Raw genomic sequence first — 56,989 nt, 5'->3', positions numbered from 1 at the left:
ACGGCCGACAGCGGGCTCCAGCTCGGGCCCGAGAACGTGTGGGCGGCGAACGGATCCAACGAGGTGCTGCAGCAGGTGCTCCAGGCCTTCGGCGGCACCGACCGCGTCGCGCTCTCGTTCGCCCCGCACTACGCGATGTACCCGGAGTACGCGCGCAACACGCTCACGCGCTGGGTCTCCGGCCGCCGCCAGGAGGACTTCACGCTGGATCTCGCGAACGTCACGGCGCTCGTGGAGCAGCACCAGCCGAGCGTCGTGTTCCTCACCTCGCCGAACAACCCCACGGGCACCGCCCTGACGATCCCCGAGATCGAGCACGTGCTCTCCGTCGCGCCCGGCGTCGTGGTGATCGACGAGGCGTACGCGGAGTTCCGGCGCGAGGGCGTCCCGACGGCGATCTCGCTGCTGCCCGACCACCCGCGGCTGATCGTGTCGCGCACCATGAGCAAGGCGTTCGCGTTCGCGGGTGGCCGGCTCGGGTACATGGCGGCCTCCCCCGCGATCGTCGACGCGCTCCGCATCGTGCGCCTGCCGTACCACCTGTCGCGGATCACGCAGGTGAGCGCGACCGCCGCCCTGCGTCACAGCGGGGTGCTGCTCGCGCAGGTCGCGTCGCTCCGTGAGGAACGCGACGGGCTCGTCGAGTGGCTGCGGGGGCGCGGCTTCGAGGTCGCGCCCTCGGACGCCAACTTCGTGCTCTTCGGCCGGTTCCCGGACCGGCACGCCGTGTGGCAGGGGCTGCTCGACCGCGGCGTCCTCATCCGCGAGACCGGACCCGAGGGCTGGCTCCGCGTCTCCGTCGGCACCCCCGAGGAGACCGCCGCGTTCCGCGACGCGCTCGACGACGTTCTCGGGACGCCGCGCGACTGAGCCCGTCCCCGGGCGGGCGTCAGGGCTGGAAGCGGATCCCCGTCGCGTCCTCGGCGGCCGCCCACAGCTGCTCGGCGACGGCGCGCGACCGCGCGTGCTCGGCGACGAACGCGGGAGCGGGAGCACCCCGAAGCTCGAGCGGCCCGCCGGGTCCCCAGAAGGCGCCGCCCGTGATCCCGTCGGCCGCCGCCGCGTGCGCCACCGGCCACGCGCCCGCGTCCTTGCCCTGCACGAGCACGCGCCCGGCCGCCGCGACCCGTCGGCGCGCGGCGGCGATCCCACGCGGCGGGGCGGCCGGATCCTGCGGCGGCGTCAGCGCGTCCACCGCGTAGCCGGGGTGCGCGGAGAGCGCGACGCGGTCGGATCCCGCGGCCCGCCAGCGCCGGTCGAGCTCGGCGGCGAGCATCATCACGGCCGTCTTCGACCGGCCGTACCGCACGAGCGCCGGCATGCGCCGCTCGCCGGCGAGGTCGCCGAGGTCGAGCGGCGAGAAGCGGTGCGCGAGGGATCCGAGCATCACGACGCGTCCGCCGGACCGCAGCCGCGGCGCGAGCCGGGCCACGAGCGCGAAGTGCCCGAGCGCGTTGGTCCCCATCATCTCCTCGAAGCCGTCGAGGGTCGTCCGGCGGTGGCGCGCGCGGCCGCCCGCGGGCGTGATGCCGGCGTTGGCCACGATCGCGTCGAGGTCCTCGCGGACGGCCGCGACGCACGCGTCCACGCTCGCGAGGCTCGCCAGGTCGAGGGGCACGACGTCGACGTCGGCTCCCGGGACGCGTGCCGCGATCGCGTGGGCGGCCGCGTCCCCGCGCTCCGCGGAGCGGCAGGCCAGCAGCACGCGGGCGCCCGCTTCGGCGAGCTGCGCGGACGTCCAGAACCCGATGCCGCCGTTCGCGCCCGTGACGAGGATCGTGCGCCCGGCGAGGTCCGGAAGGCGCGGCACCGGGGTCACGAGAGGGTGCCCACGCGGGTCACGCGCACGACGGCCTCGCCGGCCTCGTTCGACGCATCGAGGTCGACGGTCGCCTCGATGCCCCAGTCGTGGTCGCCCTCGGGATCGTGCAGCGCCTGCCGCACGGTCCACGCGGTCGACCCCTCCTCGATCGTGACGAGCGCCTGGCTGCGGGCGTCGCCGTCGGTGAGGATCCGGTCGTACTCGCCGAAGTAGCCGTCCAGCGCGTCACCCCATGCGTCGGCGTCGAAGCCGGCGGCGCCGTCGAGCTCGCCGAGCGCCTGCAGGTCCTCGCGGGCCGCGAGCTGCACGCGGCGGAACAGCTCGTTGCGCACGAGGATCCGGAACGCGCGCGTGTTCGACGTGAGCAGCTTCGGCGCGGGCGGCAGCACGGGAGCGTCGCCCGGGGCGGCCGTCGGGTGCGACAGCTCCTCCCACTCGTCGAGGAGGCTCGAGTCGACCTGGCGCACGAGCTCGCCCAGCCACTCGATCACGTCGAGCAGCTCCTCGGTCTTGGCCTCGTCGGGGATCGTCTGGCGCAGCGCCCGGAACGCGTCGGAGAGGTAGCGGAGCACGAGGCCCTCGGACCGCATGAGGCCGTAGAAGGAGATCAGCTCGCTGAAGCTCATCGCCCGTTCGTACATGTCGCGCACCACCGACTTGGGGCTGAGCGCGAAGTCGCCGATCCACGGCTGGCTCGCGCTGTAGGTCGCGAACGACTGGTCGAGCAGCTCCTCGAGCGGCTTCGGGTGGGTGATCTCCTCCAGCAGCTCCATGCGCTGCTCGTACTCGATGCCGTCGGCCTTCATCGCCTGCACGGCTTCGCCCCGGGCCTTGAACTGCTGCTGGGAGAGGATCGGCCGCGGGTCGTCGAGGGTCGCCTCCACCACGCTCACCATGTCGAGCGCGTAGGTGGGCGACTCCCGGTCGAGGATCTCGAACACGGCGACGGCGAACGGCGACAGCGGCTGGTTGAGCGCGAAGTCGGCCTGCAGGTCGACCGTCAGCGTGATCCGCGTGGGCCCGCCGTCGGGGTCGTCCACCTGCTCGACGATGCCCGCCGTCCGCAGCGTCCGGTAGATGGCGAGGGCACGACGGGCCAGCGCGCGCTGGCGGATGCGCGGCTCGTGGTTGTCCTCGACGAGCGCCCGCATGTTCCGGAACACGTCGCCGCCGCGCGCGATGACGTTGAGCATCATCGCGTGGCTCACCTGCATGCTCGACGTCAGCCGCTCGGGCTCCGCGTCGATGAGCTTGCTGAAGCTCGGCTCGCCCCAGGAGACGAAGCCCTCCGGCGCCTTCTTGCGCACGAGCTTGCGGCGCTTCTTCACGTCGTCGCCCGCGCGCTCGATCATCTTGATGTTCTCGGTCTCGTGCTCGGGCGCCTGCGCGACCACGGTCCCTGCGGTGTCGTAGCCGGCGCGGCCCGCGCGTCCCGCGATCTGGTGGAACTCGCGCGCGTTGAGCTGCCGCATCCGCGTGCCGTCGTACTTGGTGAGTCCCGTGAAGAGCACCGTGCGGATGGGGACGTTGATCCCGACGCCGAGCGTGTCGGTGCCGCAGATCACCCGGAGGAGACCCTGCTGCGCGAGCTGCTCGACGAGGCGCCGGTACTTCGGCAGCATCCCCGCGTGGTGCACGCCGATGCCCGCGCGCACGAGCCGCGACAGCGTCTTGCCGAACGCCGTGCTGAAGCGGAAGGCACCGATGATGTCCGCGATCTCGTCCCGCTGCTCGCGCGTCACGATCTTGATGCTCGAGAGCGCCTGCGCCCGCTCGAGGGCCGCGGCCTGCGCGAAGTGGACGATGTAGACGGGCGCCTGCTTGGTGTCGAGCAGCTCCTCGACGGTCTCCTGCACGGGCGTCACGGCGTAGTGGAAGAACAGCGGCACGGGACGCTCGATGCCCGTGATGCGCGCCGTCGGCCGGCCCGTGCGGCGGGTGAGGTCGTCCGCGAGGTCCGTCACGTCGCCGAGCGTCGCCGACATGAGCACGAACTGCGCGTGCGGCAGGAGCAGGAGCGGCACCTGCCACGCCCAGCCGCGCTGCGGATCCGCGTAGAAGTGGAACTCGTCCATCACCACCTGGTCGACGGGCGTGTCCGCGCCGCCGCGGAGCGACCGGTTGGCGAGGATCTCCGCGGTGCAGCAGATGATGGGCGCGTCCGGGTTCACGGAGGAGTCGCCCGTGACCATCCCCACCTGCGCGGCGCCGAACAGCTCCACGAGCGCGAAGAACTTCTCGGAGACGAGCGCCTTGATCGGCGCCGTGTAGTACGAGCGACGCCCGCGGGCGAGCGCCGCGAAGTGCGCGGCGACCGCGACGAGCGACTTCCCCGTGCCGGTCGGCGTCGAGAGGATGAGGTTCGCGCCCGAGGCGATCTCCAGCGCCGCCTCGTCCTGCGCCGGGTACAGCTCGATCCCCTGCGCCAGCGCCCACTCGGCGAACGCGTCGTAGATCGCGTCGTCGGTCGCCCCGTCCACGGCCAGCCGGGCCGCCTCCTCGGTGAGCGTGGGGGCGAGGGCGGTGTCGGACATGATGCGTCCATCCTCCCCCACGCATCCCGCCGCGGAGTTCTCCACAGGCAGCAGGGAGCGCCGGGCGCCAGCGCGTACGGTCGCCGGATGCCGTCCCTCCCGCTCGACCCGCGTCCCGACCGCGCCCCGCTCGACCCGTCCGCGGCGCCGCCCACCGCGACCGATGCGCAGTCGACCCGCGCGGAGGATGCGACTGCCGGGGTGCCTGCCCCCGAGTCCGTCCCCGTCGACCCCGAGGCGGAGCGGGCGCGCTGGCGCGATCGCCGCACCGGGGTCATCGCCCTCGTCGTCGTCACGATCGCGCTCTGGGCGGTCATCGCCGCCGCGGTCGGCTTCGCCACCACGATGTAGCGCCCGGCCGTCGACCTCCCACCGCAGGGTGCGGCCGACGGCCCGGGTATCATCTCCTGTGCCCTCCGACGCCCTGCCCGACGACCCCGCCCACCCCGCGGATCCCGTCACCCCCTCGCCGTCCGCCGCCTCGCCCGGATCGGCCATCGACCCGGACGACCTCGCGACCGCCCTCCGCGTCCTCGGCTCGCTCGCCGACATCGACGAGGAGCACCCCGACTTCGTCGCCGTCCGCCGCGCCACCGCCTCCATGTTCAAGCAGGTGAAGAAGGCCCGCCGGCTCGAGAAGCGCGAGGCCGTCGCGAGCGCCGACCGCGCCGTCGTGGCCGCCACCGCCACGGGCGCGCCCGACCGCATCGACGACGAGACCCGCGGGATCCCGCTGGCCATCACGACCGCGAAGCCGACCGCGGGCACGCTCCTCCGCTCGCGTCCCTGCTACATCTGCAAGCAGCACTACACGCAGGTCGACGCGTTCTACCACCAGCTCTGCCCGGACTGCGCGCTCCTCAACCACGCGAAGCGCGAGGCCCGCACCGACCTGACGGGCATGCGGGCGCTCCTCACGGGAGGCCGCGCCAAGATCGGCATGCACATCGCGCTGCGGCTCCTCCGCGACGGCGCGCACACCACCATCACCACGCGCTTCCCGCGCGACGCCGTGCGCCGCTTCGCCGGCCTGCCGGACGCGCACGAGTGGGTGCACCGCCTGCGCATCGTGGGCCTCGACCTCCGCGACCCGGCGCAGGTCATCGGCCTCACCGACGCGGTGGCGGCCGCGGGTCCCCTCGACATCCTCATCAACAACGCCGCGCAGACCGTGCGCCGCTCCCCCGGCTCGTACGCCCCGCTGTCCGAGGCGGAGGCGGCACCGCTGCCCGACGGCGACCTCCCCGAGCTCCTCACCTTCGGGCACACGGCCGACGCGCACCCGGCTGCCCTCGCCGCGTCGGTCGCGGCGCACCCCATCCTCTCGACCGCGACCGGGATCACGGCCGCCGAGGTCACCGAGCTCGCCATGACGGCCGGCTCCTCCTCGCTCGCGCGCCTCGCCGCCGGCACCGCCATCGACGCGGGCGGCCTCGTGCCCGACCTGCACGACGCGAACAGCTGGACCCAGGTGGTGCACGAGGTGGATCCGCTCGAGATGCTCGAGGTGCAGCTCGCCAACGTCACGGCCCCGTTCCTCCTCGTCAGCCGGCTGCGCCCCGCGATGGCCGCGTCGGCGTCGCGCCGCAAGTACGTCGTGAACGTGAGCGCCATGGAGGGCCAGTTCGCCCGCGCCTACAAGGGACCCGGCCACCCGCACACGAACATGGCGAAGGCCGCGCTCAACATGATGACCCGCACCTCGGCGCGCGAGATGCGCGAGACCGACGGCATCCTCATGACGAGCGTCGACACCGGCTGGATCACCGACGAGCGCCCGCACCCCACCAAGGTCCGCCTCGCGGAGGAGGGCTTCCACGCCCCGCTCGACCTCGTCGACGGCGCCGCGCGCGTGTACGACCCCATCGTCATGGGCCAGGCCGGCGAGGACATCTCAGGCGTCTTCCTCAAGGACTACCGCGTCGCCGAGTGGTGACGTCGCACGCCGCCTGACACGACGAGAGGCCCGGACCCGCATCGCGGTGTCCGGGCCTCTCGTCGTGGCGGTGCTACTCGACGGCGTCGAGGTCGCTCTCGAGCAGCGCCGCCAGCTCGTCGAGCGCGGCGTCCGCGCCGTCGCCCTCGGCCGTGAGCACGACCTGGTCGCCGTTCGCGGCGCCGAGGCTCATGAGCGACAGGATGCTCGTCGCGTCGAGCGGCGTGCCGCCCGGCTTGCTGATCTTCACCGGCACGCCCGTGCGGCGCACGGCCTCGATGAACAGGGATGCGGGTCGGGCGTGCAGGCCCACGCGGCTGCCGATGGTGGCGGTGCGCTCGGTCATGGACGTTCTCCTTCTGGTGGTGCGGATGGGGCGGGCGGGATCAGGCGTCGACGGGATCAGGCCGCGACGGGGACGCCCTGGTCGACGGGCGCGGAGGCGACGGCCTCGGGGCGCTTCGTCGTGAAGCGCTTGAGGAGCACCACGAGGAAGGCCGTCACGACCGTGCCGACGGCGACGGAGGCGAGGAACCCGAGGAACGTGCCGTTCATGGCGAACAGCACGAACACGCCGCCGTGGGGCGCCTGGGAGACGACCTGCAGGCCCATGATCATGGCGCCCGTGACGCCGCCGCCCACGATGCTCGCGGGGATGACGCGCAGCGGGTCGACCGCGGCGAACGGGATGGCGCCCTCGGAGATGAACGCGGCGCCGAGGAGCCACGCGGCCTTGCCGTTCTCGCGCTCCGCCGGGCTGAACAGGCGGCGGTCGATGACGGTGGAGGCGAGCGCGAGGGCGAGCGGCGGCACCATGCCGGCGGCCATGACCGCGGCCATGATCTCCCACGGCGTCTGGTCGGTGATGGATCCGGCGCCGAGGCCGGCGACCGCGAACGAGTAGGCGACCTTGTTGATGGGGCCGCCGAGGTCGATGCACATCATCACGCCGAGGATGACACCGAGCAGGATCGCGGACGCGCCGGTGAGGCCCGACAGGAAGTCGTTGAGGCCGCGCGTGAGCGCCGCGATGGGGCCACCGAGCACCATGATCATGAGTCCGGAGGCGACGATCGAGGCCAGCAGCGGGATGATCACGACGGGCATGAGGCCCCGCAGCCAGCGCGGCACGTCGATGCGGCCGATCGCGTAGGCGATGCCACCGGCGAGGAGGCCGCCCACGAGGCCGCCGAGGAAGCCGGCGCCCATGATCACGGAGATGGATCCCGCGACGAACCCGGGCGCGATGCCCGGCCGGTCGGCGATGGCGTAGGCGATGTAGCCGGCCAGCGCGGGCACGAGGAACGCCATCGACGCGTTGCCGATGACGAACGCGACGGCGCCGAGGTACTGACCGAGGCCGCCCGCGGGCAGGTTCGCGAGCGAGTTCTGCAGCACGACGTCGGAGGCCGTCTCGGTGATCCGGTAGCCGCCGAGCAGGAAGCCGAGCGCGATCAGGAGACCGCCGCCCGCGACGAAGGGGATCATGTAGCTGACGCCCGTGAGCAGCCAGCGCTTGAGGCGCGCGCCCACCGACTGCGACGCCTGCGGGGAGGCCTGCTCGGATCCGGCGGACGACGACGCGCCGCCCGGCACGCGCGCGGCGCTCGGGTCCTTCGCGGCGGCGACGGCCTCGGCGACCATCTGGTCGGGCTGGTCGATGCCGCGCTTGACGGGCGACTGGATGACGGGCTTGCCGGCGAAGCGGGCGCGGTCGCGCACGTCCACGTCGACCGCGAAGATCACGGCCGTGGCCCGCGCGATGATCGCGGGGTCGACGGGCGTGACCGAGGAGGATCCCTGGGTCTCGACGTGCAGCTCGACGCCCGCGCGCTTGGCCGCGGCGACGAGCGAGTCGGCCGCCATGTAGGTGTGCGCGATCCCGGTGGGGCACGCGGTGACGGCGATGAGCACGGGCGCGTCCGCGGGGGCGGCGGCCGGAGCGGACGCCGACGCCGCGGGAGCCGCGGCCGGGGCACCCGTCGAGGAGGCGGGCTCGTCCACGAGCGCGCCCTCCACGAGCGAGACGACCTGGTCCTCGTCCGTGGCGGTGCGCAGCGCCTCGACAAACTCCGGCTTGATGAGCGACCGGGCGAGTCGCGACAGCAGGACGAGGTGCTCCTGGTCGGCGCCGTCGGGCGCGGCGATGAAGAACACGAGGTCGGCGGGGCCGTCGGGCGCGCCGAAGTCGACGGCGGGCTTCGGTCGCGCCATGACGAGCGTGGCCTCGGTGACCGCGGCGGAGCGGCAGTGTGGGATGGCGAGGCCGCCGCCCATGCCGGTGTCGGTCTTCGACTCGCGCTCCCACGCGTCGGCGAAGAGGGCGTCGGCGTCGGTGGCGCGGCCCTCGGCGACGACGCGCTCGGCCAGCGTGCGGACGGCGTGCTCGCGGTCGGCGCCGAGGTCGGCGTCGAGGAGCACGAGGCGGTTCGTGATGAGCGATGGCATGTTCTTCTCCAGGTGGGGCGGGTCAGCGATCGGCGGCGATCGGGAGGAGCGGCTGGACGGTGACGCTGTCCGGTCGGGTCTGTTCGGGGGACGGCATGGTGCTGCCGGGCAGGGACGCGGCGGCGGATCCGTGGGCGACGGCCTGCGCGAGCCGCCCCTCGGGTCCGGCCCCGCGGTGGTCGGCGAGCAGGTAGCCCGCGAGCGACGAGTCGCCCGCGCCCACGGTGCTCACCGGCACGATCGGGGGCATGGTGGCGAGCCACCCGCCCTCCGCCGTGGTGAGGACGGCCCCCCGCGCGCCGAGGGTCGCGAGGACCGCGCGGCAGCCGCGGGAGACGAGGGAACGGGATGCGTCGTGGGCCAGCCGGGGGTCGGCCTCGAGCGCATCCGGGTCCGGGAGGCCGACGAGCTCGGCGAGCTCCTCGGCGTTGGGCTTGACGAGGTCCACGACGGCGCCGGACGCGACGAGCGCGGCCATGGGCGCGCCCGACGAGTCGACGGCGATGCGCGGCGCCGCGTCGCCGAGCTCGGCACGGACGGCCTGCACCACGCGGGCGGCGAAGTCGTCGTCGAGGCCGGGCGGCAGGGATCCCGCCAGCACGAGCCAGCTCGCCCGGCGCGCGTGGCGGATCACGAGCGCCACCAGCGCGTCCGCCTCGGCGGCGGAGAGGACCGGACCCGGCTCGTTGACCTTGGTGGTGGTGCCGTCCGGCTCGGTGAGCGTGACGTTCTGCCGGACGCGGCCGTCGATGTCCAGCTGGTCGAGCGGGATCCCTTCGGCGGCCAGCGCCACGAGCATGGGGTCGTCGAGCCGGCCGGGCAGCAGGGCGAGGGTCTCGAGGCCGGAGGCGATGAGCGCACGCGAGACGTTGACGCCCTTGCCGCCCGGCTGCTCGGCGACGCCGCGGGCGCGCTGCACGGCTCCGCGCGCGAGTGCTCCGGCGAGGTCGATGGTGCGGTCGAGGCTCGGGTTGGCGGTGAGGGTGAGGATCACGCGACCATCACCTCCACCTCCGCGGCGGCCAGCGCGTCTGCCAGCGGGCCGTCGGGCGCGGCGTCGGTCACGAGCGCGTCGAGGTCGTTGAGGGCCGCGAAGCCGACGAGCGCCTCCTCCCCCGCCTTCGACGCGTCGACGAGCGCCACGGCACGTCGGGATCCTCGGGTCAACGCGGTCTTCACGGCCGCCTCCTCTTCGTCGGGGGTGCTGAGGCCGAACTCGGCGTGGATCCCGTTCGCGCCGATGAACGCGATGTCGGGTCGCAGCCGCGCGAGCTGGCCGAGGGTGGCGGGGCCGACGGCCGCGCTCGTGATGCCGCGGACGCGTCCGCCGAGGAGCTGCACCTCGACCGCGGGATTCCGGGTCACGGTCTGCGCGATGGACATGGAGTGCGTGACGACGACGAGCGTGCGGCCGGCGACGTCCGGCCGCCAGGCGGCGACGCGCTCCGCGACGAGCCCCGTGGTGGTGCCGGCGTCGAGCGCGATGGATCCCGCGAAGCTCGTCGGCAGGAACCCCATGGCCGCGTCGGCGATGCGCGCCTTGGCCGCCGTGTTGCGGGAACCCCGGGTGTCGAGGCTCTCCTCGGCGCGGGTGGACCGATCCGCGAGGACGGCGCCGCCGTGCACGCGGCGGAGGACGCCGCGGCTCTCGAGCTGGGCGAGGTCGCGGCGGACCGTCTCGGTCGTCACGTCGAAGTCGCGCGCCAGGCCGAGGACCGCGACGCGGCCGGTGCTCTCGAGGAGGGCGACCACCCTGTCCTGGCGCTCTTCGGCGTACATGGGCGGTCTCCTTCGACTCCGTGGGGCACTGGCGCCTCGCGTCCTCGCACTGTAGCCCTGATCCGCAGGAGAAGCAACACGAAACCACAAGATCCCACATGGTCACGGGCGGCCCGCCTGCACGGCGGCGGGGATCAGCGGCCGAGCGCTGCCTGCTCCTCGCGCAGCACGCCCGCCAGGACACCGGACTCCCACGCCAGTCCCGCCGCGTTCGGGTGCAGGGGCACATCCCCCGCGCTGCCGCCGAGCCCCGCCACGTACGGGTCGCCCGCATCCCCCGCGCACGCACCGTGCGCGGCGGTCGGCGTCTCCTGGTCCACGAAACGGGCACCCGCGTCGGCTGCCGCCCGGGCGATCGCCCCGTCGAGCTCGCGCTGGATCCCCGCCAGCCACGCCGCGTCCCGGTCGGCGAGGAGCACCTGGCCGTTCACCGCGGACGATGCCGTGGCCCGCAGGCAGCCCTCCGCGGGCAGCGCGTCGGGGTCGCCCAGCACGGTGAGGTAGCCGACCGCGACGATGCGGGCGTCGGGCGCCGCCGCGCGGATCCGGGCGAACGCCTCGCCGAGACGCGGCGCCACCTCCCCCTCGATGCGGGCGCGGACGGCGTCGGTCCCGCCCGCGGGCGCGAGCGCGTCCACGCACGTCGTCGGCCCGGCCGCCACGGGTCCCGCCGGATCGCGCGCGAGGCACCCGCCGACGAGCGCCGGGAAGCCGAGGTCGTTGCCCCCGAGGCGCACGAGGACGACGTCGGCACCATCGGCCAGCGCGTCGAGCTGCGCGGGCACGGTCTGTCCGCCGCGTTCCCTCGGAGCGGCGAGATCGCCCGTGCTGGCGCCGTCGCAGGCCGCGTCGACGAGGTCCGCGCCGACGTCGGCCGCGGCGACCCGCACCGAGGACGCCACGGTGCGCCCGCACACCCCCGGATCCCCGGGCAGCGGCTGGGCCGGTCCCGTGCCCGTGGAGTAGGAGTCGCCGAGGGAGACCACCCGGAGCGGGGCGGCGGGAGCGGTAGGCAGGACGACGTCCGGTGCGGTGCAGCCGGTCGCGATCAGGAGCAGGGCGGTCGCCGCGCTGGCGAGGGCTGCTCCACGGAGACGGGAGCGAGAGGCCGACGCGCGGCGCCGACTCGAGCGGGCGGCGGTGTGGCGAGGCATCCCCTCGACCCTACGCGCGCGCGGGATCCGGGTCGGTCGGGCTCAGTCCTCGACGTGGCGCTGACGCGCGTAGACGACCACCGCGACGATCAGGCCGACGAGGATGCCGGCGGCCAGCGGGAAGAGGAACCCGCCCGGGCCGATCTGCGTCACGACGCTGCCGTGGTCGATCCGGGTGTCGACGACGCCCGGCACGTCGAGCCCGGGGTAGCCCTCGGTGCCCTGCGCGAAGGAGGTGATGAGGAGCGTCACGATGACGGCCGCCCCGACCACGAACGCGGACAGGAAGCCCAGCACCGCGGAACCGACCACCGACGTGCGGTGCGGGTCGGTGGTGTGCGTCCGGTGCAGGGTGGCGTGCGACATTGTGGAGCTCCAGGGGTCGATGACCTGATCTACGGTACGCCGGTCCTCCAAGTGGAGGACAGTCCCCCGATCGGGGACCGACGCCGCGTCGGAGACGAGGAGAGCAGAGCCGGAGACGGGAAGAGCCCCGCGCCTCCGTGAGGAGGAGCGGGGCTCGAGGGTGGATCTGAGGGGATTCGAACCCCTGACCCCCTGCATGCCATGCAGGTGCGCTACCAACTGCGCCACAGACCCGTGATCCGCTTCCCTGCGGAAGCGACTCGTCTACATTACTACACATTCCGACCGCCCCATGACCAGGGCATCCTCATGGGCGGCCGGCCGGCGGGACCGCTCAGTCGAAGAGCTCGCTGAGCCAGCTCTCCTTCTTGCGGCGCTTGCCGCCGTATCCGTCGCCGCTCCCGTATCCGCCCGCGCTGGGGTAGCCCTGCCCTCTGCGGTCGCCGTAGCCGTCCGCGGGGATGCCGTAGCCGCGATCGCGGTCGTCGTCGCGGCGGCGGTCGTCACCGCGGCGGTCGTCATCCCGACGGCGGTCGTCGCGACCAGGACCCGGATACCCGCCGAGCGGCGCTGCGGGCGGCACGGGCGATGCGGCCGCCGGCGCGGCGCGCATCTCCTGCTCCGCGCGGTCGAGGATCTTGTCGAGCTCGCCGCGGTCCAACCACACGCCGCGGCAGTCCGGGCAGTAGTCGATCTCCACCCCGGCGCGCTCGCTCATCACGAGGGTGGCGGAGTCGTTGGGGCACTTCATGCGGGGAGCTCCTCGCGAGTGCCGGGCGTCGCTGCCCGGGAGGATCGGATCAGGATGCGGAGGCCGTCGGCTCGATCTCGAGGGCGACGACGGGGCAGTCCTTCCAGAGGCGCTCCAGCGAGTAGTACATGCGGTCCTCCTCGGTGAAGACGTGGGCGACGACGTCGCCGAAGTCGAGAAGGATCCAGCGTCCCTCGCTCTTCCCCTCGCGGCGGAGCGGCTTGGCGCCCGCCTCGATCATCTTGTCCTCGATCTCGTCGGCGACCGCCTGCGCGTTCCGCTCGTTGCGGGCCGAGGCGATCAGGAAGACGTCGGTGAGGGGCAGGGGCCCGGAGACGTCGAGCGCGACCAGGTCGATGGCCTGCTTGGAGTCGGCAGCGGATGCGGCGACCTTGAGTAGGTCGAGGGCGCGGGGAGAAGCGGTCACAGAGTCCTTCCGGGACGGGTGGGATGGGGCATCAGACGATCAGAATACATTCGTCATGAACGCGACGATGACGAGTCCGGCGCCGATGACGGCGACTCCCCCGGCCGCGACGGCCGCGACGACCGGCGCCGTGAAGCGCTTGCGGGGCGGCGGCTGCACGACGGCGCGCGTCGAGGTGTGGGTGCTGACGGCACGGCTGGCCCGCACGGGCTCCGAGTCGGTGCCGCCCGGCGCGTGATCGTGGTCGTCGCCCTGCTCGAGGATGCGGTCCATGTCGGCCGTGTCGAAGCGGTCCGGGTGCGTGCCCATGGAGCCGAGGCTGCGCGGCAGGTCGATGGAGCCGGTGATGATGATCTCGCCCGTGCTGTTGAGCGCCTGCTGCATGTCGTTGACATGCGGCACGGTCGGGAGGATGAAGTGGTTGCCCGTGTGGGGCTGGTCCTCGTCGACCTGGTCCTGCAGGGACCAGTGGCCCGCAGGCGGGGTGTACGACGTGGGGGCATCCGCGGTCTCGGGTGCGTCCGCGTCCGTCGCGGGCGAGGCGTCGGTCGCATCGCCCGGGACGTCCTCGACGGCGCTGGACGCCCGCGTGCCGAACGCCGGCTCGAGCGGCTGCTCGGCGGCCGCCGTGATCCACGGGGTGGTCTCGAGGGAGGGCGCGGGACGCGGGTCCTCCTCCTGGCTGGGGGCGTGGGCCGCGAGGGGCGGGACGGTCGGCTGCTCGCCCGAGGCGTCCACGTCCCGACCGGCGGCGTCGCCCGAGGGGACGATCGGCGCGAAGGGCCACGCCGACGGCGTCTCGGCCGAGGTCGCCGTGCGGTCCGCGGTCGTGCCGGACGCCTCGTCCGACGCCACCACCTGCGCGCCGTCCTCCGCGGCGGGCACAGGGGGCTCCGTCGCGTCCGCGACGGCGGAGCGCCGGTACGCGCTGCCGTACGGCGCACGCGGTCGCGGCGTCGCGCGGGATCCGCTGCCGTAGCGCGCGTACGGCGGGACGGAGGTCTCCGAGGACGTCGGGGGCGCGTCGTCGACGGCCGCGGGCGCGCCGGTCGTCGAGGTCGGGCCCGTCTCGGATCCTGACGGCGTCGCGTCGGCGTCCTCGTGCTCGGAGCCGCGCTGCTGGCGCGCGGCCTCCTCGGCCTCGCGGATGGCGCGCAGCTGGCGCCGGGTCAGCACGCCGCCGGACAGCAGGATGGCCGAGGTGTCGGGGCCCACGCCGGGAGCGGTGAGCGGGGCGGGCTGCGGAGTCGTGGACTCGTCGGGCCGGGCGTCGGATCCGTCGGCGCCGGTCGAGCCGGAGGCCTCGGGCTGGTCGTCCGAGGGGGCGGCCGGAGCAGACGTCGCGGACGGCTCCTCGACAGGCGCCGAATCCTCGACCGGGGCGTCGTCCGCCTCGTCGATGCCGAGCGCCAGCGCACGGGCGCGCTCGGCGGCGCGCATCTCGCGGCGGCTCAGCCCGAGGGTCGCGGGAGCGGGACCGTCGTCGAACGAGGTGGGCCCGGTGTCGGGCGCGTCGTGGGAGGGGGTCATTGCGGGCTCCGATACAGGTGGTGCTTGGAGATGTACTGGACGACTCCGTCGGGGACGAGGTACCACACGGGGAAGCCCCGTCCGACACGGGCCCGGCAGTCGGTCGAGGAGATCGCCAGCGCCGGGACCTCCAGCAATCTTACGTCGGCGTGCGGGAGGCCGCTCTCGGTGAGGTCGTGGCCGGGGCGGGTGACGGCGACGAAGTGCGCGAGGTCCCACAGCTCGGCGACGTCCTTCCAGCCGAGGATCTGCTGGATCGCGTCCGCGCCGGTGATGAAGAACAGCTCCGCGTCCGGGTGCGTGCGCCGGATGTCGCGGAGGGTGTCGATCGTGTACGTGGTGCCCGCGCGGTCGATGTCGACGCGGCTCACGGTGAAGCGCGGGTTGGCCGCGGTCGCGATCACGGTCATCAGGTAGCGGTGCTCGCCGTCCGTGACCGTCTGCTTCTGCCACGGCTGCCCGGTGGGGACGAAGATCACCTCGTCGAGCTGGAGGTGCTGCTGCACCTCGCTCGCGGCGACGAGGTGGCCGTTGTGGATGGGGTCGAACGTGCCGCCCATGACCCCGATGCGGAGGCGCGGGGTCGCGGGTGTCGTCATCTGGAGGGTGCTCGCGCTCAGTGCGTCGAGTCGGCGGTGCCGTGGCCCTGCTCGGCGACGGGGGGCTTGCCCCACTTCTCCGAGTGGCGGTTGCTCACGTCGCGGAAGCTGAACATGACCACCCCGAGCGCGACGAACACGACCGCCGCGACGGCCGGGAACACCCAGAGCGGAGCGGCGAGCTCCATGGCGTGCTCGGTCTCGGCGAGGATGGTGGTGGTCAGCGCGTGCATGGGATCTCCGTTCGTGGCACGCCCCGTCGAGCGGAGGCGGCGCCTGCCATCCTACCGGCGGGCCCCCGCACGGGGCGCACCCGCGGCCGGGCGTGCCGTCAGCCGCGCACCTGTCCGCTGCCCCGGACGATCCACTTGGTGCTGGTGAGCTCCTCGAGGCCCATCGGACCGCGCGCGTGCAGCTTCTGCGTGGAGATGCCGACCTCCGCGCCGAAGCCGAACTCGGATCCGTCGGTGAAGCGCGTGGACGCGTTGACCATCACGACGGCCGAGTCCACGGCGGCGAGGAAGCGCTCCGCCACGGCGAGGTCGGACGTGACGATGGACTCGGTGTGGTGCGTCGACCAGCGCGCGATGTGCGAGACCGCGTCCTCGACGGAGTCGACGACGCGCACCGCCACGTCGAGCGAGAGGTACTCGGCCGCCCAGTCCGCGTCGGTGGCGGGGACGGCATCGGGCCACAGCTCGAGGACGGCGGCGTCGCCGTGCACGCTGACGCCGCGGTCGCGGAGGGCGTCGAGCACGGAGGCGAGGATGCGCGGTGCCGCGTCGCGGTGGACCAGCAGCGTCTCCATCGCGTTGCACACGCTGGGCCGGCTGACCTTGGCGTCGACGGCGATGTCGACGGCCATGCGCGCGTCGGCGGAGGCGTCGAGGTAGACGTGGACGACGCCGGCCCCGGTCTCGATGACGGGAACGGTCGACTCCTCCACCACGGTGCGGATGAGCTCGGCGGATCCGCGCGGCACCAGCACGTCGACGAGGCCGCGCGCCCGCATGAGCCGGGCTGCGCCCGCGCGGCCGTGCGCGTCGACCGTCTGCACCGCGTCCGCGGGGAGGCCGGCGCGCGCGAGGGCGCCGCGCATGACGTCGACGAGGACGGCGTTGGTGCGGAGGGCGGCGGATCCCCCGCGCAGCACGACGGCGTTGCCGCTCTTCAGGGCGAGCGCCGCGATGTCGACCGTGACGTTGGGGCGGGCTTCGTAGATCGCGCCGACGACGCCGAACGGCACGCGCACCTGCGAGAGCAGCAGGCCGTTCGGCAGCGTGCGGCCGCGGACGACGTGGCCGAGCGGGTCGTCGAGAGAACGGATCCCGGCGACGGCGTCAGCCAGGGCCGCCACGCGCCGGGCGTCGAGCGTCAGCCGGTCGAGGAGGCCCGTCGCGAGTCCGGCCGACCGGCCCGCGGCGAGGTCCTCGGCGTTGGCGGCGACGATGCGGTCGGCGGCGGAGACGAGGGCGGCCGCGATGGCGTCGAGCGCGGCGTCGCGGCGGCCGGAGGTGGTGGCGGCGAGGTCCGTGGACGCCGCCCGTGCGGCCACGAGGATCCGCTCGAGCGCGTCGTCCGTGGGCGGCTCGGCCGGGATCGCGTCGGCGGTGATGGTCGGGGTCGCGGGCACGGCGTCGGGGGCGCCGGGGACGTTCGAGGGCATGCACGGCAGCCTAGCCAGGCGCCTGCCGCCCGCGAGCGAGGGCAGGCGGATCGCTCAGCCGCGGGGCGCGAACCACGTGCCGACATGGGCACCCGCGAGGGCCTCGGCGACCTGCGCGGTCGACGTGAGGAGGACCCCGGTTCCGGCCTCGGCGGCGAGGCGCGCGGCGGCGACCTTGGTCACCGCTCCCCCGGTGCCCACGCCCGTTCCCGTGCTGCCGATCTCGACGCCATCCAGCTCGTCGCCGAACGCCACGTGCTCGATGCGCCGGGCTCCCGGCTCCTCCGGCGGCCGCGTGTAGAGCGCGTCCACGTCCGAGAGGAGGAGGAGGAGGTCCGCGTCCACCAGCCGGGCGACGAGCGCGGCGAGCCGGTCGTTGTCGCCGAAGCGGATCTCGTGCGTGGCCACGGTGTCGTTCTCGTTGACGATCGGGAGCAGCCGGAGACCCAGCAGGCGCTCCATCGCGCGCTGCGCGTTCTCCCGGTGGTCGGGGGCGGCGAGGTCGCCTGCCGTGAGGAGCACCTGGCCCGCGACGATGCCGTAGCGGTCGAGGCTCTCCTGGTAGCGGAAGATCAGCACGCTCTGACCCACCGCGGCGGCGGCCTGCTGCGTGGCGAGATCGGCCGGGCGGTCGTCGAGGCGGAGGAACGGCATCCCCGTCGCGATGGCGCCGGAGGAGACGAGCACGATCTCGGCCCCACGCGCGTGCACGGACGCGATGGCGTCGACGAGGGGCGCGATCTGCCCGGCGTTCTCCCCGCTGATGGAGGACGAGCCGACCTTCACGACGATGCGCCGCGCGGACGCGATGCCCGCGCGCGAGGCCGTGCCCACCCGCTAGGCCTTCGCGTCCGAGGACGCGTCCTCGTCCGTCCCGTCCTCGTCCGCCCAGAGGCCGGCCTCGCCCTCGCGCACGAGCTCGGCGCGGGCGTCGGCCTTGGCGTCCATGCGGGCGAAGTAGTCCTCGCGGCGCGCCTGGTTGGTGCGGCGGCGGATGGGGTCGACGCGGGCGTCGGCGCCGCGGGGGCTCGTGATGAGCTCCGCGGTGGACGTGAGGGTGGGCTCCCAGTCGAAGACGATGCCGTCGCCCTCGCCGATGACGACGCTGGATCCGGCCACCGCGCCGGCCTTGAACAGGCCGTCCTCGACGCCGAGCTTGGCGAGGCGGTCGGCGAGGTAGCCGACGGCCTCGTCGTTGGTGAAGTCGGTCTGCTGCACCCAGCGCTCGGGCTTGGTGCCGATGACGCGGTAGATGTCGCCGTAGCTGCCGCCGTCGACGCGGATGGTGAACGGCTTCTCGTTCACGGCGCGCGGACGCAGCACGATGCGCGGGGCCTCGGGCTCCTCGGCGGCCTTCGTCCGGGCGTCCTCGACCAGCTCGGCGAGGGCGAAGGACAGCTGGCGCAGGCCGTCGTGGCTGACCGTGGAGATGTCGAAGACGCGGTAGCCGCGGGCCTCGAGCTCCGGACGCACCAGCTCCGCGAGCTCCCGGGCCTCGGGGACGTCGATCTTGTTGAGCGCGATGAGCTGCGGGCGCTCGAGCAGCGGCACCTGGCCGTCGGGCACGGGGTACGCGGCGAGCTCCGTGAGGATGATGTCGAGGTCGGAGATGGGGTCGCGTCCGGGATCCAGCGTCGCGCAGTCGAGCACGTGCAGGAGGGCCGAGCAGCGCTCGACGTGGCGGAGGAACTCGAGGCCCAGGCCCTTGCCCTCGCTCGCGCCCTCGATGAGGCCGGGGACGTCGGCGACCGTGTAGCGCGAGTCCGCGACCTCGACGACACCGAGGTTCGGGTGCAGCGTGGTGAAGGGGTAGTCGGCGATCTTCGGCTTCGCGGCCGAGATGGCTGCGACGAGGCTCGACTTGCCCGCGGACGGGTAGCCCACGAGCGCGACATCGGCGACGACCTTCAGCTCGAGGACGACATCGCCCTCGTAGCCGCGCGTGCCGAGCAGCGCGAAGCCCGGGGCCTTGCGCTTGGTGGTGGCGAGCGACGCGTTGCCGAGCCCGCCCTGGCCGGCCTCGGCGGCCACGTAGCGCATGCCGGGCGTGGCCATGTCCGCGAGCTCGTTGCCGTCGACGTCCTTGACGACGGTGCCGACGGGGACGGGGAGCTCGAGCGCCTCGCCGAGCGTGCCGTGGCGGTGGTCGCCCATGCCCGGTCCGCCGTTGCGGGAGGAGCGGTGCGGCCCGCGGTGGTAGGCCAGCAGCGTGGTGACCTGGGGGTCCGCGACGAGGACGATGTCCCCGCCGTTGCCGCCGTTGCCGCCGTCGGGTCCCGCGAGGGGCTTGAACTTCTCGCGGCGGACCGAGACGCAGCCGTTGCCGCCGTTTCCCGCCCGCAGGTGGAGGGTCACGGTGTCGACGAATGTCGCCATGGCTGTGCTCGTTTCTTCTAGGGGTGTTCCCCGCGGAACGCACGCAAGGGCGGGCCGAGGAGGCCCGCCCTTGATGTGCTGCGCGGCAGTGCCGCTGCAGGGTCCGTGCTGTCGGCCTGGACTAGGCCGGGACGACGATGTTGACGACCTTGCGGCCGCCCTTGACGCCGAACTCCACCGAGCCGGCGGAGAGGGCGAACAGCGTGTCGTCGCCGCCACGGCCGACGTTGACGCCGGGGTGGAAGTGCGTGCCGCGCTGGCGGACGATGATCTCGCCGGCGCCGACGACCTGGCCGCCGAAGCGCTTCACGCCGAGGCGCTGGGCGTTCGAGTCACGGCCGTTGCGGGTAGAGCTCGCGCCCTTCTTGTGTGCCATCTGTATCTCCCTGCGGTCTCGGTGCTAGTTGATCTCGGTGACCTGGACGCGCGTGAGGTCCTGGCGGTGCCCCTGGCGCTTCTTGTACCCGGTCTTGTTCTTGAACTTCTGGATGACGATCTTGGGACCGCGGAGGTCGTTCAGGATCTCGGCGCTGACGGTGACGTCGGCGAGCTTGGCGGCGTCCGTGGTGATGGTGTCGCCGTCGACGAGCAGGACCGCGGGGAGCACGACCTTGCCGCTCTGCTGGTTCTTGACCCGGTCCATCGTCACGATGGTCCCGACCTCGACCTTCTCCTGCCGACCGCCGGCGCGCACAACTGCGTAAACCACTTTTCCGTACCTGTTTTCTCTCGCGGGCTTGACTCACTGGGGACTTGACGCCCTGTGGCCCGAATCATTGGAGGAAGTCTGCCGCAGGCGCACGATCTCTGGGGATCGGCGCATGCCAGCGACTCACGTTACCGGAACGCCGGACAGGGGTCAAACTCCGGACCCCCGGCGTCCTCGGTCGATCATACGCGAGAGGATCCCCGTCCCGGCGCATGCGCGCCGGGCGCGTCGCGGGTGTCCCCCCGATCCCTCGGACCGCCGACGCGGCCCCGCCTGCCTAAGCTCGCAGGATGAGCGTGCTCCTCGACCGACCGGCCTGGCCGGCGCACGGGCGTCTGTGGGCGCACCTCGTGAGCGACGCCTCGCTCGAGGAGCTGCATGCCTTCGCCCGCGCGGCCGGGATCCCGGAGCGCGCCTTCGATCGCGACCACTACGACGTGCCCGAGGAGCGGCACGCGGAGCTGGTGGCGCGCGGCGCCGAGCCGGTCTCGAACCGCGACCTGGTGCGCCGGCTGCAGGCGAGCGGGCTGCGGGTCACCCAGCGGGAGCGGCGCGCGCCTCGATCCTGACGTCAGGATCGGTCGAGGGGACGACGGAGGGCCCGGAGCATGCGCTCCGGGCCCTCCGTCGTGCAGCCGCCTCGCAGGCGGCCCGTGGGTCAGCTCGCGTCGTCGGCCGGGGCCGGCGTCGTCAGCGTCTGCGTCGAGACCCGACGGCTGCGCGAACGCCCCTGGCCGGGCTCCTTGGGCTGCGGCAGCGCGTCGAGCACGGAGCCGAGGAGCTGCTCCGCGTCGGCCGAGCTCACGCGGCGCGGAGCCGTGCGGGTGCTCGCGACCGGGATGTCGAGGATCTGCACGGGTTCCAGGCGGATGGCCTCGCGCGGCTCGAGCGTCGACAGGGCGGGCTCCTCCACGGGAGCGTCGGCCGGCGTCGGGTCCTCGGCGGGAGCGGACGGCGCCTCGTCGACGGGCGTCGGCGTCGCCGGCTCGGCGGTCGCGGACGACGCGCGCCCCCGGCCCCCGCGGCTCCGACGCGGGCGGTCGCCGCGCGGCTGCTCCTCGGCGGGAGCCGCCTCGGCCGGCGGCGCGGCATCGGCGCTCTCGTCCGGCGTGCGCACGACGTCCTCGACCCGGTCGATGGCCTCGTTCACCGTCTGGATGGTGCTCGTGGCGATTTTGGCGAGGGCGGAGCGCGCGTCGTCCGTGATGCTGTGTGTGCTGGCCGCGGGCGTGCGCTGCTGCTGCGCCTGGCCGCCGCCGTTGCCGCGACCTCCGCCGTTGCCCCCGTTGCCGTTGCCGCCGCCGGTGCCGTGGTCCTGCTGGCCCTTGCCGCCGCGACGGCGGCCCTGGCCCTGCACGGGCTCCTGCGGCGTCTGCTTGTGGGCCATGAGCGGGTCGTGGTGGATGATGATCCCCCGCCCGGCGCACGTCTCGCAGTTCTCCGAGAACGACTCGAGCAGCCCGAGGCCGAGCTTCTTGCGGGTCATCTGCACGAGCCCGAGCGAGGTGACCTCGGCGACCTGGTGCTTGGTCCGGTCGCGGCTCAGGCACTCCACCAGGCGGCGGAGCACGAGGTCGCGGTTGGACTCGAGCACCATGTCGATGAAGTCGACGACGATGATGCCGCCGATGTCGCGCAGGCGCATCTGGCGGACGATCTCCTCGGCGGCCTCGAGGTTGTTCTTGGTGACGGTCTCCTCGAGGTTGCCGCCGGATCCGACGAACTTCCCCGTGTTGACGTCGACCACGGTCATGGCCTCGGTGCGGTCGATGACGAGGGATCCGCCGGACGGCAGCCAGACCTTGCGGTCGAGCGCCTTCTCGATCTGCTCGCTGACGCGGTAGTGGTCGAAGGAGTCCTTCTCGCCCGAGTACGTCTGCACCCGGTCGATGAGGTCCGGCGCCACGCCGCGCAGGTAGCCCTCGATGATCTCCTGGGCGTCGCCGCCGTCGATCACGAGCTCGCGGAAGTCCTCGTTGAAGACGTCGCGGATGATCTTCAGCAGCAGGTCCGGCTCGGAGTGCAGGAGCGCGGGCGCCTGCGCCTTCTCGACCTGGCGGCTGATCTCGGCCCACTGCGACGTGAGGCGCTCGACGTCGAGCTTCAGCTGCTCCTCGGTCGCGCCCTCGGCTGCGGTGCGGACGATCACGCCCACGTTCTCGGGCAGCACCTCCTTGAGGGTCTTCTTGAGGCGGGCTCGCTCGGTGTCGGGCAGCTTGCGGCTGATGCCGTTCATCGATCCGTTGGGCACGTACACGAGGTAGCGGCCGGGGAGGCTCACCTGGCTCGTGAGGCGGGCGCCCTTGTGGCCGACCGGGTCCTTGGTGACCTGGACGAGCACGCGGTCGCCGGGCTTCAGCGCCACCTCGATGCGGCGCGCGTGGTTGCCCGGCCCCTTGTCGGCGTTGGCGGCGTCCCAGTCGACCTCGCCGGAGTAGAGCACGGCGTTGCGGCCGCGGCCGATGTCGATGAAGGCGGCCTCCATGCTGGGCAGCACGTTCTGGACGCGGCCGAGGTACACGTTGCCGATGAGCGACGCCTCGTCGGCGCGGGCGACGTAGTGCTCGACGAGCACCTGGTCCTCGAGCACGCCGATCTGGATCTTGCCGTCGCGCGAGCGGACGATCATGCTGCGGTCGACGGACTCGCGGCGCGCCAGGTACTCGGACTCGGTGAGGACCGGGCGGCGGCGTCCGGCGTCGCGGCCGTCGCGGCGGCGCTGCTTCTTGGCCTCGAGGCGCGTGGATCCCTTGATGCGCTGCGGCTCGGTGATGAGCTCCGGCTCGCGCGGCGTGCGGACCTTGACGACCGTGCCGGGCGCGTCGTCGCCGTCGCGGCCTTCCTCGCCGGAGCGACGGCGCGCGCGGCGGCGGACCGACGGGGAGTCGTCCTCGTCGTCGTGGTCGTCGTCGCGGGTGTCGCGGCCGCGACCGTCACGGCTGACGCCGCGGTCCTGGCTGCGGTCCTGCCCTCGGCCGCCGCGGCGCGAGGAGCGCGAGGGGCGCTCGTCGCGGTCGAGGTCGTCGTCCTCGTCGCGGGCGTCGTCGCGACGGTCGTCCCGCTCGCGGCGGGGAGGCAGCGGCGCGATGTCCGGGGCCTGGAAGAAGACGGAGAGCGACGGCACGGGGCGCGCCGGGGCGGCGGGCTCCTCGGCGACGGGCTCGACGGCCGGAGCGGCCGGAGCGGCCTCCGCTGCCGGCGCCTCCGTGTCGGGTGCGTCGGCCGCAGCCGCCTCCTGCTCGGCCGCGACGGCGGCCTTGCGCGGGGCGCGCTTCCGCGGCGCACGAGCGGCGGGCGCGGCGGGCTGCTCGGCACCGGGGGCCTGCGCGTCGGCGGCGCCAGCGGGAGCGGATGCCGAGGCGGACGCGTCGACGCTGGCGTCGTCCGGCTGGGCGGCCGCGGGCGCGGATGCGGAGGTGCTCGCGCGGCGGGAGCGTCGGACGACCGGCGCCTCCGTCTCGTCGGGCGTGGATCGGGTGTCGTCGTTCTCGTTCAGGGTGTGGCCCTTCGCTTCGGAGGCGGCGGGCGGGCCGCTCGCCTCGGGGGTCGCGGACGCGGGGACGGCGGGCGTGCCGCCGGTCCCCGTCGCCGCGGTCGTCTCGGCGCGGCGGCCCGTGAGCCGCTCGAAGAGGCTGGGTCGCCTCCTGCCGGTGTTCTCGTCTCTCTCCACCATCTCTGGTGCACTCCTCAACCGGTCGGTACGGCCGCGCCGTACCCCGGTAGCTCTCCGAGTGGATCCCCGCGTACGCGGCTCTCCGTCGATCCTGGTCTGCGACGTCCGGCCCGAGGCTTCGGTCGTGCGCACTGGTACGGAACTGGCCATCCGCCGCCGGCTATGCCGGGTGGCCCGGGTGTGCCCCGGTAAAGACTCTTCATGGCGGTCGTCCCGCGCGGCGGTCCGACCTGCCTGCCAGTATCGCACGCCGACGCCCACCCGGCCGTCAGGGTCGGCGCTCCCCCGTCTGCCATGATCGCCGCATGACCGCGACCCGGGCCCCCGCGCACCCCCGCTCCCTGGCCGTCCTGCTCGTCGTCACGGGCGTCGTCGGCTGGATCGGCGCATTCGTGCTCGTGCTCGACCGGCTGCACCTGCTGGAGAACCCGGGCGCGTCGCTGTCGTGCGACGTCAACCCGTTCATCTCCTGCGCCACCGTCATCGAGTCGCCGCAGGGATCGCTGTTCGGCTTCCCCAACCCGCTCATCGGAGTGGCGGCCTTCGTGGTGCCGATCGTGCTCGGCATGGGGCTCGTCGCGGGCGCCCGGTTCGCGCGCTGGTTCTGGACGCTGTTCGCGCTGGGGACGTTCGCCGGCTGGGTCTTCGTGACGTGGCTCTTCACCCAGAGCGTCTTCGTCATCGGCGCGCTCTGCCCCTACTGCCTCCTGGTGTGGAGCGCGATGATCCCGCTGTGGTGGGGCACGCTGTCGGCGACCGCACGCGCGGGGCTGCTGCCGCTGCCCGCCGGGATCCGCCGGGCCGCCGACGCGGTGGCGCCGTACACCTGGGCGGTCGTCGTGCTCAACTACGCGATCATCGTGGTCGCGATCGTCTCCACGTTCCCGGCGCTGATCCCGACGCTCCTCGGCTGAGCCGCCGGGACGACGAGAGGGGCCGACCGGATGCCGGTCGGCCCCTCTTCTCGTCCGGGTCCTAGAACCAGAGCGCGAGCTCGCGCGCGGCGGACTCGGGCGAGTCGCTGCCGTGCACGAGGTTCTGCGCCACGGCGAGGCCCCAGTCGCGGCCGAGGTCGCCGCGGATCGTGCCGGGGGCGGCGCCCGTGGGGTCGGTCGTGCCGGCGAGCGAGCGGAAGCCCTCGATGACGCGATTCCCGGCGACGCGCACCGCGACGATCGGGCCCGACTCCATGAACTCGACGAGCGGCTCGTAGAACGGCTTGCCCTGGTGCTCCTCGTAGTGCTGCTCGAGCAGGGCGCGCTCGGCCTGCACCATGCGGAGGTCGACGATCTGGTACCCCTTGGCCTCGATGCGGCGGAGGATCTCGCCGGTGAGGCCGCGGGCGACGCCGTCGGGCTTGACGAGGACGAGGGTCTCCTGGACGGGAGCGGACATGGGTGCCTCCTACGGGGTGGGAGCCGGCGGCTCGGTGGTCGGTCGGTGGTCGGTGGGGCGGTCGTGGCCCGGCGCGGCCTGCTCGTCGAGCATGGCCTGCTCCCACGCGCCCCGCGCGGCCGCCTTCTCGCGGTCGATGCGGTCGCCCTGCACCATGGCGTAGATCCAGAGCAGCAGGAAGAAGCCGCCGACCGCGAACATGGCGGGGAGCACGAAGCCGGTGAGGACGACGAGCACCTGCACGACCCAGCCGGCGCGGATGCCGAGCGGGGTGCGCAGGGTGCCGACGACCGCGAGCATGGCGATCACGAGCAGCGCGCCGCCGCCGAGCGCGGGGAGCGCCGGCAGCGCCTCGAGCCCGAAGGCGACCAGGCTGGCCAGGAACACGACGATGACCTGGAAGCCCATGACGATGGATCCGAGGATCTCGACCGTCGTGCGGGGCGGGCGCGGCCGTCGCGTGCGGGCCGGGCGGCCGTCGGCGCTCACGCGGTCTTCCAGCCCTCGTCGGCGGCGTGGGCGATGGCCTCGCCGACGAGGAGGATCGAGCCGGTGACGAGCGCCGCGCCCTTCTCGGTCTCGCCGGCGGAGTCGCGCGCGTCCTCGAGGGCGGTGCGGAGGTCGGGCTCCACGGTGACGCGGTCGCGGCCGACGACGCCGACGACGATGCGGGCCAGCTCGTCGGGATCCACCGAGCGCTCGGACGTGGACCTGGTGACGATGAAGTGGTCGACGACGGGCGCGAGCTCGCGCACGATGCCCTCCGCGTCCTTGTCCGCGAGCACGCCGATGACGGCCGTGACGCGGTCGAACGTGAAGTAGACGGGCAGCGCGGCCGCGAGCGATGCGGCACCGGCGGGGTTGTGCGCGGCGTCCACCAGCACGGTCGGCTCGGTGCCGACGACCTGCAGGCGGCCCGGGCTCGTCGCGGTGGCGAGGCCCTCCGCGAGCACGTCGTCGTGGATGGCGTGGTCGCCGCCGCCGAGGAACGACTCGACCGCGGCGATGGCCACCGCGGCGTTCTGCGCCTGGTGCGCGCCGAACATCGGCAGGAACACGTCCCGGTAGGTGCCCGCGAGGCCCTGCACGCTGATCACCTGGCCGCCCACCGCGAGGGTCGTGTCGAGGAGGCGGAACCGCTCGCCCTCGATCGACCAGGTGGACTCCGTGAGCTCGGCCGCGCGGGTGAGCTCGGCCACGACCTCGGGGAGCTGCGCGCTCGAGACGACGTCCGCGGTGGGCTTCACGATGCCGGACTTGGTGCGCGCGATCTCCGCGACGGTGGACCCCAGCCGCTGCGTGTGGTCGAGCGAGACGGGCGTGAAGACGGCGACCTGGCCGTCGCCGACGTTGGTGCTGTCCCACTCGCCGCCCATGCCGACCTCGATCACGGCGACGTCGACGGGCGCATCCGCGAAGGAGGCGAACGCGAGCACCGTGAGGGCCTCGAAGAACGTGACCGGCTCCTCGCCCGCGGCGACGAGCTCCCGGTCGACCAGGACGATGAACGGCTCGACGTCGGCCCAGTTGCGGCTGAGCGCCTCGTCGCTGATCGGCAGGCCGTCGACCACGATGCGCTCGTTGAAGCGCACGAGGTGCGGGCTCGTGAAGAGGCCGGTGCGGAGCCCCGCGGCGCGCAGGATGCTCTCGGTCATCCGGCTCGTCGAGGTCTTCCCGTTGGTGCCGGTGACGTGCACGATCGGGTACGCGCGCTGCGGGTCGCCGAGGAGCTCGACCACGCGGCGGGTGGCGGAGAGCCGCGGCTGGGGCGCCTGCTCCCCCATCCGCGCGAGGAGCGCCTGGTAGACGGCGTCGCCCTCGCGCTCGAAGTAGTTCTCGTCGTCGACCTCGCGGCCGGCGACGATCGACTGCTCGGCCTCGCGGCGGAGCTCGGCGGCGTCGTCGGCGAAGAGCTGGTCGTCGCTCAGGCCGTCGACGTCGGGGTCGAGCGCGCGGGCCGCGGCGTCGACGCCCTCGTCCGTCTCCGGCTCGAAGTCGTCGTCGCGCCGGGGCTCGTCGTCGTCGAAGGGCTGTCCGCCCCGCTGGTCGCTCATGCTCGCTCCACCTCGATGTACAGGGGCGATCCGCCGCCGACGGTGATGCCGGGATCCGGATCCGCCGGGGCGTCCGCGTCGATCCGCAGCGCCACCGCCAGGGTCTCACGCGCGATGAGGTCGCGGAACCGCTCGGCCTGCTCCGCGCCCGCCGCGTCCAGCCGGATCACGAGGGAGATGCGGTCGCTCACGTCGAGCCCCGCGCCCTTCCGGGCGTCCTGCACGTTCCGCACCACGTCGCGCGCGAGGCCCTCGGCCTCGAGCTCGGGGGTGAGCGCGGTGTCGAGCAGCAGGAACCCGCCGCCCGGCAGGAGCGCGAGCGCCTGGTCGGCGCGGTCGCCCGCCACCTCCAGCACCAGCTCGTACTCGCCGGCCACGAGCGGCGTGCCGCCCGCGACGACCTCGCCGTCGGCTTCCGTCCAGTCGCCCTGGCGGGCGGCCTGGATCACCTGCTGCACGCCCTTGCCGAGGCGGGGCCCGGCGACGCGCGCGTTGACGGTGAGGCGGCGCGTGATGCCCGCGTCGGCCGCGCTCGTGGGGGTCAGCTCCTCGACGGAGACGGCCTTGACGTTGAGCTCGTCGCGCAGGATGTCCTCGAAGCGGGCGAGCCCGTCGGCGTCGTCGCTCACGACCGTCAGGCGCGCGAGCGGCTGGCGCACGCGGAGGCCGGACTGCTTGCGGAGCGAGAGCGCGGTCGAGGCGACCTGGCGGACCCGGTCCATCACCTCGACGAGGCGGTCGTCCGCGGGCAGGTCGTCGGGCTCCGGCCAGTCCTCCAGGTGGACGCTGCGCCCGCCGGTGAGGTCCTTCCAGATGCGCTCGGACACGAGCGGGAGGAGCGGCGCGGCGACACGGGTCACGGTCTCGAGGACCGTGTGGAGGGTGTCGAAGGCGCGCGTGTCGCCGGCCTCCGTGCCCGCCCAGAAGCGGTCGCGGCTGCGGCGCACGTACCAGTTGGTGAGCACGTCGGCGAAGTCGCGGAGGGAGGCGGCGGCCAGCGTCGAGTCGAGCGCGGTCATGTGCTCGGTGACCTCGGTGACCAGGCGGCGCGTGCGGGCCAGGATGTAGCGGTCCAGCACGTCGTCGCTCGTCGTGTCCCGCGTCGCCTCGTAGCCGTCGGGCTGCGCGGAGTTGGCGTAGAGCGAGAAGAAGTACCAGGTGCTCCAGAGCGGCAGCAGCACCTGGCGGACGCCCTCGCGGATGCCCTCCTCGGTGACCACGAGGTTGCCGCCGCGGAGCACGGGGCTCGCGAGGAGGAACCAGCGCATGGCGTCGGATCCGTCGCGGTCGAACACCTCGTTGACGTCCGGGTAGTTGCGGAGCGACTTGGACATCTTCTGGCCGTCGTTGCCGAGGACGATGCCGTGGCTGACGACGCTCGAGAACGCGGGCCGGTCGAACAGCGCCGTCGACAGCGCGTGCAGCGTGTAGAACCACCCGCGGGTCTGGCCGATGTACTCGACGATGAAGTCGGCCGGGCTGTGCGCGTCGAACCACTCGCGGTTCTCGAACGGGTAGTGCACCTGCGCGAACGGCATGGACCCCGAGTCGAACCAGACGTCGAGCACGTCCTCGATGCGGCGCATGGTGCTCTTCCCCGTCGGGTCGTCGGGGTTCGGGCGCGTGAGCCGGTCGATGAACGGGCGGTGCAGGTCGGTCGGGCGCACGCCGAAGTCGGCCTCGAGCTCGTCGAGGCTGCCGTAGACGTCGATGCGCGGGTAGGCCGGGTCGTCGCTCTTCCACACCGGGATGGGGCTGCCCCAGAACCGGTTGCGGCTGATGGACCAGTCGCGGGCGTTGCCGATCCACTTGCCGAACTGGCCGTCCTTGACGTTCTCGGGCGTCCACTCGATGTCCTGGTTGAGGCGCACCATGTCGTCGCGGAAGTCGGTGACGCGCACGAACCAGCTGGAGACGGCCTTGTAGATGAGCGGGTTCTTGCAGCGCCAGCAGTGCGGGTAGGAGTGCTCGTAGCTCGCCTGGCGGATGAGGCGGCCCTGCGCCTTGAGCATGCGCGTGAGCGTCTTCCCGGCGTCGGACCACAGCTCGCCCGCGACGTCGGGCACGGTGTCGACGAAGCGGCCGCCCTCGTCGAGCGAGAGGATCACGGGGATCCCGGCGGCGGCGCAGACCTGCTGGTCCTCCTCGCCGTAGGCCGGGGCCTGGTGGACGATGCCGGTGCCGTCGGTGGTCGTGACGTAGTCGGCGACGAGCACCTGCCACGCGTTCTCGGTGCCGAACGCCTCCGTGTCGGCGTAGAAGTCCCAGAGCCGGTCGTAGGCGACGCCCTCGAGCTGGCGGCCGAGCACGGTGCGGGAGACGGCGGCGCGGGCCTCGTCGGCGGACGCGTAGCCGAGGTCCTTGGCGTAGTTGCCGACGAGGTCCTGGGCGATGAGGTACTCGGATCCGAACACCTCGGCCGCGAGCTGCACGGAGGACTCCCGGGGCAGCGCGTCGGGCGCCTCGGCATCGGGCGTGCCGGCGGGACCGGCGGGCACGACGGCGTAGACGATGTCCGGCCCGACCGCGAGCGCCATGTTGGTCGGGAGGGTCCAGGGCGTGGTCGTCCAGGCGAGCGCGCGCACGGCGGTGAGGCCGAGCGACTCGGCCTTCGCGCCGACGAGCGGGAACGTGACGGTGACCGACTGGTCCTGGCGCATGCGGTAGACGTCGTCGTCCATCCGCAGCTCGTGGTTGCTCAGCGGCGTCTGGTCGTGCCAGCAGTACGGCAGCACGCGGAAGCCCTCGTAGGCGAGGCCCTTGGTGTGCAGCTGCTTGAAGGCCCAGATGACCGACTCCATGAAGTCGAGGTCGAGCGTCTTGTAGTCGTCCTCGAAGTCGACCCAGCGGGCCGAGCGCGTGACGTAGTCCTCCCACTCGCCCGTGTACTCGAGCACGGAGCGGCGGGCGACGGCGTTGAACTCCTCGACGCCCATCTCCTCGATCTCGCTCTTCTCCGTGATCCCGAGCTGGCGCATCGCCTCGAGCTCGGCGGGGAGGCCGTGCGTGTCCCAGCCGAAGCGGCGGTGGACCTGCTTGCCGCGCATGGTCTGGAAGCGCGGGAAGGCGTCCTTGGCGTAGCCCGTGAGGAGGTGCCCGTAGTGCGGGAGGCCGTTGGCGAAGGGCGGGCCGTCGTAGAAGACCCACTCGTCGCACCCCTCGCGACGCTCGACGGAGGCGCGGAAGGTGTCGTCGCGCTTCCAGAACGCGAGGATGCCCTTCTCGACATCCGGGAAGCGCGGGCTCGCGGCGACCTGGTCGGGGGCGCTCGGGTCGTCGGGGACGGGACGGGGGTAGGTCATGGCGGCTCCTGCGGCGATGAGGATCTCCGCGAGGACGCCCGGATCCCTGGTGCGGATCCCCGAGCGCGGTACCACCCCGCTTGCCGCGCGACGCGCGACCACTCTCCTGAGGCGATGACGGGCCCGACCCGTTCGGTTCTACCGACCCCGTCTCCGGGGCTTTCTTCCGAAGGCTCCCCGGTGATGGCCGGATCGGCGCCTGTGACCCACATCCTAGCGCGCCGCCGTCGAGCGATCGGGCGCGGTCAGCCGCCGAGCTGGGCGCGGTACGCGTCGGCGCGGTAGGGCAGGTCGAGCACGTCGCGGCCGGCCGTGTCCGGGTGGCCCGCGAGGAGGGTGCGGATGTCGTCGAGGACGCGGGCGCGCTCGACGTCGGGGAGCGTGATGATGCGGCTGATGGATCCGGCGAGCTCCACCACCTCCTCGGGGGTCGTGCGGTGCACGTGGGCGAACGACGCGTGCTCGACCGGGCCGAAGCCGGGGAACGGGCCGGGCTCCGGTGCGCGTCCGCCGTGGCGCCGGCCGGCCTCGAGGACGGCGTCGAGCTCGCGGACCCAGTCGACCTCCCCGTCCATCATGTTCCACACGATGCCGAGGTGCCCACCGGGACGGAGGACGCGCGCGGCCTCGCGGGCCGCGGACCCCGCGTCCATCCAGTGCCAGGCCTGGGCCACGAGCACGGCGTCCTCCTCGCCGTCGCCCACCGGGATCGCCTCGCCGCTGCCCGCCCGGACGTCGACGTCGACGCCCGGCGATGCCGCCCGGAGGACCCGCCGCATCTCCGCGTCGGGCTCGACCGCGGTGACGGAGAGCCCGCGCGCGGCGAGCAGCCGGGTGAGCTTGCCGGTGCCCGCGCCGAGGTCCACGACGCGGCGGGCGCCGGCCGGGAGCATCCACTCGACGGCGTCGTCGGGATAGCCCGGGCGGACCCGGTCGTACTGGTCCGCGACGGATCCGAACGAGGAGGCGAGGGCGGCGAGGTCGGACGGGCCGGGGGCGTCGGAGGTCATGCGGACATCCTCGCCCGCGCGGCCGGGTGCGCGGCAGGGCTCGCCGCGCACCCGGATCCGTTCACCCGAGGCGCGCGCCGCTGCGCTGCAGCCGGCCCGGGTCGAGCTCGATCCCCGGGACGGTGGCCGTGCGGCCCGAGACGTCCGTGACGCGCACCGTGTAGGGGCCCGCGCCGAGCCCCGACGAGGCCAGCCAGTAGCCGTACGTGGTCCGGGAGAGCGGCGTCCATCCCGCGCCGGCCCGCACCTCGACCGAGCGCAGCTCCGTCCCGGCGTCCACGACCTGGATCGCCGTCCAGTACGGGTTCGACCCGTCCTTGACGCGGAAGGCGAGCGGCGGGACCGCGGGGTCCGCGACGGGCGCGTACGAGATGGGGATGATGCCGGCGTCGAAGTCGCCGATGGCGCGGAACGCCTCCTCGCTGAGGTCGAGGTGGCCGTGCTCGCACTCGGGGCAGAGGTCGGCGACCTCGACGCGGACCGTGCCGCGCGGGCCGGTGACGTCGAGGTAGGTGCCGCACGCGGCGCTGCCGGCGTAGTCGTCGGGGCCGACCGCGACGTAGAGGCGGTCCGTCGGGATGGACGGGAGGGAGCAGTTCCCGTTCGTCGTGCTGCCGTCCGGGCCGAGGGAGTAGTGCGTGGCCCTGCCGGAACCGGCGGCGACGGCCGACGCGGATCCGGCGGGCCCGACGGTCGCGAGGCCGGCGACCGCCACGAGGAGCGCGAGCAGGACGGGTACGAGCCGGTGCGGACGGCGGAGCGGGACGCGGCGGAGGGCGGGGGTGCGGGGCATGGCGGTCCTTCTCATCGTCGAGGGAGCGGACGCGGTCGCGCCGCGCGGCCAGGGTACGGGGGAACCGGCGGGCGACGCCGGATCGACCCCAGGCCCGGGCGCGGCCCGCCGGTCAGGCGAGCGCGGCCGTGAGCGCCGGTCGGAGGGGATCGAGCGCCAGGCGGACGGCGTCCTCGAGCGGGCCGCGCCCGACGCCGTCACCCGCCCACGCGACGACCGCGGCGGCCGTCGCAGCGGCGATCACGGCGGCGGCGACCCGCACGGGCGCGGCGGATGCCCGCCGGCCGGACGCGCGCGCGATGGCCTGCGCGACGGGATCCACGAGCGGGGCCGCGCGGGCCACGCCCTCCCCCGCGACGTCGGCGCCGAGGCCCATCACCTCGTGCTGCGTGAGGGCGAGCGGCAGCCAGCCCTCGCCGCGGGACCGGGCGGCGCCGATGAGCGCATCGACCACGCCGTCGACGGCCGGGCTGGCGGCATCCACCGACGCGAGCGCCTCGCCGCACGCGCGCAGGGTGTCGTCGAGCCCGGCCCACAGGAGGTCGGCCTTGGAGGCGAAGTAATTGAAGAACGTGGCGCGGCTGACCCCGGCCCGCTGGGCGATCTGCTCCACGGTCGTCGCGGCGTAGGTGTTCTCGAGGAAGAGCTCCGCGGCCGCCTCCTCGAGCGTCGCGCGCGACGAGCGGCGCGGGCGGCCGGCGGGGCGGGCGGAGGTCATGCGCCCATCCTGGCGCACCGGGACGTCGTCAGCCGCGTATTGTTGGACGCGGTACAGAAACACCCGCACCAGCGCCCGAGCGGCGCGCACATCGGAAGCCCCCATGATCCCCACCTCGCGCACCCGCGCCCTGGCGGCCCTCGGCGCCCTCGCCGCGACCGCCCTCGTCCTCACCGGCTGCACCTCGGCCGGACCCGAGGCGCCGACCACGCCCGTCTCCGGCGGCACGCTCGTCTACGCGTCCGGCGACGCCGAGCCCGAGTGCCTCGACCCGCACGTCGGCGGCAACTACCCGCAGGCGCTCGTGTCGTCCCAGTTCCTCGAGCCGCTCGTGTCGCTCGACGGGAAGGGCGGGATCACGCCCTGGCTCGCGGACAGCTGGACCTGGAGCGACGACGGGCTCGGCCTCACGCTGAAGCTGCGCCAGGGCGTGACCTTCACCGACGGCACGCCCTTCGACGCGGACGCGGTCGTCGCGAACATCCGCCACGTGCAGGATCCCGCGACCCTCTCCTCCACCGGCTACCTCGCGCTGCAGGCGATTACGGACGCGACCGCGGTCGACGCGTCCACCGTGCAGCTCACCCTCTCGACGCCCGACAGCGCGCTGCTCGAGTCCCTCTCGCAGCCGTGGCTCGCCATGGAGTCGCCCGCCGGGATCGCGCGCGGGACGGACGCGAACTGCGCGCAGCCCATCGGCACCGGCCCGTTCAGCGTCGAGCGCTGGGACCGCCAGCAGTCGATCTCGCTCGTGCGCAACGACGCCTACTCGTCGCCGCCCGCCGACGCCGCGCACAGCGGCCCCGCGTACCTGGACCGCATCGACTGGCGCTTCCTGCCGGACGCCGCCTCCCGCTACGCGGCCCTGCAGAGCGGCGAGGTCGACGTGATCGACAACGCGCAGCCCGACGCGATCGCGTCCGCGACCGCGGGCGGCGCCCTCGGCGAGCTGGACGCGCCTCGACCGGGCGCCTCCAACCGCATCGAGCTGAACTCCGGCCAGGCGCCCTTCGACGACGAGCGCGTGCGCGAGGCGTTCATCCGCGCGGCCGACGTCGACGCGGGGATCACCGCCCTCTTCCAGGGCACCACCGAGCGCTCCTACTCGCCGCTCGCGAGCACGGAGCCGGCCGCCGTCTCCGACCCGGACCTCTTCGGCATCGACGCCGACCGCGCCGCCGCGCTCCTCGACGAGGCCGGCTGGTCCGCGAAGGACGCCGACGGGATCCGCACCAAGGACGGGAAGCGCCTCACGCTCCGCTTCCCCGTGAGCACCAACCAGTCGATCCCCGCCGAGCAGTCGCTCTTCGAGCAGATCCAGGCCACCACCAAGCAGGTCGGCTTCGACGTGCAGCTCGAGCCCATGGACCTCGCCTCCTGGTACGCGGCGCTCGGCGACGACGCGTACGAGCTCGTGAGCGCGCCGTACACGAAGGCCGGACCCGACGTGCTGCGGATCCTCTACGACACCTCCGGCATCACTCCCGCGCCGAGCGGCTACTTCGCCAACCACGCCAAGGTGTCGGTGCCGGAGATCGACCAGGCGCTCGCCGAGGCGAGCGCCACGACCGACCTCGACCGGCGGAACGCGCTCTACGCCGACGTGCAGCGGCGCGTGATGGCCGGGTACTGGATCCTGCCGCTCTACGACCAGCAGAACCACTTCCTGCACGGCACCGCCGTCCAGGGCCTGCGCGCCCTGCCGTCGGTCTCCACGCCGACGCTGTACGACACCTGGCTCGCCCGGTGACGCGCGGCCGCGCCGTCCGCGCGCCCGGCTCCCGTCGACCCGCGCTCCTGCGGGCGGTCGTGGCCCGGATCGGCGGCGCGGTCCTCGTGCTGTGGGCGGTCGCGACCGTCACGTTCCTCGCGGTGCGGCTGATCCCGGGCGACCCCGCGCAGGCGATCCTCGGCGGGCCGGGCTCGCAGGCGCCACCCGAGGCGGTCGCCGCCGTGCGCGCCGAGTACGGGCTCGACCAGCCGGTCCTCGTGCAGTACCTCGCGCAGCTGGGGCGTCTCGCGCAGGGCGACCTCGGCCGGTCGTACGCGCTGCGCGAGGACGTCGTCGCGGTGCTCGCGCGGCAGCTGCCGGGCACCCTGCTGCTCGCGGTGCTCGCGCTCGCCGTGGCGTGGATCCTCGCGCTCGGCCTCGCGCTCGTCTCGACGGGCGCGGGCCGTCTCGCCGGTGCGGTGGGCGCGGGCGTCGAGATCGTGGCGGCGTCGCTGCCGCACTTCTGGATCGGCGTGGTGCTGATCCTCGTCTTCTCCACCGGCCTCGGCTGGCTGCCGGCCGTGAGCGGGTCCTCGCCGGCGGGCCTCGTGCTCCCCGTGCTCACGCTCGCGATCCCGCTCGCCGGGTTCCTCGGGCAGATCATGCGCGAGGCGCTGCTCGACGCCCTCGACTCCCCGTTCGCGCTCGCGGCCCGGGCGCGCGGCGAGTCCGAGGCGGGCGTGCGGCTGCGGCACGCTCTGCGGCACGCGGCGGCCCCCGGGATCGCGCTGTCGGGATGGGCGTTCGGCTTCCTCATCTCGGGGGCCGTGGTGGTCGAGCAGATCTTCGCCCGACCCGGCCTCGGACGCACGGCGCTCTCCGCCGTGACCAGCAGGGACGTGCCGGTCATCGTCGGCGTGGTGCTCGTGGTGGCGGTGATCTACATCGTGCTCACGGCCGTGACCGACCTGCTCGCCCGCATCGTGGACCCGCGGCTCGTCGACGCGCGCACGGGGCCCGTGCCCCTCCCCGGCAGCGCCGCGTCCGCGCCCGTCGACGGCGAGCCCGATGCCGCGCGCGCCGACGCCGACATCCCGGCGGCCGCGCGATGAGCGACCCCCGCGCCGCCACGCTCCTCGACGCCGCGCCGTCGCGGCCGCCCGTCCGCGTGCTCGCCGCCGCCGGCACGACGGCCGCCGCGATCGTCGTCGTGCTGCTCCTCGCCGCGGCCCTCGCCCCCGGGCTCGTCGCGCCCGGCGACCCCCTCGCCATCGCGCCCGCCGAGGCCTTCCGCGCGCCCGGCCCCGGCCACCTCCTCGGCACCGACGAGTCCGGCCGCGACGTGCTCACGCGCGTCGTGCACGGTGCCGGCCCGAGCCTCGTGATCGGCGTGAGCGCCACGGCCATCGGCCTCGGCCTCGGCGCGGTCCTCGGGCTCGCCGCCGCGCTGCTCGGCCGGGTCGCCGACTTCGCCGTCAACCGCGTGATCGAGGTGGTCTTCGCCTTCCCGGGCCTGCTGCTCGCTCTCTTCCTCATCGTGATCCTCGGGCCCGGCATCGGCAGCGCCACCCTGGCCGTCGGGATCTCCGCCGCGCCCGGCTACGCGCGCATCATCCGCGGACGGGTCATGTCGGTGCGCCGCTCCGCGTACGTCGAGGCGGCGACCGTGCTCGGCCGTCCGCCGGTCGTGGTGCTCGCGCGGCACATCCTGCCGAACACCGCGGCTCCGCTGTTCGTGCTCGGCACGCTCGGCGTGGGCCAGGCGATCGTGTGGGCGTCGTCCCTCAGCTACCTCGGCCTCGGCACCGTGCCGCCGGATCCCGAGTGGGGCGCCATGCTCGCGGCCGGCCGCACCTACATCGGCTCGGCGCCGTGGCTGACCGTGGTGCCCGGCCTCATGATCGTGCTGACCGCCACCGCGTCGACCGTGCTCGGTCGGGCGCTCGAGCGACGGGTGCGCGCATCGTGAGCGCCGGATCCGGTCGGGCAGCGCCCGCGACGCCGCCCGCCCTGCGCGTCGAGGACCTGCGGGTCTCCTTCGACGGCGTCCCCGTCGTGCACGGGGTCTCCCTGCGGATCGCGCCGGGCGAGTGCCTCGCGCTCGTCGGCACGTCCGGCTCCGGCAAGAGCGTGACCGCGAGGAGCCTCCTCGGCCTCGCCGGTCCGGGCGCCGACGTCCGCGCGGACGTCCTGGAGGTCGGGGGCCGCGACCTCCGAACCGCGGGTCCGCGCGAGTGGCGGCGCGTCCGGGGATCCGGCGTGGGCCTCGTGCTGCAGGACGCCCTCTCCTCGCTCGACCCGCTGCGCCCCATCGGGCGCGAGATCGGCGACGCCCTCCGGATCCACGGGATGCGGGACCCGCGCGCCCGGCGTGCGCGCGTCCTCGAGCTGCTCGAGCGCGTGGGCATGCCGGATCCCGCGACGCGCGTGCACCAGCGCTCCGGCGAGCTCTCGGGCGGGCTCCGGCAGCGGGCGCTGCTCGCGGCCGCCCTCGCGCTGGATCCGCCGCTCCTCGTCGCCGACGAGCCCACGACCGCGCTCGACGCCACCGTGCAGGCCCGCATCATCGACCTGCTCGCCGACCTGCGCACGCAGGGCCAGGCGACCCTGCTCGTCAGCCACGACCTCGCCGTCGTGGCGCGGCTCGCGGACCGCGTCGCCGTGATGCACGACGGCCGCGTCGTCGAGGAGGGCCCCACCGCGGACGTGCTCCGCGCGCCTGCCCACCGCCGGACGCGCGCGCTCGTGGCCGCCGTGCCCACGGGCGTCCCACGCGGCGTGGCGCTGTCGGAGGCCCGGATCGACGCGGCCGCCGCATCGCCGGCGACGATCGCCGCTCCGCACCCGGACGACCGCGTCCTCCTCCGCGCCACCGGCCTGACGCGCTCCTACCGGGGCGCAGCCGGATCCGCGCGCACCGCCGTCGACGACGTGTCCCTCGAGGTGCGCCGCGGACGAACGCTCGGCCTCGTCGGCGGATCCGGCTCCGGCAAGACCACGGTCGCCCGCCTGCTGCTCGCGCTCGAGGAGCCGGACGCGGGCGCCGTCACGCTCGACGGCGCCCCGTGGAGCGGCGTGCCCGAGCGCGACCGCCGCAGCCGACGCGCGCGCGTCGGCGCGGTCTACCAGGACCCGCTCGCGTCCTTCGACCCGCGCTGGAGCGTCGACCGGATCCTCCAGGACGCCCTCGCGGTCGCCGGCCTCCGCGGGGCGGACGCGTTCGACTCCCCCGCCACGCTCCTCGCGCAGGTGGGCCTCGATCCCGCGATCCTCCGCCGCCGTCCCGCCCGGTTGTCCGGCGGCCAGCGGCAGCGCGTCGCCATCGCGCGCGCCATCGCGGCCCGGCCCGACGTCCTGATCTGCGACGAGCCCGTCTCCGCGCTCGACATCGCCGTGCAGGCGCAGGTGCTCGACCTCCTCGACGAGCTGCAGCGCCGACTGGGCCTCGGCCTGCTCCTCATCTCGCACGACCTCGGCGTCGTCGCGCACATGAGCGACGAGGTGCTGGTGATGAGCGACGGGCGCGTGGTCGAGCGCGGATCCGCCGACGACGTGCTGACGCGCCCGACGCACCCCGTCACCCGGGCGCTCCTCGACGCCGTCCCCCGCCTGGACCCGGACGCCGCGCCGCGCTAGCCGGCCCGTCGACCGGCGTCACGCCCCGGCGTGCCGGTCGAGGAAGGCGTACAGCTCGCGGTCGTCCACCCCGGGGAACGCGCCGCGCGGCAGGGGCGCGAGGATGTGCGCGTGCAGCCGGGCGCTCGGCCACGCCCGGTCGCGCCACCGGCCGGCGTCCTCGGGATCCGCGCGACGGCAGCACGACTCGTCCGGGCACCGCGACACGCTCCGGGCCGTCGTCTCGCGTCCCCGGAACCACTTCGCGTGCGCGAACGGCACCCCGAAGGAGATCGAGTACTCGCCCTCGGCGGTGGATCCCGTCTGCGTCGAGCACCAGAACGTCCCCGCGGGCGTGTCCGTGTACTGGTGGAACTCGGTCGTGCGGTTGGTGCGGTCGAACGCGCCGCGCGCCGCCCACTCCCGGCACACCGGCTGGCCCTCGACGGCACCCGTCACGTCGACGGGCAGCGGCAGGCCGTCGTTCTCGTAGGCCTTGTAGACCGCGCCGTCGCCGCCCACGCGCAGGAAGTGCACGCGCAGGCCGAGATGCGTCGTGCTGATGTTCGTGAGCCGGAGCGCGGCCGCCTCGTGCGTGACGCCGAACGCGTCGCGGAAGTCCTCCACCGCGAGGTCGCGCCGCGCCTTGGCCTCGGCGAGGAACTCCACCGACTGCGTCAGCGGCATGAGGCACGCGGCCGCGAAGTAGTTGATCTCGAGCCGCTGCCGCAGGAAGTCCGCGTAGCTCGCGGGCTCCTCGTGCCCGAGCACGCGGTGCGCCATCGCCTGCAGCGCCATCGAGCGGAGGCCGTGGCCGCCGGGGATCGACGCGGGCGGCAGGTAGATCCGCCCCTCCCCGATGTCGGTGACCGAACGCGTCGACCGCGGCAGGTCGTCCACGTAGATGAGCTCGAACCCGAGCCCCTCGGCCATGCGGCTGACGCTGCGGTGCGATAGAGCGCCGCTCCGGTGGCCGACGTCGGCGAGCATCCGCTCGGCCATCTCCTCGATGGCGGGGATGTGGTTGTCCTGCTGCCGCATCATGAGGCGCTGCTCCGTGTTCGCCCGCCTCGCCTCCTCGGGCGTCGCGATCGACTCGCGCTCGCGCCGCGCGAGCTCGCGGTGGAGGCCGACCAGCGCCTCGAGCGTCTCCTGCGGGAGCGCCCGGCTCGCCGGCACGGCCGGCAGCCCGAGCGAGCCGTAGAGGGACGAGCGCTGCGCCCGGTCGAGCTCGATCTCGAGGGCCGAGCGCGCGTCCGGCGCGTCGGCCGCGAGCAGGTGCGTGACGTCCACCCCGAGCGCGCCCGCGATCCTCCCCAGCGTCGACAGCCGCGTCTCGCGCCGGCCGTTCTCGATCATGCTCAGCTGGCTCGGCAGGATCCCCGCCCGCTCCCCCAGCGCCTGCAGCGTGAGACCGGCGCCCTTGCGCGCATGCCGGATGCGCCGACCGATGACGAGCTGGTCCATGCCTTCACCTCTCCGTGAACATCCGGCGTTCTTCACGCGGTCGGATCCCCGAACCCCATCCTGACCGGTCGCAGGCTGGAACAACAGACCGATCGAAGGGGACGGATCCATGACCAGCATCCAGGACGCACCACCTGCCACCTCCACCGGCCGCGCACGCGCCGCCGCCTCGCCCGCATCCCCGGCCCCCGCGCCCGGCCCCGTCCCGCTCCCGCCCGGGGCAGCAGCACCCGCGCACTGCCGCGATCCCCGCGTCGCCGAGTGGGTGGCCGAGGTCGCCCGGCTCACGCTCCCCGACCGGGTCGTCTGGTGCACGGGCAGCGTCGCCGAGTACGACCGCCTCACGCGCGAGATGGTCGACGCGGGCACGCTCATCCGGCTGAACCCCGAGTGGCGCCCGCACAGCTTCCTCGCGCGCAGCGACCCGGCCGACGTGGCGCGCGTCGAGGACCGCACCTTCATCTGCTCGCGGGACGAGGCCGACGCCGGCCCGACGAACAACTGGCGCGACCCCGCCCGGACGCGCGCCGAGCTGGAGGGGCTGTTCGCCGGATCCATGCGCGGCCGCACCCTCTACGTCGTCCCGTTCTCCATGGGCCCGCTCGGCGGCGCGATCTCGCAGCTCGGCGTGCAGATCACCGACAGCCCCTACGTCGTCGCCAGCATGGCGCTCATGACCCGGATGGGCGACGAGGCGCTCCGCCTCATCGGCCCCGACACCGCGTGGGTCCGCGCGCTGCACGGCCTCGGCGCGCCGCTCGTCGACGAGCGGGGCCGCCGCACCGCCGACGTGCCGTGGCCGCACAACGCCGACAAGCGCATCTGCCACTTCCCCGAGGACCGCGAGATCATCTCGTTCGGCTCGGGCTACGGCGGCAACGCGCTGCTCGGCAAGAAGTGCTTCTCGCTCCGGATCGCCTCCGTCATGGCGCGCGACGAGGGCTGGCTCGCGGAGCACATGCTCCTCATCCGGATCACGAGCCCGGAGGGCCGGCGCTTCCACGTCGCGGCCGCGTTCCCGTCGGCGTGCGGCAAGACCAACCTCGCGATGCTCACGCCGACGATCCCCGGCTGGAGGGTCGAGACGCTGGGCGACGACATCGCCTGGCTCCGCCCCGACGTGCAGGGCCGCCTCCGCGCCGTCAACCCCGACCGCGGCCTCTTCGGCGTGGCCCCCGGCACGGGCGAGGCCACCAACCCCGTCGCCATGTCCACGATCTGGGGCAACGCGATCTACACGAACGTCGCCCTCCGCCCCGACGGCGACGTGTGGTGGGAGGGCATGACCCCGACACCGCCCGCGGGTCTCGTCGACTGGCAGGGGAACCCGTGGTCGCCCGCATCCGGCACCCCCGCCGCCCACCCGAACGCGCGCTTCACCGTCGGCCTGGAGCAGTGCCCGTCGCTCGCGGACGACTGGGACGACCCCGACGGCGTGGTGGTCGACGCGATCCTCTTCGGCGGGCGCCGCGCCACGAACGTCCCGCTCGTCGCGGAGGCGGACGACTGGGAGCACGGCGTGTTCGTCGGCGCGACCATGGCGTCGGAGCAGACGGCCGCCGCCGAGGGCAGGGTCGGCGAGCTCCGCCACGACCCCTTCGCGATGCAGCCCTTCTGCGGCTACGACATGGCCGACCACTGGCGGCACTGGCTGGAGGTCGGACGGGGACTCGGCGCCGGCGCGCCGCGCGTCTTCCAGGTCAACTGGTTCCGGAAGGGCGAGGACGGCTCCTTCCTCTGGCCCGGCTTCGGCGAGAACGCGCGCGTGCTCGAGTGGATCGTGCGCCGCGTCGAGGACCGCGTGCCCGTCCGGCCGTCCCCCGTCGGCGGCCTGCCCCTGCCCGAGGACCTCGACGTCCAGGGTCTCGACCTCGCCGACGGGGCGCTCGAGGAGCTCTTGGCGCTGGAGCCGGCGCTCTGGCTCGACGAGCTCGACGCCGTGGACGCGCACTTCGCCCGCTTCGACGGCCGGGTGCCCGCGGAGCTGACGGCCCGCCTCGACCGGATGCGCCAGGCCTTCCGGGAGACCGCGACGCCCGCGCCCGCCTAGCCGGGGAGGCCGGATGCACGGGCGCCCCCGCCCCCGCATCCGGCCTCCGCGCCCCCATCCGGTAGCGTGAACCCCGCACAGAAGGCACCTCACCATCGACACGGTGCCGTCCACACTGAGGGAACCGGAGCACGCATGGCAGACGAACGACGTCCGGACACCGCGCAGGGCACGGCCGCACAGGTCGCCCGGGTCCCTGACAAGCCGGCCCTCGAGGGTCTCGAGGCGAAGTGGGGCGGCCGCTGGCAGGCCGACGGCACGTACGACTTCCGCCGCGACGAGGCCGCCGCCGGCACCGTCTTCTCCATCGACACCCCGCCGCCCACGGCGAGCGGATCCCTGCACATCGGCCACGTCTTCAGCTACACGCACACCGACGTCATCGCCCGCTACCGCCGCATGCGCGGGGAGAGCGTGTTCTACCCGCTCGGCTGGGACGACAACGGCCTCCCCACGGAGCGCCGCGTCCAGAACTTCTACGGAGTCCGCTGCGACCCGACGCTCCCCTACGACCCGGCGTACCAGCCGGCCGAGACCGGCGGCACGTCGAAGCCCGGCGACCAGCAGCCCATCTCCCGCCGCAACTTCATCGAGCTGTGCGAGCGCCTCACCGAGGAGGACGAGAAGCAGTTCGAGGACCTCTTCCGCACGCTCGGCCTCAGCGTCGACTGGCGCCAGAGCTACCGCACCATCGGCGCCGAGGCGCAGGTGGCCTCGCAGCGCGCGTTCCTCCGCAACCTCGCCCGCGGCGAGGCGTACCAGGCCGACGCCCCCACCCTGTGGGACGTCACCTTCCGCACCGCCGTCGCGCAGGCCGAGCTCGAGGACCGCGAGCAGCCGAGCGCCTACCACCGCCTCGCGTTCCACCGCGCGGGCGGCGACGACGTGATCATCGACACGACCCGCCCCGAGCTCCTCGCGGCGTGCGTCGCCCTCGTCGCGCACCCGGACGACGAGCGCTACCTGGGCCTGTTCGGCACCACCGTCACGACGCCGGTCTTCGGCGTCGAGGTCCCCGTGCTCGCGCACCACCTCGCGCAGCCCGACAAGGGATCCGGCATCGCCATGGTCTGCACCTTCGGCGACCTCAACGACGTCGTCTGGTGGCGCGAGCTGCAGCTCGAGAACCGCGCGATCGTCGGCTTCGACGGCCGCATCGTCTCCGAGGCGCCCGCCGCGATCACGTCGGGGGCCGGCCGCGCGGCGTACGCCGCCCTCGCCGGCAAGACCGTGTTCTCCGCGAAGGCCGCCATGGTCGAGCTCCTCACGGAGTCCGGCGAGCTGATCGGCGAGCCGCGCAAGATCACCCACCCCGTCAAGTTCTACGAGAAGGGCGACAAGCCCCTCGAGATCGTCTCGACCCGCCAGTGGTACATCCGCAACGGCGGCCGGGACGAGGAGCTCCGCGCCGGCCTCATCTCGCGCGGCCGGGAGATCGGCTTCGTGCCCGACTTCATGCGCGTGCGCTACGAGAACTGGGTCGGCGGCCTCAACGGCGACTGGCTCGTCTCCCGCCAGCGCTTCTTCGGCGTGCCGCTCCCCGTCTGGTACCCCCTCGACGCCGACGGCAACCCGGAGTTCGCGAAGGCCATCACGCCCACCGAGGACCAGCTGCCCGTCGACCCGTCGTCGGATCCCGCCCCCGGCTTCGCCGAGGACCAGCGCGGCGTGCCCGGCGGCTTCCAGGGCGAGCTCGACGTCATGGACACCTGGGCCACCTCCTCCCTCACGCCGCAGCTCGCGGGTGGCTGGGAGCGCGACCCCGAGCTCTTCGACCTCGTCTTCCCGTTCTCGATGCGCCCGCAGGGCCAGGACATCATCCGCACGTGGCTCTTCTCCACCGTGCTGCGCGCCGAGCTGGAGCACGGCCAGGCTCCGTGGAAGACGGCCGCCATCTCCGGCTGGATCCTCGACCCCGACCGCAAGAAGATGTCGAAGTCGAAGGGCAACGTCGTCACCCCCGCCGCCACGCTCGAGCAGTTCGGCTCCGACGCGGTGCGCTACTGGGCCGCGTCCGCCCGCCTCGGGGTCGACGCCGCGATGGACCCGCAGAACCCGACGCAGATCAAGATCGGCCGCCGGCTCGCGATCAAGGTGCTCAACGCCGCGAAGTTCATCCTGTCCTTCGAGGCGCCCGAGGGCGCCCGGGCCACGCACGCCATCGACGTGGGGATGCTCGCCGCCCTGGCCGAGGTCGTCGAGACGGCCACCACCGCGCTCGAGGAGTACGACCACGCCCGCGCGCTCGAGGTCACGGAGAGCTTCTTCTGGACCTTCTGCGACGACTACCTCGAGCTGGTCAAGGACCGCGCCTACTCGGCCGACGCCGACCCGGCCGACCGGGGATCCGCCGTCGCGGCCCTCCGCGAGGCGCTCGACGTGCTGCTGCGCCTGTTCGCGCCCTTCGTGCCGTTCGCGGCCGAGGAGGCGTGGAGCTGGTCGCACGACGGCTCGATCCACACCGCGCCCTGGCCGATCGCGCCGACCCCGGACGCCCCGGCGACCGGCGGCTCGGCCGATCCGCGGCTCCTGGCCCTCGCCGGCCGCGCGCTCGTGGGCATCCGCCGCGCCAAGACCGACGCCAAGGCCTCGCAGAAGACCCCGGTCGCCGAGGCCGTGGTCTCCGCGTCGCCGGAGGACATCCGCTCGCTCGAGCTCGTGGCGCGGGACCTCCGCGCCGTGGGCCGCATCACCGACCTGACCTTCACCGAGGGGGACGGCCCCGCCGTCACCCGCATCACGCTCGCCCCCGCCGAGCAGCACGAGGAGAACCGCGCATGACCATCTCGATCCGCCCCGTCCGCGACGGCGACTTCTTCCCCTGGTTCGACCTGTTCGCCGGCTACGCCGAGTTCTACGGCACCGAGCTCACGGACGAGGCCGCCGTGCTCGCCTGGAGCCACCTCATCGACGAGCAGCACGCGAGCTCCGCGCTCGTCGCCGTCGACGACGCGCACGAGGGTTCACTCGTCGGCCTCGCGCACTTCCACCGCTTCTCGCGCCTGGCCCGCGGCACGGACGGCCTCCTGGTCGACGACCTGTACGTGCGCGAGATCTCGCGCCGCCAGGGCGTGGGCGAGCAGCTCATCACCGCGGTGGCCGAGGTCGCGCGCCGCGACGGCGCCAGCATGCTCCGGTGGATCACCGCCGAGGACAACGCCGACGCGCAGCGCCTCTACGACCGGGTCGCCCGCCGCACCACGTGGGTCACCTACGAGCAGGACGTCTGATGCAGCTCGGCACCCGCTGGCCCGTCGGCGGCGTGGCCCCGGCGGACCTGCCCGAGGTCGTCCTGCTCGCCGTGAAGACGGTCGAGTCCGACGTCGTCGCCCTCGAGACCGACACCTCGCAGTGGCGCTGGACGCTCACGTGGCTCGAGCGCAAGCCCGTGGTCGAGCTCGATGACGGCACGGTGATCCGCTACGACCCGATCGAGGACGCGGCGACCATCACGATCCCCGGCGAGTCGACGGACGACCCCTTCGACGACTGACCGCGCCGCCGCGCGTCACCGCCGGGCGAGGATCTCGCCGTGCGGCATCGCGAGGAAGCCGTCGTCGTCCGCGGCCCACTCCTGCCAGCCGGCGCGGATCGCCTGCAGGTCGTCGTCCGTCGCGAAGCCGCCCTCGCGCGCCTGGCCCGCGAACGACGAGGCGACAGCCCTGTCGGCCCACGCGCCGCCCCACCAGTCCCGCTCGTCGTCCGAGGAGAAGCACCACACCGACGCGCTCGACGCGATCTCGGTGAAGCCCGCCTGGCGCGCCCACGCCTTCAGGCGGGATCCCGCGTCGGGCTCGCCGCCGTTCGCGCGGTGCACGGGCAGGTACACGTCGGCCCACAGCCGCAGCCCGTCCGACTCGGGGAAGAGCGCGACCTTCGAGTAGATGACGTCGCGGGCCGCGACGAGACCGCCGGGACGCGTGACGCGGCGCATCTCCGCCAGCGCGCGGACGGGGTCGCCGACGTGCTGCAGCACCTGGTGCGCGTGCACGACGTCGAACGACGCGTCGGCGTAGGGCAGCTCGTAGACGGATCCCATGACGAACTCGACGTTCGACGTGCCGCGCGACGCCGCCAGCTCCGACGCCTGCCGCACGACCTCGTCCGACATGTCGATTCCCACGACGCGCCCTGGGGCGACGAGGTCGGCGAGCTCGACCGTGATGGTCCCGGGTCCGCTCCCGACGTCCAGCACGTCCAGCCCCGGTCGCAGGTGCGGCTCCAGGTAGGCGGCGGAGTTCCGGACGGTCCGCGCGCTGTGCACGCGGAGGACGCTCTCGTGGTGGCCATGGGTGTATCGCTCGATCTTCACCCTCCGAGCCTAGGTCGCCGCCCGGCCTAGGCTCGGAGTATGACGACGCCCCCGAACCCCTTCTTCGAACCGAGCACCCTCCCCTACGGCATGCCCCCCTTCGCCGAGATCCAGGAGGAGCACTTCCGTCCGGCGTTCGAGGCGGGCATCGCCGAGCACCTCGCGGAGGTGCGCGCCATCGCGGAGTCGACCGAGCCGCCGACGTTCGAGAACACGCTCGTCGCGCTCGAACGATCGGGCCGGATCCTCGACCGCGTCGGCCACGTCTTCTTCACCCTCACCTCGTCGGACAGCTCCCCCTTCACCCGCGAGCTCGAGGCGGAGATCGCCCCCGAGCTCGCCGCCCACGAGGACGCGATCCGCCTCGACTCCGCGCTCTACGCCCGCATCCGCGCCGTCCACGACGCGCGTCACGAGTCGGGCCTCGACGCCGAGTCCGTGTACCTCGTCGAGCGCTATCTGGCCGAGTTCACCATCGCGGGCGCGGGCCTCGGCGACGACGCGAAGGACCTGCTCCGCGACCTCAACCGCCGCCTGTCCGTCCTCACAACGCGCTTCGAGTCGAACCTGCTCGAGGACACCAACGACCTCGCCGTCGTGGTCGACGACGTGGCGGAGCTCGACGGCCTCGGGTCTGGTGCGATCGCGACGGCCGCGCAGGCCGCCGCCGACCGCGGGCTCGACGGGAAGCACCTCATCACCCTGGTGCTGCCGACCGGACACCCGTACCTGTCGCAGCTGACGGACCGCGGCCTCCGCCAGCGGATCATGGAGGCGTCCCTCGCCCGCGCGGCACGGGAGAACGACCACGACAACCGCCCGCTGGTGCTCGAGATCACCCGCCTCCGCGCCGAGCGCGCCGCCCTCCTCGGCTTCCCGAGCCACGCCGCCGCCGTCACCGCCGACCAGACGGCGCGCACGCCGCAGGCCGTCGCCGACATGCTCGGCCGCCTCGCCCCGGCCGCGGCCCGCAACGCCCGCGGCGAGGCCGTCGAGCTGCAGCGCGTGATCGACCGCACGCAGGAGGAGCGCGGCGAGCCGACGTTCGAGCTCGCCGCCTGGGACTGGGCGTTCTACAGCGAGAAGGTGCGCACGGAGCGCTACGACGTCGACACCGAGCGGATGCGCCCCTACCTCGAGGCGGAGCGCGTGCTGCGCGACGGCGTCTTCCGGGCGGCCACCGCGCTGTACGGCGTCACCTTCGCCGAGCGCGACGACATCGTCGCCTACCACGCGGACGCGCGCGTGTTCGAGGTGCGCGACGAGGACGGATCCCCCGTGGGTCTCTACGTGCTCGACCTCCACACGCGCGACTCGAAGCGCGGCGGCGCGTGGATGAACCCGCTCATCTCGCAGAGCGCCCTGCTCGACACGCCCACGGTCGTGCTCAACAACCTCAACGTGCCCAAGCCGCCCGCCGGCCAGCCCACGCTGCTCAGCTACGACGAGACGAACACGCTGTTCCACGAGTTCGGCCACGCGCTGCACGGCCTCTTCGCCCGCGTGACCTACCCGCGCTTCGCCGGCACGAACGTCTTCCGCGACTTCGTCGAGTTCCCCAGCCAGGTGAACGAGATGTGGATGCTCTGGCCCGAGATCCTCGCCTCCTACGCCGTGCACCACGAGACGGGCGAGCCGATGCCGGCGGAGCTCGTAGCCGCGGTCCAGGCGTCCAGCGCCTTCAACGAGGGCTTCCTCACGAGCGAGTACCTGGGCGCCGCGCTCCTCGACCAGGCCTGGCACCGGATCGGCGTCGCCGACCGGGTCGAGGACGTGGACGCGTTCCAGGCCGATGCGCTCGCCGCCGTCGGGCTCGACGTGCCGGCCGTCCTCCCCCGCTACGCGTCGAGCTACTTCCAGCACACCTTCGCGGGCGGCTACGACGCCGGCTACTACTCCTACATCTGGAGCGAGGTGCTGGACGCCGACACCGTCGAGTGGTTCCACGAGAACGGCGGCCTCACGCGAGCGAACGGCGACCGGTTCCGCGCGCGGCTCCTCGGCGTCGGCGGATCGAAGGACCCGCTGGAGGCGTACCGCGACTTCCGCGGTCGCGACGCTGTGATCGAGCCGCTGCTCGCGCGCCGGGGCCTCGCCGACTGATCCGGCCGCCCCACGACGAGAGCGCCGCGCCCCTCACGGGGTGCGGCGCTCTCGTCGTGCGGCGTCGGTGAGCAGTCCGGCTCAGGCGGACTTCTCCGCGCGCAGCATCGAGGCACGCGGCACGATGGTGGGCGCGGCGTTCTGCACGACCGACTCGCGCGTGATGACCACGCGACCCACCTCGTCGTCCGAGGGGATGTCGAACATGATCGGCCCGAGCACCTCCTCGAGGATGGCGCGGAGGCCACGCGCACCCGTCTGCCGCAGCACGGCCAGGTCGGCGATCGACTCCAGCGCGCCCTGCTCGAACTCCAGCTCCACGCCGTCGAGCTCGAACATGCGCTGGTACTGGCGCACGAGCGCGTTGCGCGGCTTGGTGAGAATCTCCATAAGCGCGCGCTGGTCGAGCTGGGTGACCGTGGTGACGACGGGGAGACGCCCGATGAACTCGGGGATGAGCCCGAACTTGTGCAGGTCCTCCGGCAGCACCTCGCCGAACACGTCGGCGTTGACGTCCTTGCGGTGCAGCGGGGCGCCGAAGCCGATGCCCTTCTTGCCCGCGCGCTGGCTGATGATGTCCTCGAGCCCGGCGAAGGCGCCCGCCACGATGAACAGCACGTTGGTCGTGTCGACCTGGATGAACTCCTGGTGCGGGTGCTTGCGGCCGCCCTGCGGCGGGACCGAGGCGACCGTGCCCTCGAGGATCTTCAGCAGCGCCTGCTGCACGCCCTCGCCCGACACGTCGCGCGTGATGCTCGGGTTCTCGGCCTTGCGCGCGATCTTGTCGACCTCGTCGATGTAGATGATCCCGGTCTCGGCGCGCTTCACGTCGTAGTCGGCGGCCTGGATGAGCTTGAGGAGGATGTTCTCCACGTCCTCGCCCACGTAGCCCGCCTCGGTGAGGGCCGTCGCGTCGGCGACCGCGAACGGCACGTTCAGCCGCTTCGCCAGCGTCTGCGCCAGGTACGTCTTGCCGCAGCCGGTGGGCCCGATGAGGAGGATGTTGCTCTTGGCGATCTCGATCTCGTCGCCCACGGTCTCCGCCGGCCCGATGGTGCTGACGGCCCGGACGCGCTTGTAGTGGTTGTAGACCGCGACGGACAGCGCGCGCTTGGCCGCCTCCTGCCCGATGACGTACTCGTCGAGGAAGCCGAAGATCTCCTTCGGCTTGGGCAGGTCGAACTCACCCGTCGTCTCCTCGCTGGCCTCGGCCAGGCGCTCCTCGATGATCTCGTTGCAGAGCTCCACGCACTCGTCACAGATGTAGACGCCCGGTCCCGCGATCAGCTGCTGGACCTGCTTCTGGCTCTTCCCGCAGAAGGAGCACTTGAGCAGATCCGCGCTCTCGCCGATGCGTGCCATGAATTCCTCCCCGGAAACCGTGCGATGTGGAACGAGCCTAACCCGAGCGCCCGACATCTTCCGGACCCCTGGGGGCGCGGCCCGTCGGAGGACCCGATGTGCGACACTCCGCCGTCACACGGCGCAACACGAGGGAACGCTCCCGGCTCCGTCGCCCACCATGTGCGCATGACAGACGACACCCATCCCGCATCCCCCGACGCGCTGTCCTTCGCCTACTGGGTCCCGAACGTCTCGGGCGGCCTCGTGACGAGCGACATCGAGCAGCGCACCCACTTCGACTTCGACTTCAACGTCCGCGTGGCGCAGCTCGCCGAGCGGCGTGGCTTCGACTACGCCCTGAGCCAGGTGCGGTACGCCGCGTCCTACGGCGCCGACCAGCAGCACGAGTCGACGTCGTTCTCGCTCGGCCTCCTGCTCGCGACCGAGCGGCTCAAGGTCATCGCCGCCGTGCACCCGGGGCTCTGGCACCCGGGCGTGCTGGCGAAGTGGATCATCACGGCCGACCACATGTCGCACGGGCGCACCGCCGTGAACGTCGTCTCCGGCTGGCTCAAGGACGAGTTCGTGGGCTTCGGCGAGCCGTGGCTCGAGCACGGGGAGCGCTACCGCCGCACCGAGGAGTTCATCCGCGTGCTCCGCGGCCTCTGGACGGAGAAGGAGTTCACGCACCTGGGCGACTTCTACCGGATCCACGACTTCACGCTGAAGCCGCCGCCCGTCGACGTGCCCGGCCGGGCGCACCCCGAGATCTTCATGGGCGGCAACAGCACGGACGCCCGCGAGATGGGCGGCCGCGTCACCGACTGGTACTTCTCCAACGGCAAGGACTTCGCCGGCTTCGAGGAGCAGCGCGCCGACGTCCTCGCATCGGCCCGCGCCGCCGGCCGCACCGAGCGGGTCAAGTTCGGCCTCAACGGCTTCGTCATCGCGCGCGACACCGAGCGGGAGGCGCAGGACGTGCTCGAGGAGATCATCGCCAAGGCGAACCCGGACGCCGTCGAGGGGTTCCGGCAGGCGGTGAAGCAGGCGGGAGCCTCCACCGGGGACGGCAAGGGGATGTGGTCCGACTCCACGTTCCGCGACCTCGTGCAGTACAACGACGGCTTCCGCACGGGCCTCATCGGCACGCCGGAGCAGATCGCGCGCCGCATGGTCGAGTACCGCAAGCGCGGGGTCGACCTGCTGCTCCTCGGATTCCTGCACTACCTCGAGGACATCGAGCGGTTCGGCACGCAGGTGCTGCCCATCGTGCGGGAGCTCGAGCGGGAGGCGATCGAGCGCGGCGAGCTGGAGGAACCGGCCGCCTGATCCACCGGGCACGCAGGAGGGGCGGTCGGCTGATGCCGACCGCCCCTCCGTCCGTGCGGGCCTAGCGGGCGGGGATGGCCGCCGTCAGGTTCTTGCGCGAGGTGAGCACCTGGTCGATGAGGCCGTACTCCAGCGCCTCGTCGGCGCCGAGGATCTTGTCGCGCTCGATGTCGCGGTTGATCTGGTCGCGGTCGCGGTTGGTGTGCTTCGCGAGCGTGTCCTCGAGCCAGGAGCGCATGCGCATGATCTCCGCCGCCTGGATCTCGATGTCGGACGCCTGGCCGCCGCTCGACTCGCCCGTGGCGGGCTGGTGGATGAGCACGCGGGCATTGGGGAGCGCGAGGCGCTTCCCGGGCGCGCCGCCGGCGAGCAGCACGGCCGCGGCGGAGGCCGCCTGACCGAGGCAGACCGTCTGGATCTGCGGCGAGACGTACTGCATGGTGTCGTAGATCGCCGTCATGGCCGTGAAGGAGCCGCCGGGCGAGTTGATGTACATGACGATGTCGCGGTCGGGGTCCATCGACTCGAGCACGAGCAGCTGGGCCATGACGTCGTCGGCCGACGCGTCGTCGACCTGCACGCCGAGGAAGATGATGCGGTCCTCGAAGAGCTTGGCGTAGGGGTCCTGGCGCTTGTACCCGTAGGCCGTGCGCTCCTCGAAGCTGGGGAGGATGTACCGCGACGACGGGCTCGTGGCGGTGGAGCCGGCGCCGCGGGCGCCGCCGAAGGTGGGGAGTTCCATGTTCTTCTTCTCTGCCTGTCTCTTCTGTCTGACGCTCAGGAGGTCTCGGTGCCGCCGCCGCCGACGACGTCGGTGGCGGACTCGCGGATGTGGTCGACGAAGCCGTACTCGAGGGCCTCCTGCGCCGTGAACCAGCGGTCGCGGTCGCCGTCTTCGTTGATCTGCTCGGCCGTCTTGCCGGTCTGGCCCGCGGTGATCTCGGCGAGGCGCTGCTTCATCGAGAGGATGAGCTGGGCCTGCGTCTGGATGTCGCTCGACGTGCCGCCGAAGCCGCCGTGGGGCTGGTGCAGCAGCACGCGGGCGTTCGGCGTGATGTAGCGCTTGCCCTTGGTGCCGCTCGTGAGGAGCAGCTGTCCCATGGACGCGGCCATGCCGATCCCGACGGTGACGATGTCGTTGGGGACGAACTGCATGGTGTCGTAGATGGCCATTCCCGCGGTGATGGAACCGCCGGGCGAGTTGATGTACAGGAAGATGTCCTTCTCGGAATCCTCCGCCGCCAGCAGCAGGATCTTCGCGCAGATCTCGTTCGCGTTGTCGTCGCGGACCTCGGATCCGAGCCAGATGATGCGGTCCTTCAGCAGTCGGTCAAAAACACCGGGTACCAGTGTCGGTTCGGCCATTGTTCGAGCTCCCATTCATTCGTCGCTTCGAGTCATGAATCTATCGGAGCGGATCCGCGCCGATGCCCGTGTTCGCCGCGGGCGGAGTGCACGGCCGCCGCGGGCGGAGCGCACGGCCGACGCGGGCGGAGCGCACGGCCGCCCCTCGCGCATCCGGCGGCCGCCGGACGCACGAGGGCCCGGGGAGCAGATGCTCCCCGGGCCCTCATGTCGCCGCTCGTCGAGACGGGCGGCCGCGGCGACTACTCGGAGTCGGCGGCCTTCTCGGCGGCCTTCTTCTTCGCGGGCGCCTTCTTCTTCGGCTTCTCGACGGGAGCCTCCTCGGCGGCGGTCTCCTCGGCGGGCGCGTCCTCGACGACGGCCTCGGCGTCCGCGTCGGCGGGCTCCTCGACCGCGGCGTCCGCGTCGCGCACGACGGGCTGCGTGAACTCGGTCACGTCGACGACCTTGCCGTCGGCGTCCACGACCTTCGCCTTGTCGAGCACGACCGCGAGGGCCTTGTTGCGCGCGACCTCGCCGACCATGGCGGGGATCTGGTTGTTCTGCTGCAGCACCTGGACGAACTCGTTGGGCTCCATGTTGTACTGCTGCGCGCCCTGGATGAGGTACTGGGTCAGCTCGTCCTGGCTGACCTTCAGCTCCTCCTTCTCGGCGATGACGTCGAGGAGCAGCTGCTGGCGGAAGGCCTTCTCGCTGGACTCCTTGACCTCGGCGCGGTGCACGTCGTCCTCGAGGCGGTTCTCGTTCTCGAGGTGGCGGTGGACCTCGTCCTCGACGAGCTTCTCGGGGACGGGGATCTCGACGGTCTCGAGGAGCTTGTCGACGATCTGGTCGCGCGCCTGGGTGACCTGGCCGAAGACCTTCGACTTGCCGACCTGGACCTTGAGGTCCGCGCGCAGCTCGTCGATGGTGTCGAACTCGCTGGCGATCTGCGCGAAGTCGTCGTCGGCCTCGGGCAGCTCGCGCTCCTTGACGGACTGGACGGTGACGGCGATCTCCGCGGTCTCGCCCTCGTTGTCGCCGCCGAGCAGCTTCGACTCGAAGGTGGTGCTCTCGCCGGCCGTGAGGGACTCGAGGGCCTCGTCGATGCCGTCGATGAGGTCGCCGGAGCCGAGCTCGTAGGAGATGCCGCTCGCGGTGTCGACGGCGTTGCCGGCGATGGTGGCGGTGAGGTCGATCTGGACGAAGTCGCCCGTCTTCGCGGGGCGGTCGACCGTGATCAGCGTGCCGAAGCGGCTGCGGAGGCTGTCGAGCTCGGTCGCGACCTCGTCGTCGGTGACCTCGACGGAGTCCACGGTGAGCTCGAGGCCCTCGTACGCGGGCAGGTCGAACTCGGGGCGGACGTCGACCTCGATCTCGAGGAGGAGGTCGCCGGTGAGGTCCTTGCCGGGCCACTCCTTGACGTCGGCCTCGGGGCGGCCGAGGGGACGGATGTCCGTCTCCTTGACGGCGGCCTGGTAGAAGCCGTCCATGCCGTCGTTGACGGCGTGCTCCAGGACGGCCTCGCGACCGACGCGCTGGTCGATGATGGGCGGCGGCACCTTGCCCTTGCGGAAGCCGGGGATCGCGACCTGCTCGGCGATGTGGCCGTATGCGTGGTCGATGTGCGGCTTCAGGTCTTCGGGGGTCGCAGAGATCGCGAGCTTGACGCGCGTGGGGCTCAGCTTTTCGACCGTGGTCTTCACGTGTGGAGTTCTCCTGTAATCGCGGTACGCGCCTCGGCTGAGACGGCATTTCGTCGTCGGGGATGTGGTCGGGGCGACAGGACTCGAACCTGCGGTCTTCCGCTCCCAAAGCGGACGCGCTAGCCACTACGCTACGCCCCGGCTGCCACGCATTCCCTCGGTCGAGGCGGGCGCCGTGCCCCTCTTCGTGCAGGCGCGCGGAAGCCGATCCGACCGTGGCACAGCCTATCCGACTCGTGCCCGCCGCTGGTCACCGGCGACGGGAGCCTGCGCTACGCTGGATCCCGCGCATCCGGAGCACGGCCCCTCGGGGGCGGTCGCACCGGCGTCGCGGGGATGTAGCTCAATGGTAGAGCCTCAGTCTTCCAAACTGATCACGCGGGTTCGATTCCCGTCATCCCCTCCATCTCGGTCCGCCGCCTCCCCGCGTCCCGTCCTCCCCAGCCCTGTCGCCAGGTCGTCCCTCCCCCGTTCGGGGCGGGCCCTCGTGTGCCGCCCGTCGGGCCGGATAGCGTCCTGGTCCGTGGATAGCCTGGGAGCTTCCGCAACGGGCGAGCTCGGGGGGCTGCATGGTCGAGGACGACGCACGGGCATCGTGGATCCGGGCGCAGCCCTGGGCCGCACGACCCCACGACCTCCTGCGCACGGAGCTCTGCCCGGCCTGCTTCGCGCCGCTGGGCGCGCTCGTCTGCGGGCGATGCGGGCTCGACGTCCGAGCGCCCGACGCCGCCGCCGTCCTCGACGCGTCGCGCCGCGTGGTCGACGCGATCGCCGAGCGGGAGCACCTCCTCGAGGCGATGCGACGGTGGAGCGAGCCGGTGGCGGGCGCCCGAGAGGCCGCGGTCGTCGCACCTGCCCCTCGGGGCACCCCGGCCGCGTCCGTTCCCGCGCTCACGGGCGCCCTTCCCCTGGCGACGACCGCCGCCGCCGAGCCGGGGACCATGGCCGTCGCCGCGACGCCCGCGCCATCGCCGGCTGCGCCCCGACCTCAGCAGGGGCCCATCCGCATCCCGCCTCCCGTTCCTCCGGCAGCCGCGGCGCCCCGGCGCCGCATCAGCGTCCCGGCCGTGCTGCTCGCCATCGGCGTGGTCCTGCTCTCCGTGGCGGCCGTCTTCTACGTCGTCTACGCCTTCGTCACCTACGGGCTGGTCGTCCGGGCCGCGATCACGGCGGCCGTCACCCTGGCGGCGCTCGCGGCGGCGGCGATCCTCGCCCGGCGTCGGCTGCCCGGCACCGCCGAGGCCGTGGGCGTGGTGGGCGTGGTGCTGCTGCACCTCGACGTCTGGGCCGTGCGGTCCTACGACCTGGCGGGAGCGGCCTCGAACGACCCGTTCGTCCACTTCGGCATCGGGACGCTCGTCGTCTCCGCGGCGCTCCTCGCGCTCCGGCCTCTCCTCCGGATCCGCGCCGCGGGCATCGCCGGATGGGCCGGACTCACCGTCGCCGCCGGCCTCCTCGTCGGCGCCGTGCCGTCAGCGGATGCCGGGACCCGCACCGCGCTCGCCCTGGCGGCCGCCTCGGCCGTGGCCCTCGTCCACGCGGCGCCCCGATCACGTGCGGTCACCCTGCCCGACCCGCTCGAGCGTGGGATCCTCCGGGTCGTCGGCGTGACCGCCGCGACCGCCGCCCTCGTGGCGGGCGCCGCCAGCGCGCTCGCCCCCGACGCGGTCCCGGTGCTCCCCCTCCTCGTCGCGGCCGTCGCCAGCGGCGCGCACGCCTGGGCGCTCGCCCGGCCCGCGGTCTCCGGGGACCCCGGCGGTGAGCTCGGCGTCGATGACGTGGATCCCGTCACCGCTCCGCCCGCGGACGCCGTCCACGTGCACCTGCCGTCGGCGGAGCACGGCGGCGACCCGGACGCGGTGCACGCCGCGACCTTCTCGGCCCCGACGTCGACGGCGTCCCCGTCGGATCCGCTCCGCATGCTCGCCGCGATCGTCGCGGGCGTGGGAGCCTCGGCTGCCCTGCCGGTGACGGCGCTCACGGGCGGGCCGGCGCTGCTCACGTTCTGCGCGCAGCTCGTGGCGGCGGCGTTCGCGGCTGCCGTCCTCGACGTGGCCGCTCGACGGCTGCCCGACGCCGCCGCGGCCGGCACCGCGCGCATCGCCGCCATCGCGGCCCTGCTCGTCGCCGTCATCGCGGCGCTGCCCGCCGCGATCGCCGGCCTCGGGGGGATCGCTGCCGCCCTGGTCGTCGGCCTCCCCGCATGGGAGCGGGGTCCGCTCGACGATCCGCTGGTCGTCCTCGGCCGGTCGAGCGACGTCGCCGATCTGCCCGGGGACGTCCGCGCCGCGGCTCTCGGCATCGCCCTCGTCTGGATCGTCGCGGTGGTCGGCGCCCTCGCGGGCCGACGCCTCGGGGAACGACGGAGCCTCCTCGCCTGGAGCGGTGCCGCGACGCTCATCGCCGTCCTCCCCGCCCTCGGTCCCGTGTCCGTCGTGGTCGCCGCTTCCCTCATCGCCTCCGCCGCAGCTCTAGCCTGGCGCCTCTCATCCCGCCGGACGCCCGGCCCCGCCGTGATCCCCGCTGGCCCGCTCATCGCGTCGTCCCTCGCGACCGGCGCCCTCGCCGGGGCTGCGTCCTGGGCGAGCACGAGCACATGGTGGGCGGCCACGCCGGTCGTCATGCTGCTCCTCGTCGCCGGATCGCGTACCGCGCGCGCCGACGCCGCGGCCCGCCTCGCGACGGCCGGCGCCGCGCTCGTGGGCCTCGTCGCCGCGGGCGGCCTCGGCCCGTCCCTCACCTCGGCGCGCGTCATCGGCGACACGCCCGTGACGAGCGCGCTCGACGCGGCCGCGGACCCCGTCGTCCTCCTCCTGCTGGCATCGGGGCTGATGATCCTCGTCGCCGGCGTGCTGCCCGGGCGCCCGGGCGTGCGGAGGCGCGCCCTGCTCGCGACGCTCCTGCTCCCCGCGTGCATCACGGCCCTGCCGGTCGCGATCGTCGGGGCGGATCGGGTCGGCGGTGTG

At 73.5% G+C, this 56,989-nt stretch carries 48 protein-coding genes and 3 tRNA genes (2 of these 51 only partly in view); 17 read left to right on the top strand and 34 right to left on the bottom strand.

The features are described from left to right. Nucleotides 1-870: the 3' portion of a histidinol-phosphate transaminase gene (locus tag JOE38_RS02585; RefSeq protein WP_204574726.1), read on the top strand. 249 nt of this gene lie to the left of the window's left edge; the window shows 870 of its 1,119 coding nt (coding positions 250-1,119); its start codon lies off the left edge, out of view; it ends in the stop codon at nt 868-870. Nucleotides 871-889: 19 nt separating this feature from the next. On the opposite strand, the gene JOE38_RS02580 is transcribed toward JOE38_RS02585, so the two are convergent. After that, nucleotides 890-1,810: an SDR family NAD(P)-dependent oxidoreductase gene (locus JOE38_RS02580; protein ID WP_307838824.1), complete on the bottom strand. Its 921-nt coding sequence runs from the start codon at nt 1,808-1,810 to the stop codon at nt 890-892. A gap of 5 nt (nt 1,811-1,815) precedes the next feature. Then, nucleotides 1,816-4,356 (bottom strand): DEAD/DEAH box helicase, encoded by a 2,541-nt coding sequence (locus JOE38_RS02575; RefSeq protein WP_204574724.1) that lies wholly within the window; start codon nt 4,354-4,356, stop codon nt 1,816-1,818. Nucleotides 4,357-4,443: 87 nt separating this feature from the next. Between JOE38_RS02575 and JOE38_RS02570 the strand changes: the two genes are divergently transcribed. Both JOE38_RS02570 and JOE38_RS02565 read left to right on the top strand, forming a co-directional pair. Further along, the gene (locus JOE38_RS02570) at nt 4,444-4,707 is read left to right on the top strand and encodes a hypothetical protein (RefSeq protein ID WP_204574723.1); all 264 of its coding nucleotides are present in this window, start codon (nt 4,444-4,446) and stop codon (nt 4,705-4,707) included. Between the two features lie 58 nt (nt 4,708-4,765). Next, the gene (locus JOE38_RS02565; protein WP_204574722.1) at nt 4,766-6,292 is read left to right on the top strand and encodes an SDR family oxidoreductase; all 1,527 of its coding nucleotides are present in this window, start codon (nt 4,766-4,768) and stop codon (nt 6,290-6,292) included. A 73-nt stretch (nt 6,293-6,365) separates the two neighbouring features. Here JOE38_RS02565 and JOE38_RS02560 read toward each other — a convergent pair whose 3' ends face one another. The 17 genes from JOE38_RS02560 to rplU all read right to left on the bottom strand — a co-directional run bounded on the left by JOE38_RS02560 (nt 6,366) and on the right by rplU (nt 20,097). Next, the gene (locus JOE38_RS02560; protein ID WP_086514791.1) at nt 6,366-6,638 is read right to left on the bottom strand and encodes an HPr family phosphocarrier protein; all 273 of its coding nucleotides are present in this window, start codon (nt 6,636-6,638) and stop codon (nt 6,366-6,368) included. A gap of 56 nt (nt 6,639-6,694) precedes the next feature. After that, nucleotides 6,695-8,740 carry a PTS fructose transporter subunit IIABC gene (locus tag JOE38_RS02555; RefSeq protein ID WP_204574721.1) on the bottom strand — a complete coding sequence of 682 codons (2,046 nt, stop codon included), beginning with the start codon at nt 8,738-8,740 and terminating at the stop codon, nt 6,695-6,697. 22 nt (nt 8,741-8,762) lie between these two features. Beyond that, nucleotides 8,763-9,734 carry a 1-phosphofructokinase family hexose kinase gene (locus JOE38_RS02550; RefSeq protein WP_204574720.1) on the bottom strand — a complete coding sequence of 324 codons (972 nt, stop codon included), beginning with the start codon at nt 9,732-9,734 and terminating at the stop codon, nt 8,763-8,765. Next, nucleotides 9,731-10,519: a DeoR/GlpR family DNA-binding transcription regulator gene (locus JOE38_RS02545; protein WP_204574719.1), complete on the bottom strand. Its 789-nt coding sequence runs from the start codon at nt 10,517-10,519 to the stop codon at nt 9,731-9,733. Before JOE38_RS02545 ends, JOE38_RS02550 begins: the two co-directional genes overlap by 4 nt. Before the next feature lie 134 nt (nt 10,520-10,653). Then, nucleotides 10,654-11,673 (bottom strand): SGNH/GDSL hydrolase family protein, encoded by a 1,020-nt coding sequence (locus JOE38_RS02540; protein ID WP_204574718.1) that lies wholly within the window; start codon nt 11,671-11,673, stop codon nt 10,654-10,656. Nucleotides 11,674-11,715: 42 nt separating this feature from the next. After that, nucleotides 11,716-12,039, bottom strand: coding sequence for a hypothetical protein (locus JOE38_RS02535; protein WP_204574717.1), 324 nt, complete (start codon nt 12,037-12,039; stop codon nt 11,716-11,718). Nucleotides 12,040-12,200: 161 nt separating this feature from the next. Then, a tRNA-Ala gene (locus tag JOE38_RS02530) sits at nt 12,201-12,273 on the bottom strand. Between the two features lie 100 nt (nt 12,274-12,373). Then, nucleotides 12,374-12,790 carry a TFIIB-type zinc ribbon-containing protein gene (locus JOE38_RS02525; RefSeq protein WP_204574716.1) on the bottom strand — a complete coding sequence of 139 codons (417 nt, stop codon included), beginning with the start codon at nt 12,788-12,790 and terminating at the stop codon, nt 12,374-12,376. Nucleotides 12,791-12,839: 49 nt separating this feature from the next. Continuing rightward, a complete protein-coding gene (gene rsfS / locus JOE38_RS02520) occupies nt 12,840-13,217 on the bottom strand; it encodes a ribosome silencing factor (RefSeq protein WP_012299154.1) in 378 nt (125 codons plus the stop codon). A 39-nt stretch (nt 13,218-13,256) separates the two neighbouring features. Beyond that, nucleotides 13,257-14,747, bottom strand: a complete 1,491-nt coding sequence (locus JOE38_RS02515) for a hypothetical protein (RefSeq protein WP_204574715.1) — start codon at nt 14,745-14,747, stop codon at nt 13,257-13,259. Next, nucleotides 14,744-15,346 carry a nicotinate-nucleotide adenylyltransferase gene (gene nadD / locus JOE38_RS02510; RefSeq protein WP_015490179.1) on the bottom strand — a complete coding sequence of 201 codons (603 nt, stop codon included), beginning with the start codon at nt 15,344-15,346 and terminating at the stop codon, nt 14,744-14,746. The genes JOE38_RS02515 and nadD overlap by 4 nt, the downstream gene beginning before the upstream one ends. Before the next feature lie 17 nt (nt 15,347-15,363). Next, entirely contained in the window at nt 15,364-15,579 is a 216-nt protein-coding gene (locus JOE38_RS02505; RefSeq protein WP_119402173.1) for a hypothetical protein, read from the bottom strand. A gap of 98 nt (nt 15,580-15,677) precedes the next feature. Beyond that, complete coding sequence (locus JOE38_RS02500) at nt 15,678-17,012, bottom strand: glutamate-5-semialdehyde dehydrogenase (RefSeq protein ID WP_204574714.1); 1,335 nt, start codon at nt 17,010-17,012, stop codon at nt 15,678-15,680. A 54-nt stretch (nt 17,013-17,066) separates the two neighbouring features. Continuing rightward, the gene (gene proB, locus JOE38_RS02495; RefSeq protein ID WP_204574713.1) at nt 17,067-17,846 is read right to left on the bottom strand and encodes a glutamate 5-kinase; all 780 of its coding nucleotides are present in this window, start codon (nt 17,844-17,846) and stop codon (nt 17,067-17,069) included. Nucleotides 17,847-17,849: 3 nt separating this feature from the next. Then, nucleotides 17,850-19,388, bottom strand: coding sequence for a GTPase ObgE (gene obgE, locus JOE38_RS02490; RefSeq protein ID WP_204574712.1), 1,539 nt, complete (start codon nt 19,386-19,388; stop codon nt 17,850-17,852). A gap of 121 nt (nt 19,389-19,509) precedes the next feature. After that, the gene (gene rpmA, locus JOE38_RS02485; protein ID WP_012299161.1) at nt 19,510-19,764 is read right to left on the bottom strand and encodes a 50S ribosomal protein L27; all 255 of its coding nucleotides are present in this window, start codon (nt 19,762-19,764) and stop codon (nt 19,510-19,512) included. A gap of 24 nt (nt 19,765-19,788) precedes the next feature. Further along, nucleotides 19,789-20,097, bottom strand: a complete 309-nt coding sequence (gene rplU / locus JOE38_RS02480; protein WP_012038175.1) for a 50S ribosomal protein L21 — start codon at nt 20,095-20,097, stop codon at nt 19,789-19,791. Nucleotides 20,098-20,387: 290 nt separating this feature from the next. Here rplU and JOE38_RS02475 point away from each other — a divergent pair, with 290 nt between their 5' ends. Next, the gene (locus JOE38_RS02475) at nt 20,388-20,666 is read left to right on the top strand and encodes a DUF4031 domain-containing protein (RefSeq protein WP_204574711.1); all 279 of its coding nucleotides are present in this window, start codon (nt 20,388-20,390) and stop codon (nt 20,664-20,666) included. Between the two features lie 89 nt (nt 20,667-20,755). Here JOE38_RS02475 and JOE38_RS02470 read toward each other — a convergent pair whose 3' ends face one another. Beyond that, nucleotides 20,756-23,770, bottom strand: a complete 3,015-nt coding sequence (locus JOE38_RS02470; RefSeq protein ID WP_204574710.1) for an Rne/Rng family ribonuclease — start codon at nt 23,768-23,770, stop codon at nt 20,756-20,758. Nucleotides 23,771-24,075: 305 nt separating this feature from the next. Between JOE38_RS02470 and JOE38_RS02465 the strand changes: the two genes are divergently transcribed. Then, nucleotides 24,076-24,684 carry a vitamin K epoxide reductase family protein gene (locus tag JOE38_RS02465; RefSeq protein WP_204574709.1) on the top strand — a complete coding sequence of 203 codons (609 nt, stop codon included), beginning with the start codon at nt 24,076-24,078 and terminating at the stop codon, nt 24,682-24,684. 61 nt (nt 24,685-24,745) lie between these two features. On the opposite strand, the gene ndk is transcribed toward JOE38_RS02465, so the two are convergent. The 7 genes from ndk to JOE38_RS02430 form a co-directional block, all read right to left on the bottom strand. Then, entirely contained in the window at nt 24,746-25,165 is a 420-nt protein-coding gene (gene ndk / locus JOE38_RS02460; RefSeq protein WP_012038171.1) for a nucleoside-diphosphate kinase, read from the bottom strand. 9 nt (nt 25,166-25,174) lie between these two features. Further along, entirely contained in the window at nt 25,175-25,654 is a 480-nt protein-coding gene (locus JOE38_RS02455) for a DUF4233 domain-containing protein (RefSeq protein ID WP_204574708.1), read from the bottom strand. Then, nucleotides 25,651-27,219: a bifunctional folylpolyglutamate synthase/dihydrofolate synthase gene (locus JOE38_RS02450; RefSeq protein WP_204574707.1), complete on the bottom strand. Its 1,569-nt coding sequence runs from the start codon at nt 27,217-27,219 to the stop codon at nt 25,651-25,653. Before JOE38_RS02450 ends, JOE38_RS02455 begins: the two co-directional genes overlap by 4 nt. Beyond that, entirely contained in the window at nt 27,216-30,521 is a 3,306-nt protein-coding gene (ileS, locus tag JOE38_RS02445) for an isoleucine--tRNA ligase (RefSeq protein WP_204574706.1), read from the bottom strand. The genes JOE38_RS02450 and ileS overlap by 4 nt, the downstream gene beginning before the upstream one ends. A 245-nt stretch (nt 30,522-30,766) precedes the next feature. Beyond that, nucleotides 30,767-31,531, bottom strand: a complete 765-nt coding sequence (locus JOE38_RS02440; protein ID WP_204574705.1) for a class I SAM-dependent methyltransferase — start codon at nt 31,529-31,531, stop codon at nt 30,767-30,769. A gap of 61 nt (nt 31,532-31,592) precedes the next feature. Then, nucleotides 31,593-32,324 (bottom strand): expansin EXLX1 family cellulose-binding protein, encoded by a 732-nt coding sequence (locus JOE38_RS02435; protein WP_239544732.1) that lies wholly within the window; start codon nt 32,322-32,324, stop codon nt 31,593-31,595. A 112-nt stretch (nt 32,325-32,436) separates the two neighbouring features. Next, complete coding sequence (locus tag JOE38_RS02430) at nt 32,437-33,042, bottom strand: TetR/AcrR family transcriptional regulator (RefSeq protein WP_204574703.1); 606 nt, start codon at nt 33,040-33,042, stop codon at nt 32,437-32,439. A gap of 103 nt (nt 33,043-33,145) precedes the next feature. On the opposite strand from JOE38_RS02430, the gene JOE38_RS02425 reads away from it, so the two are divergent. Genes JOE38_RS02425 through JOE38_RS02410 form a run of 4 tightly spaced genes read left to right on the top strand, consistent with a single transcriptional unit; the run spans nt 33,146 to nt 38,389 of the window. After that, nucleotides 33,146-34,792: an ABC transporter substrate-binding protein gene (locus JOE38_RS02425; RefSeq protein WP_204574702.1), complete on the top strand. Its 1,647-nt coding sequence runs from the start codon at nt 33,146-33,148 to the stop codon at nt 34,790-34,792. Continuing rightward, complete coding sequence (locus JOE38_RS02420) at nt 34,789-35,865, top strand: ABC transporter permease (protein WP_204574701.1); 1,077 nt, start codon at nt 34,789-34,791, stop codon at nt 35,863-35,865. Before JOE38_RS02425 ends, JOE38_RS02420 begins: the two co-directional genes overlap by 4 nt. Further along, complete coding sequence (locus tag JOE38_RS02415; protein WP_204574700.1) at nt 35,862-36,722, top strand: ABC transporter permease; 861 nt, start codon at nt 35,862-35,864, stop codon at nt 36,720-36,722. The genes JOE38_RS02420 and JOE38_RS02415 overlap by 4 nt, the downstream gene beginning before the upstream one ends. Then, complete coding sequence (locus JOE38_RS02410; RefSeq protein WP_204574699.1) at nt 36,719-38,389, top strand: dipeptide ABC transporter ATP-binding protein; 1,671 nt, start codon at nt 36,719-36,721, stop codon at nt 38,387-38,389. The genes JOE38_RS02415 and JOE38_RS02410 overlap by 4 nt, the downstream gene beginning before the upstream one ends. Before the next feature lie 18 nt (nt 38,390-38,407). Here the strand turns inward: JOE38_RS02410 and JOE38_RS02405 are convergent, their stop codons facing one another. Continuing rightward, complete coding sequence (locus JOE38_RS02405) at nt 38,408-39,835, bottom strand: helix-turn-helix domain-containing protein (RefSeq protein WP_204574698.1); 1,428 nt, start codon at nt 39,833-39,835, stop codon at nt 38,408-38,410. A 109-nt stretch (nt 39,836-39,944) separates the two neighbouring features. Here JOE38_RS02405 and JOE38_RS02400 point away from each other — a divergent pair, with 109 nt between their 5' ends. The 4 genes from JOE38_RS02400 (at nt 39,945) to JOE38_RS02385 (ending at nt 45,378) form a co-directional block, all read left to right on the top strand. Then, a complete protein-coding gene (locus JOE38_RS02400) occupies nt 39,945-41,885 on the top strand; it encodes a phosphoenolpyruvate carboxykinase (GTP) (protein ID WP_204574697.1) in 1,941 nt (646 codons plus the stop codon). A gap of 135 nt (nt 41,886-42,020) precedes the next feature. Further along, on the top strand, nt 42,021-44,666 hold the full coding sequence (gene valS, locus JOE38_RS02395) for a valine--tRNA ligase (protein ID WP_204574696.1): 2,646 nt from the start codon (nt 42,021-42,023) through the stop codon (nt 44,664-44,666). Next, complete coding sequence (locus tag JOE38_RS02390) at nt 44,663-45,115, top strand: GNAT family N-acetyltransferase (RefSeq protein WP_204574695.1); 453 nt, start codon at nt 44,663-44,665, stop codon at nt 45,113-45,115. Before valS ends, JOE38_RS02390 begins: the two co-directional genes overlap by 4 nt. Then, on the top strand, nt 45,115-45,378 hold the full coding sequence (locus JOE38_RS02385; protein WP_204574694.1) for a hypothetical protein: 264 nt from the start codon (nt 45,115-45,117) through the stop codon (nt 45,376-45,378). Before JOE38_RS02390 ends, JOE38_RS02385 begins: the two co-directional genes overlap by 1 nt. A 15-nt stretch (nt 45,379-45,393) precedes the next feature. Here the strand turns inward: JOE38_RS02385 and JOE38_RS02380 are convergent, their stop codons facing one another. Further along, nucleotides 45,394-46,197: a methyltransferase domain-containing protein gene (locus JOE38_RS02380; protein WP_204574693.1), complete on the bottom strand. Its 804-nt coding sequence runs from the start codon at nt 46,195-46,197 to the stop codon at nt 45,394-45,396. A 39-nt stretch (nt 46,198-46,236) separates the two neighbouring features. On the opposite strand from JOE38_RS02380, the gene JOE38_RS02375 reads away from it, so the two are divergent. After that, nucleotides 46,237-48,300: a M3 family metallopeptidase gene (locus tag JOE38_RS02375; RefSeq protein ID WP_204574692.1), complete on the top strand. Its 2,064-nt coding sequence runs from the start codon at nt 46,237-46,239 to the stop codon at nt 48,298-48,300. 81 nt (nt 48,301-48,381) lie between these two features. On the opposite strand, the gene clpX is transcribed toward JOE38_RS02375, so the two are convergent. Next, entirely contained in the window at nt 48,382-49,662 is a 1,281-nt protein-coding gene (gene clpX / locus JOE38_RS02370) for an ATP-dependent Clp protease ATP-binding subunit ClpX (protein ID WP_015490154.1), read from the bottom strand. A gap of 168 nt (nt 49,663-49,830) precedes the next feature. Here clpX and sfnG point away from each other — a divergent pair, with 168 nt between their 5' ends. After that, a complete protein-coding gene (gene sfnG / locus JOE38_RS02365) occupies nt 49,831-50,973 on the top strand; it encodes a dimethylsulfone monooxygenase SfnG (protein WP_204574691.1) in 1,143 nt (380 codons plus the stop codon). 61 nt (nt 50,974-51,034) lie between these two features. Here sfnG and JOE38_RS02360 read toward each other — a convergent pair whose 3' ends face one another. From JOE38_RS02360 to JOE38_RS02345, 4 genes are all read right to left on the bottom strand, one after another. Continuing rightward, a complete protein-coding gene (locus JOE38_RS02360) occupies nt 51,035-51,715 on the bottom strand; it encodes an ATP-dependent Clp protease proteolytic subunit (RefSeq protein WP_012038151.1) in 681 nt (226 codons plus the stop codon). A 35-nt stretch (nt 51,716-51,750) separates the two neighbouring features. Beyond that, entirely contained in the window at nt 51,751-52,338 is a 588-nt protein-coding gene (locus JOE38_RS02355; protein ID WP_012038150.1) for an ATP-dependent Clp protease proteolytic subunit, read from the bottom strand. Between the two features lie 242 nt (nt 52,339-52,580). After that, the gene (tig, locus tag JOE38_RS02350; RefSeq protein ID WP_204574690.1) at nt 52,581-54,023 is read right to left on the bottom strand and encodes a trigger factor; all 1,443 of its coding nucleotides are present in this window, start codon (nt 54,021-54,023) and stop codon (nt 52,581-52,583) included. A 65-nt stretch (nt 54,024-54,088) separates the two neighbouring features. After that, nucleotides 54,089-54,164 (bottom strand) — tRNA-Pro (locus JOE38_RS02345). A gap of 191 nt (nt 54,165-54,355) precedes the next feature. On the opposite strand from JOE38_RS02345, the gene JOE38_RS02340 reads away from it, so the two are divergent. Both JOE38_RS02340 and JOE38_RS02335 read left to right on the top strand, forming a co-directional pair. Then, nucleotides 54,356-54,429, top strand: a tRNA-Gly gene (locus JOE38_RS02340). A gap of 163 nt (nt 54,430-54,592) precedes the next feature. Continuing rightward, a protein-coding gene (locus JOE38_RS02335; RefSeq protein WP_204574689.1) for an SCO7613 C-terminal domain-containing membrane protein crosses the window boundary here: on the top strand, nt 54,593-56,989 show its 5' end (the start). It continues 3,024 nt past the right edge of the window; only the first 2,397 of its 5,421 coding nucleotides appear in the window; it begins with the start codon at nt 54,593-54,595; its stop codon lies beyond the right edge, outside the window.

The sequence above is a fragment of the Clavibacter michiganensis genome (assembly GCF_016907085.1).
Taxonomy (GTDB): domain Bacteria; phylum Actinomycetota; class Actinomycetes; order Actinomycetales; family Microbacteriaceae; genus Clavibacter; species Clavibacter michiganensis_O.
The sequence above is the reverse complement of the archived record's forward strand: the minus strand, read 5'-3'. Positions and strand labels throughout refer to the sequence as shown.

Bases quoted from the DNA above. Each gene is read 5' to 3' on its own strand.
- JOE38_RS02575 (WP_204574724.1), bottom strand. From the start codon at position 4,356: ATGTCCGACACCGCCCTCGCCCCCACGCTCACCGAGGAGGCGGCCCGG.
- JOE38_RS02570 (WP_204574723.1), top strand. From the start codon at position 4,444: ATGCCGTCCCTCCCGCTCGACCCGCGTCCCGACCGCGCCCCGCTCGAC.
- JOE38_RS02560 (WP_086514791.1), bottom strand. From the start codon at position 6,638: ATGACCGAGCGCACCGCCACCATCGGCAGCCGCGTGGGCCTGCACGCC.
- JOE38_RS02555 (WP_204574721.1), bottom strand. From the start codon at position 8,740: ATGCCATCGCTCATCACGAACCGCCTCGTGCTCCTCGACGCCGACCTC.
- JOE38_RS02545 (WP_204574719.1), bottom strand. From the start codon at position 10,519: ATGTACGCCGAAGAGCGCCAGGACAGGGTGGTCGCCCTCCTCGAGAGC.
- JOE38_RS02540 (WP_204574718.1), bottom strand. From the start codon at position 11,673: ATGCCTCGCCACACCGCCGCCCGCTCGAGTCGGCGCCGCGCGTCGGCC.
- JOE38_RS02535 (WP_204574717.1), bottom strand. From the start codon at position 12,039: ATGTCGCACGCCACCCTGCACCGGACGCACACCACCGACCCGCACCGC.
- JOE38_RS02525 (WP_204574716.1), bottom strand. From the start codon at position 12,790: ATGAAGTGCCCCAACGACTCCGCCACCCTCGTGATGAGCGAGCGCGCC.
- JOE38_RS02515 (WP_204574715.1), bottom strand. From the start codon at position 14,747: ATGACCCCCTCCCACGACGCGCCCGACACCGGGCCCACCTCGTTCGAC.
- nadD (WP_015490179.1), bottom strand. From the start codon at position 15,346: ATGACGACACCCGCGACCCCGCGCCTCCGCATCGGGGTCATGGGCGGC.
- JOE38_RS02505 (WP_119402173.1), bottom strand. From the start codon at position 15,579: ATGCACGCGCTGACCACCACCATCCTCGCCGAGACCGAGCACGCCATG.
- JOE38_RS02500 (WP_204574714.1), bottom strand. From the start codon at position 17,012: ATGCCCTCGAACGTCCCCGGCGCCCCCGACGCCGTGCCCGCGACCCCG.
- obgE (WP_204574712.1), bottom strand. From the start codon at position 19,388: ATGGCGACATTCGTCGACACCGTGACCCTCCACCTGCGGGCGGGAAAC.
- rpmA (WP_012299161.1), bottom strand. From the start codon at position 19,764: ATGGCACACAAGAAGGGCGCGAGCTCTACCCGCAACGGCCGTGACTCG.
- JOE38_RS02475 (WP_204574711.1), top strand. From the start codon at position 20,388: ATGAGCGTGCTCCTCGACCGACCGGCCTGGCCGGCGCACGGGCGTCTG.
- JOE38_RS02470 (WP_204574710.1), bottom strand. From the start codon at position 23,770: ATGGTGGAGAGAGACGAGAACACCGGCAGGAGGCGACCCAGCCTCTTC.
- JOE38_RS02465 (WP_204574709.1), top strand. From the start codon at position 24,076: ATGACCGCGACCCGGGCCCCCGCGCACCCCCGCTCCCTGGCCGTCCTG.
- ndk (WP_012038171.1), bottom strand. From the start codon at position 25,165: ATGTCCGCTCCCGTCCAGGAGACCCTCGTCCTCGTCAAGCCCGACGGC.
- JOE38_RS02450 (WP_204574707.1), bottom strand. From the start codon at position 27,219: ATGAGCGACCAGCGGGGCGGACAGCCCTTCGACGACGACGAGCCCCGG.
- ileS (WP_204574706.1), bottom strand. From the start codon at position 30,521: ATGACCTACCCCCGTCCCGTCCCCGACGACCCGAGCGCCCCCGACCAG.
- JOE38_RS02440 (WP_204574705.1), bottom strand. From the start codon at position 31,531: ATGACCTCCGACGCCCCCGGCCCGTCCGACCTCGCCGCCCTCGCCTCC.
- JOE38_RS02435 (WP_239544732.1), bottom strand. From the start codon at position 32,324: ATGCCCCGCACCCCCGCCCTCCGCCGCGTCCCGCTCCGCCGTCCGCAC.
- JOE38_RS02430 (WP_204574703.1), bottom strand. From the start codon at position 33,042: ATGACCTCCGCCCGCCCCGCCGGCCGCCCGCGCCGCTCGTCGCGCGCG.
- JOE38_RS02425 (WP_204574702.1), top strand. From the start codon at position 33,146: ATGATCCCCACCTCGCGCACCCGCGCCCTGGCGGCCCTCGGCGCCCTC.
- JOE38_RS02415 (WP_204574700.1), top strand. From the start codon at position 35,862: ATGAGCGACCCCCGCGCCGCCACGCTCCTCGACGCCGCGCCGTCGCGG.
- JOE38_RS02405 (WP_204574698.1), bottom strand. From the start codon at position 39,835: ATGGACCAGCTCGTCATCGGTCGGCGCATCCGGCATGCGCGCAAGGGC.
- JOE38_RS02400 (WP_204574697.1), top strand. From the start codon at position 39,945: ATGACCAGCATCCAGGACGCACCACCTGCCACCTCCACCGGCCGCGCA.
- valS (WP_204574696.1), top strand. From the start codon at position 42,021: ATGGCAGACGAACGACGTCCGGACACCGCGCAGGGCACGGCCGCACAG.
- JOE38_RS02390 (WP_204574695.1), top strand. From the start codon at position 44,663: ATGACCATCTCGATCCGCCCCGTCCGCGACGGCGACTTCTTCCCCTGG.
- JOE38_RS02385 (WP_204574694.1), top strand. From the start codon at position 45,115: ATGCAGCTCGGCACCCGCTGGCCCGTCGGCGGCGTGGCCCCGGCGGAC.
- JOE38_RS02375 (WP_204574692.1), top strand. From the start codon at position 46,237: ATGACGACGCCCCCGAACCCCTTCTTCGAACCGAGCACCCTCCCCTAC.
- clpX (WP_015490154.1), bottom strand. From the start codon at position 49,662: ATGGCACGCATCGGCGAGAGCGCGGATCTGCTCAAGTGCTCCTTCTGC.
- sfnG (WP_204574691.1), top strand. From the start codon at position 49,831: ATGACAGACGACACCCATCCCGCATCCCCCGACGCGCTGTCCTTCGCC.
- JOE38_RS02360 (WP_012038151.1), bottom strand. From the start codon at position 51,715: ATGGAACTCCCCACCTTCGGCGGCGCCCGCGGCGCCGGCTCCACCGCC.
- JOE38_RS02355 (WP_012038150.1), bottom strand. From the start codon at position 52,338: ATGGCCGAACCGACACTGGTACCCGGTGTTTTTGACCGACTGCTGAAG.